At 49.6% G+C, this 46,198-nt stretch carries 48 protein-coding genes (1 of these 48 running past the window's edge); 23 read left to right on the top strand and 25 right to left on the bottom strand.

Annotated elements, in window-relative coordinates; all coding sequences use genetic code 11:
- Positions 1–288: 288 nt before the first annotated feature.
- Positions 289–1,275: a Gfo/Idh/MocA family protein gene (locus CSQ88_RS03095; RefSeq protein ID WP_099396635.1), complete on the top strand. Its 987-nt coding sequence runs from the start codon at positions 289–291 to the stop codon at positions 1,273–1,275.
- 199 nt (positions 1,276–1,474) lie between these two features.
- Positions 1,475–2,608, top strand: coding sequence for a M14-type cytosolic carboxypeptidase (locus tag CSQ88_RS03090; RefSeq protein ID WP_099396634.1), 1,134 nt, complete (start codon positions 1,475–1,477; stop codon positions 2,606–2,608).
- Positions 2,609–2,661: 53 nt separating this feature from the next.
- On the opposite strand, the gene ltaE is transcribed toward CSQ88_RS03090, so the two are convergent.
- The 3 genes from ltaE to CSQ88_RS03075 form a co-directional block, all read right to left on the bottom strand.
- Positions 2,662–3,693, bottom strand: coding sequence for a low-specificity L-threonine aldolase (gene ltaE, locus CSQ88_RS03085; protein WP_099396633.1), 1,032 nt, complete (start codon positions 3,691–3,693; stop codon positions 2,662–2,664).
- 130 nt (positions 3,694–3,823) lie between these two features.
- Positions 3,824–4,474 carry a thiol:disulfide interchange protein DsbA/DsbL gene (locus CSQ88_RS03080; RefSeq protein WP_099396632.1) on the bottom strand — a complete coding sequence of 217 codons (651 nt, stop codon included), beginning with the start codon at positions 4,472–4,474 and terminating at the stop codon, positions 3,824–3,826.
- A gap of 17 nt (positions 4,475–4,491) precedes the next feature.
- Positions 4,492–5,157: an SPOR domain-containing protein gene (locus tag CSQ88_RS03075; protein ID WP_099396631.1), complete on the bottom strand. Its 666-nt coding sequence runs from the start codon at positions 5,155–5,157 to the stop codon at positions 4,492–4,494.
- Positions 5,158–5,672: 515 nt separating this feature from the next.
- Between CSQ88_RS03075 and argH the strand changes: the two genes are divergently transcribed.
- Positions 5,673–7,061 carry an argininosuccinate lyase gene (gene argH / locus CSQ88_RS03070; protein ID WP_099396630.1) on the top strand — a complete coding sequence of 463 codons (1,389 nt, stop codon included), beginning with the start codon at positions 5,673–5,675 and terminating at the stop codon, positions 7,059–7,061.
- A 218-nt stretch (positions 7,062–7,279) separates the two neighbouring features.
- Positions 7,280–7,732, top strand: a complete 453-nt coding sequence (locus tag CSQ88_RS03065) for a GNAT family N-acetyltransferase (RefSeq protein WP_046353721.1) — start codon at positions 7,280–7,282, stop codon at positions 7,730–7,732.
- Here the strand turns inward: CSQ88_RS03065 and CSQ88_RS03060 are convergent.
- The gene (locus tag CSQ88_RS03060) at positions 7,729–8,199 is read right to left on the bottom strand and encodes an HPP family protein (RefSeq protein WP_099396629.1); all 471 of its coding nucleotides are present in this window, start codon (positions 8,197–8,199) and stop codon (positions 7,729–7,731) included. The genes CSQ88_RS03065 and CSQ88_RS03060 overlap by 4 nt on opposite strands.
- A 78-nt stretch (positions 8,200–8,277) precedes the next feature.
- Entirely contained in the window at positions 8,278–8,820 is a 543-nt protein-coding gene (locus tag CSQ88_RS03055) for a TetR/AcrR family transcriptional regulator (RefSeq protein ID WP_099396628.1), read from the bottom strand.
- Between the two features lie 333 nt (positions 8,821–9,153).
- On the opposite strand from CSQ88_RS03055, the gene CSQ88_RS03050 reads away from it, so the two are divergent.
- On the top strand, positions 9,154–10,407 hold the full coding sequence (locus CSQ88_RS03050; RefSeq protein WP_099396627.1) for a D-amino acid dehydrogenase: 1,254 nt from the start codon (positions 9,154–9,156) through the stop codon (positions 10,405–10,407).
- A gap of 186 nt (positions 10,408–10,593) precedes the next feature.
- The gene (gene hemB / locus CSQ88_RS03045) at positions 10,594–11,598 is read left to right on the top strand and encodes a porphobilinogen synthase (RefSeq protein ID WP_099396626.1); all 1,005 of its coding nucleotides are present in this window, start codon (positions 10,594–10,596) and stop codon (positions 11,596–11,598) included.
- A 433-nt stretch (positions 11,599–12,031) separates the two neighbouring features.
- Here the strand turns inward: hemB and queC are convergent, their stop codons facing one another.
- From queC to ruvA, 13 genes are all read right to left on the bottom strand, one after another.
- Positions 12,032–12,715 carry a 7-cyano-7-deazaguanine synthase QueC gene (gene queC / locus CSQ88_RS03040; protein WP_099396625.1) on the bottom strand — a complete coding sequence of 228 codons (684 nt, stop codon included), beginning with the start codon at positions 12,713–12,715 and terminating at the stop codon, positions 12,032–12,034.
- 23 nt (positions 12,716–12,738) lie between these two features.
- Positions 12,739–13,140 carry a hypothetical protein gene (locus tag CSQ88_RS03035; protein WP_099396624.1) on the bottom strand — a complete coding sequence of 134 codons (402 nt, stop codon included), beginning with the start codon at positions 13,138–13,140 and terminating at the stop codon, positions 12,739–12,741.
- Positions 13,141–13,144: 4 nt separating this feature from the next.
- On the bottom strand, positions 13,145–14,452 hold the full coding sequence (locus CSQ88_RS03030; RefSeq protein ID WP_099396623.1) for a chloride channel protein: 1,308 nt from the start codon (positions 14,450–14,452) through the stop codon (positions 13,145–13,147).
- An 11-nt stretch (positions 14,453–14,463) separates the two neighbouring features.
- On the bottom strand, positions 14,464–15,108 hold the full coding sequence (gene queE, locus CSQ88_RS03025; RefSeq protein WP_099396622.1) for a 7-carboxy-7-deazaguanine synthase QueE: 645 nt from the start codon (positions 15,106–15,108) through the stop codon (positions 14,464–14,466).
- 178 nt (positions 15,109–15,286) lie between these two features.
- Entirely contained in the window at positions 15,287–16,015 is a 729-nt protein-coding gene (locus CSQ88_RS03020; protein ID WP_099396621.1) for a YbgF trimerization domain-containing protein, read from the bottom strand.
- 92 nt (positions 16,016–16,107) lie between these two features.
- Positions 16,108–16,653 carry a peptidoglycan-associated lipoprotein Pal gene (gene pal, locus CSQ88_RS03015; RefSeq protein WP_099396620.1) on the bottom strand — a complete coding sequence of 182 codons (546 nt, stop codon included), beginning with the start codon at positions 16,651–16,653 and terminating at the stop codon, positions 16,108–16,110.
- Between the two features lie 93 nt (positions 16,654–16,746).
- Positions 16,747–18,018 (bottom strand): Tol-Pal system beta propeller repeat protein TolB, encoded by a 1,272-nt coding sequence (gene tolB / locus CSQ88_RS03010; protein ID WP_099396619.1) that lies wholly within the window; start codon positions 18,016–18,018, stop codon positions 16,747–16,749.
- Between the two features lie 65 nt (positions 18,019–18,083).
- The gene (locus tag CSQ88_RS23565; RefSeq protein ID WP_099396618.1) at positions 18,084–18,968 is read right to left on the bottom strand and encodes an energy transducer TonB; all 885 of its coding nucleotides are present in this window, start codon (positions 18,966–18,968) and stop codon (positions 18,084–18,086) included.
- Between the two features lies 1 nt (position 18,969).
- Positions 18,970–19,377, bottom strand: coding sequence for a protein TolR (tolR, locus tag CSQ88_RS03000; protein ID WP_099396617.1), 408 nt, complete (start codon positions 19,375–19,377; stop codon positions 18,970–18,972).
- Positions 19,377–20,042: a protein TolQ gene (gene tolQ, locus CSQ88_RS02995; protein ID WP_099396640.1), complete on the bottom strand. Its 666-nt coding sequence runs from the start codon at positions 20,040–20,042 to the stop codon at positions 19,377–19,379. Before tolQ ends, tolR begins: the two co-directional genes overlap by 1 nt.
- 95 nt (positions 20,043–20,137) lie before the next feature.
- Entirely contained in the window at positions 20,138–21,175 is a 1,038-nt protein-coding gene (ruvB, locus tag CSQ88_RS02990) for a Holliday junction branch migration DNA helicase RuvB (RefSeq protein ID WP_099396616.1), read from the bottom strand.
- Positions 21,172–21,786, bottom strand: a complete 615-nt coding sequence (locus tag CSQ88_RS02985; protein WP_099396615.1) for a phosphatase PAP2 family protein — start codon at positions 21,784–21,786, stop codon at positions 21,172–21,174. The genes ruvB and CSQ88_RS02985 overlap by 4 nt, the downstream gene beginning before the upstream one ends.
- On the bottom strand, positions 21,787–22,386 hold the full coding sequence (ruvA, locus tag CSQ88_RS02980) for a Holliday junction branch migration protein RuvA (protein ID WP_099396614.1): 600 nt from the start codon (positions 22,384–22,386) through the stop codon (positions 21,787–21,789).
- A gap of 49 nt (positions 22,387–22,435) precedes the next feature.
- Between ruvA and CSQ88_RS02975 the strand changes: the two genes are divergently transcribed.
- Complete coding sequence (locus tag CSQ88_RS02975) at positions 22,436–23,128, top strand: ABC transporter substrate-binding protein (protein ID WP_180273508.1); 693 nt, start codon at positions 22,436–22,438, stop codon at positions 23,126–23,128.
- Between the two features lie 41 nt (positions 23,129–23,169).
- On the opposite strand, the gene ruvC is transcribed toward CSQ88_RS02975, so the two are convergent.
- The gene (gene ruvC, locus CSQ88_RS02970; RefSeq protein ID WP_099396612.1) at positions 23,170–23,691 is read right to left on the bottom strand and encodes a crossover junction endodeoxyribonuclease RuvC; all 522 of its coding nucleotides are present in this window, start codon (positions 23,689–23,691) and stop codon (positions 23,170–23,172) included.
- On the bottom strand, positions 23,691–24,545 hold the full coding sequence (locus tag CSQ88_RS02965) for a cell envelope integrity protein TolA (RefSeq protein WP_180273507.1): 855 nt from the start codon (positions 24,543–24,545) through the stop codon (positions 23,691–23,693). The genes ruvC and CSQ88_RS02965 overlap by 1 nt, the downstream gene beginning before the upstream one ends.
- A gap of 111 nt (positions 24,546–24,656) precedes the next feature.
- Here CSQ88_RS02965 and CSQ88_RS02960 point away from each other — a divergent pair, with 111 nt between their 5' ends.
- From CSQ88_RS02960 to CSQ88_RS02940, 5 genes are all read left to right on the top strand, one after another.
- The gene (locus CSQ88_RS02960) at positions 24,657–24,959 is read left to right on the top strand and encodes a c-type cytochrome (protein ID WP_099396610.1); all 303 of its coding nucleotides are present in this window, start codon (positions 24,657–24,659) and stop codon (positions 24,957–24,959) included.
- A gap of 185 nt (positions 24,960–25,144) precedes the next feature.
- Positions 25,145–25,561 carry an RNA polymerase-binding protein DksA gene (gene dksA / locus CSQ88_RS02955; protein WP_099396609.1) on the top strand — a complete coding sequence of 139 codons (417 nt, stop codon included), beginning with the start codon at positions 25,145–25,147 and terminating at the stop codon, positions 25,559–25,561.
- A gap of 15 nt (positions 25,562–25,576) precedes the next feature.
- On the top strand, positions 25,577–25,993 hold the full coding sequence (locus CSQ88_RS02950) for a Fur family transcriptional regulator (RefSeq protein ID WP_099396608.1): 417 nt from the start codon (positions 25,577–25,579) through the stop codon (positions 25,991–25,993).
- A 64-nt stretch (positions 25,994–26,057) separates the two neighbouring features.
- The gene (gene aroG, locus CSQ88_RS02945; protein ID WP_099396607.1) at positions 26,058–27,128 is read left to right on the top strand and encodes a 3-deoxy-7-phosphoheptulonate synthase AroG; all 1,071 of its coding nucleotides are present in this window, start codon (positions 26,058–26,060) and stop codon (positions 27,126–27,128) included.
- A 256-nt stretch (positions 27,129–27,384) separates the two neighbouring features.
- Positions 27,385–27,666: a hypothetical protein gene (locus CSQ88_RS02940; RefSeq protein ID WP_099396606.1), complete on the top strand. Its 282-nt coding sequence runs from the start codon at positions 27,385–27,387 to the stop codon at positions 27,664–27,666.
- A 2-nt stretch (positions 27,667–27,668) separates the two neighbouring features.
- On the opposite strand, the gene CSQ88_RS02935 is transcribed toward CSQ88_RS02940, so the two are convergent.
- Positions 27,669–28,145, bottom strand: coding sequence for a biotin/lipoyl-containing protein (locus tag CSQ88_RS02935; protein WP_099396605.1), 477 nt, complete (start codon positions 28,143–28,145; stop codon positions 27,669–27,671).
- Between the two features lie 336 nt (positions 28,146–28,481).
- On the opposite strand from CSQ88_RS02935, the gene CSQ88_RS02925 reads away from it, so the two are divergent.
- From CSQ88_RS02925 to CSQ88_RS02905, 5 genes are all read left to right on the top strand, one after another.
- The gene (locus CSQ88_RS02925) at positions 28,482–29,675 is read left to right on the top strand and encodes an acetate/propionate family kinase (protein WP_099396603.1); all 1,194 of its coding nucleotides are present in this window, start codon (positions 28,482–28,484) and stop codon (positions 29,673–29,675) included.
- A gap of 286 nt (positions 29,676–29,961) precedes the next feature.
- The gene (locus CSQ88_RS02920; RefSeq protein ID WP_099396602.1) at positions 29,962–30,711 is read left to right on the top strand and encodes a BPSS1780 family membrane protein; all 750 of its coding nucleotides are present in this window, start codon (positions 29,962–29,964) and stop codon (positions 30,709–30,711) included.
- On the top strand, positions 30,701–31,087 hold the full coding sequence (locus tag CSQ88_RS02915; RefSeq protein ID WP_099396601.1) for a diacylglycerol kinase: 387 nt from the start codon (positions 30,701–30,703) through the stop codon (positions 31,085–31,087). Before CSQ88_RS02920 ends, CSQ88_RS02915 begins: the two co-directional genes overlap by 11 nt.
- A gap of 61 nt (positions 31,088–31,148) precedes the next feature.
- Positions 31,149–32,447: a diguanylate cyclase domain-containing protein gene (locus tag CSQ88_RS02910; RefSeq protein ID WP_099396600.1), complete on the top strand. Its 1,299-nt coding sequence runs from the start codon at positions 31,149–31,151 to the stop codon at positions 32,445–32,447.
- Complete coding sequence (locus CSQ88_RS02905) at positions 32,444–33,469, top strand: hypothetical protein (protein WP_099396599.1); 1,026 nt, start codon at positions 32,444–32,446, stop codon at positions 33,467–33,469. Before CSQ88_RS02910 ends, CSQ88_RS02905 begins: the two co-directional genes overlap by 4 nt.
- Before the next feature lie 52 nt (positions 33,470–33,521).
- On the opposite strand, the gene CSQ88_RS02900 is transcribed toward CSQ88_RS02905, so the two are convergent.
- From CSQ88_RS02900 to CSQ88_RS02885, 4 genes are all read right to left on the bottom strand, one after another.
- Positions 33,522–33,995: a hypothetical protein gene (locus CSQ88_RS02900; protein WP_099396598.1), complete on the bottom strand. Its 474-nt coding sequence runs from the start codon at positions 33,993–33,995 to the stop codon at positions 33,522–33,524.
- A gap of 211 nt (positions 33,996–34,206) precedes the next feature.
- Entirely contained in the window at positions 34,207–35,337 is a 1,131-nt protein-coding gene (gene ccsB / locus CSQ88_RS02895) for a c-type cytochrome biogenesis protein CcsB (RefSeq protein ID WP_099396597.1), read from the bottom strand.
- On the bottom strand, positions 35,334–37,295 hold the full coding sequence (locus tag CSQ88_RS02890) for a cytochrome c biogenesis protein ResB (RefSeq protein WP_257212435.1): 1,962 nt from the start codon (positions 37,293–37,295) through the stop codon (positions 35,334–35,336). The genes ccsB and CSQ88_RS02890 overlap by 4 nt, the downstream gene beginning before the upstream one ends.
- A 207-nt stretch (positions 37,296–37,502) precedes the next feature.
- On the bottom strand, positions 37,503–38,126 hold the full coding sequence (locus CSQ88_RS02885) for a cytochrome c (protein ID WP_306475233.1): 624 nt from the start codon (positions 38,124–38,126) through the stop codon (positions 37,503–37,505).
- A gap of 237 nt (positions 38,127–38,363) precedes the next feature.
- On the opposite strand from CSQ88_RS02885, the gene yihA reads away from it, so the two are divergent.
- From yihA to CSQ88_RS02850, 6 genes are all read left to right on the top strand, one after another.
- Positions 38,364–39,017, top strand: a complete 654-nt coding sequence (yihA, locus tag CSQ88_RS02880) for a ribosome biogenesis GTP-binding protein YihA/YsxC (protein ID WP_099396594.1) — start codon at positions 38,364–38,366, stop codon at positions 39,015–39,017.
- A gap of 314 nt (positions 39,018–39,331) precedes the next feature.
- Positions 39,332–39,715: a PleD family two-component system response regulator gene (locus tag CSQ88_RS02875; protein ID WP_099396593.1), complete on the top strand. Its 384-nt coding sequence runs from the start codon at positions 39,332–39,334 to the stop codon at positions 39,713–39,715.
- A gap of 23 nt (positions 39,716–39,738) precedes the next feature.
- Positions 39,739–40,095, top strand: a complete 357-nt coding sequence (locus CSQ88_RS02870; protein WP_174900837.1) for a response regulator — start codon at positions 39,739–39,741, stop codon at positions 40,093–40,095.
- A gap of 218 nt (positions 40,096–40,313) precedes the next feature.
- On the top strand, positions 40,314–40,829 hold the full coding sequence (locus CSQ88_RS02860) for a chemotaxis protein CheW (RefSeq protein ID WP_099396590.1): 516 nt from the start codon (positions 40,314–40,316) through the stop codon (positions 40,827–40,829).
- Between the two features lie 192 nt (positions 40,830–41,021).
- Positions 41,022–43,199 (top strand): methyl-accepting chemotaxis protein, encoded by a 2,178-nt coding sequence (locus tag CSQ88_RS02855; RefSeq protein ID WP_099396589.1) that lies wholly within the window; start codon positions 41,022–41,024, stop codon positions 43,197–43,199.
- A gap of 108 nt (positions 43,200–43,307) precedes the next feature.
- Positions 43,308–46,198, top strand: partial view of an Hpt domain-containing protein gene (locus CSQ88_RS02850; protein ID WP_099396588.1) — the 5' portion only. The gene runs 2,485 nt beyond the window's last position; only the first 2,891 of its 5,376 coding nucleotides appear in the window; the start codon lies at positions 43,308–43,310; the stop codon falls past the right edge of the window.

Below are 46,198 nucleotides of genomic sequence, written 5' to 3'. Positions count from 1 at the left end.
GACTCGGAACTGGAGCTGGCAAGATGAAGTGCAATTGAACCCCGACCGGGCTATTGAGCCTAAAACAAGCGAGGAATTACAGGTCGCTTAAATCGTAAAAACATCTCAACTATCTTGACAATTACCGAGCGCAGGGGACTTCGTGTGATTGGTGTTGTGGCTTCGCTTCCTTTCTTGGCCACACAAGAAAGGAAGGTCCAGCGGGACGCCCGCACCAAAATCAGCGTGCCGAAGGCACTAAAAAGATAAGAACTGCGTAACACCTGTTACTAAATACAAAGGCACTCAATGACTATTCGTTTTGGGATTATCGGCACGGGCCATATCGCCAATCGCTTTGCTCAGGGCCTGGCTGTTATTGCCGGCGAGGCCCGGCTTGCTGCTGTGTGGAATCGTAATCAGGCTAAGGCCAGCGCTTTTGCGGAGCAGTATGGCGGGGTGGTGTATCAGAGTGTGGATGATTTGCTCGCCAGCGATATTGATGCGGTGTATATCGCCACGCCCCATACCAGCCATGTTGAGTACAGCATTGCAGCGATGAAAGCGGGCAAGGCGGTACTGTGTGAAAAGCCCGCGGCCACCAGCCTTGCCGAGCTGGAACGCGTGCTGGATGTGGCGACGGAAACCGGCCAGTTGTTTATGGAGGCGATGAAGCCGGGATTTTATCCACTGTATCAGGCGCTGCGTGAGCACTTATCCACAGATCCGATTGGTCAGGTGGCTTTTGTGCGCTGCGGCTTTGCCAACCCTAATGTGGCAGCAGATCATGCCGTGCTTAAGCCCTCTATGGCCGGTGGTGGCCTGCTGGATATCGGCATTTATGGCGCGTTTTTAGCGGTAGATTGGCTGGGTGGCGCGCAAGCAGTGCAGGCCTTGGGGCGGCTGAATGGTGGCGTGGATACTTTTGCCAGCATCAATAGCCAGCACAGCGGCGGCATCAGTCAGCTTTACTGCGGTCTGGATTTAGCAGGATCGGGCGAGGCCATGCTGGCTGGGCCGGATGGCCATGTGGTCTTGGATGAAAAGTGGTGGAACCCGACTGCCGCGACCATTTTTTATAAAGATGGCCGCAAAGTCAGGCTGGAAGCGCCACCTGTGGGCTCGGGCCTGCAATATGAAACCGCCCATTTTTGCCATTTATTGACCACAGGCCAAAGTGAAAGCTCGCTGATGCCTTACGCCCACTCCAGGGCCATGATTGCCATGATGGACGCAGCCAGAGCCGAGCTAGGCCTAGTCTATCCGTTTGAAGTAAGGGCAGTTAATCAATCGTAATAAACCCAAATCTTGAACCACAGATGACACAGAGAACACCGAGTTTCACAGAGAAAACCAATCTATTTCTGTCCAAATGAGGAAGTTGAATAATCGATATTTAAGTTTTCTTTTCTCCGTGGCTCTCTGTGTCCTCCTTAACTTCGTGTTTCAAGATTTGGGTTTTTGGTTTTAGATATTTTCTTTTTAGGATCGCATCATGCTAAAAATCTCCAGCCAGTTTGATTCTGGCGCTATTGAAGTTGTCAGCCTTGCTGATGCCCAAAATATCCATTTAAAGATCCGTAGCGATAACGCTTCGCCATTCAGCCAGTGGTTTCACTTTCGTCTGCTTGGCGCTAAAGACCAGGACTGTGTGATTCATTTTGATAATGCCGCCAGCAGCGCTTATCCCGATGGCTGGCCTGATTACAATGCCGTGGCCAGTTATGACACCGAAAACTGGTTCCGTGTGGCCAGTGATTACGATGGGCAAACGCTGCGTATCCATCACCGCCCGGAGCGCGAATCGGTGTTCTACGCTTATTTTGAGCCTTACTCGTGGGAGCGCCATATGCGCCTGATTGGCGAGGCCGTTGAAGCAAGCCCGCTGTGCGAGTTGGTGCATTTAGGCAGCACGCTGGATGGCCGTGATATGGATTTACTGCGCGTTGGCGTTGAAATGCCTGGCAAGAAAAAAATCTGGATTACCGCGCGTCAGCATCCTGGCGAAACCATGGCCGAATGGTTTGTGGAAGGCCTGCTGGAAACGCTGCTTGATCCGGAAAACGCCGTGGCTCGTGTGCTGCTAGAAAAAGCCGTGTTCTATATCGTGCCGAATATGAATCCGGATGGCAGCGTGCGCGGTAATTTGCGTACCAATGCGGCGGGTGCCAATCTGAACCGCGAATGGGCAACGCCAACGATGGAGCGCAGCCCAGAGGTATTCCTGGTGCGTCAGATAATGCTGGAAACCGGCATCGATGCCTTTCTTGATGTGCATGGCGACGAAGCGATTCCGCATAATTTTGTGGCGGGCTGTGATGACAATGCGTCTTTCTCGGCGCATCAAGCCAGCCTGCAGGAGGCTTTTAAAGCCGCATGGCTGGCAACAAGCCCGGATTTTCAAACTGAATTTGGCTATGAAAAAGGCAAATTTGGCCCTGAAACGCTGACCATTGGTACCAACTGGGTAGGTGATGCCTTTGATTGCCTGGCTTACACCATTGAAATGCCATTTAAAGACACCGCTAAACGCCCATTGCCGGAAGTAGGCTGGAACGGCGAGCGTTCGCGCCAGTTTGGCGCAAGCGTTTTGCTGCCGCTGCTGGCGGTTGTGGATAAGTTAAGGTAATCGTTAAGGTCAGCAAATTAAGGAGTGGCGTGCCCACTCCTTAAGCTAAAGCCTTAAGCCGCAGCCAGTGCCACTTTCATTGCTGCAATGACTTTATCAATCTCTTCTTTGCCGATCTGCCAGTGGCAAACAAAACGCCATTGGCCGTCTTCGGTGCCGTTTGATTTAATGCCGCACTCGTTCAGGCAGGCAAGCAGTCTGGCTTCATCGATTTCTTTGCTGATTTTAAAAAATACCATATTGATTTGCAGCTGGTCGGTGCAAACGTGCACATCAGGCAGGCTGGCCAGTTGCTGGGCTAGGTATTGTGCGTTTTTATGATCGTCGCCCAAGCGCTGGGTCATTTCTGTCAGCGCCAGCATAGCAGGGGCCGCGAGCACACCGGCTTGCCGCCATCCACCGCCCAGAAGCTTGCGCTTTTTACGTGCGGTGGCGATAAAAGCAGTATCACCGGCAAGAATAGAGCCGATTGGGGCTGCCAGGCCTTTGGATAAGCAGCACATCACGCTGTCTGCGTATTGAGTGATCTGTTTTACATCAACCCCTAAGTGAGTGGCGGCGTTAAAGACCCGGGCACCATCAAGGTGAACTTTCAGCCCTGCAGATTTTGCGGTTTCCCATATTTCCTGCATGGCGGCGAGCGGAATAACCCGGCCACTGGAATGGGCGTTTTCCATACAGATTAAGCTTGTGCGCGGCAGGTGGATATCGCCTTCCGGGCGGATACGGCGGCGAACCTGCCCGGCATCCAGTACGCCGTTATGTGTGGGAACAGGGCGCAGATTGACGCCTGCAATCACTGCAGCTCCGCCTACTTCGTGCCAGACAATATGGCTGTCTTCGCCAAGGATCACTTCATCACCCCGTTCGCAGTGGGTGAATAGAGCCAGCTGATTACCAAAAGTGCCGGTGGGCACAAACAGGGCCGCTTCAAAGCCCAGTGTTTCGGCAGCAAAACGTTCAAGCTCATTCACGCTGCTGTCATCCCCATATACATCATCGCCAACGGCTGCATTCATCATGGCTATACGCATGGCAGGTGTAGGCTGGGTAACGGTGTCACTACGCAGATCGATCCATTGCATGTTTAACGCTCCTGTAGGGGGAATGGCACAGTACTTACAATCAGGTTTCTGAGTATGCCTTGTTGTGCCAGGATTCAGGGCGTAAAAAATGCCCCGAATATATCCGGGGCATTTTCTATTGGGGGCTGGCTTATTTCTTTTTAGCCGCTGCAGGTTTGTCTTTGGCCAGAAGCTCATTAATAACCTGGGTGATGGTGCCATCTTCTTTGCCAACCATCGCCGGGCTGGTGACGTATTTGCCATTGATGATAAACATAGGCACGCCATCTACTTGATAATCACGCGTCATTTGCGCCAGTTTATTCATATTGGCACTGCTGCTGAATGAGTTGTACTGGGCTTTGAATTTTTCTGCATCGATGCCTTGTTTTTTGATCCAGTCAAACAACACATCTTCTTTGCGTAATTCAATGCGGTCTTTTTGCACGGCGGTCATAACAGCCAGCTGCTGCTTGCCTTCTAGGCCCATTGCCTGCAAGGCGATAAAGATTTTAGCGTGGCCTTCCATATCACTGCGCCCTGGCCATGCAACGTGCACGCGGCGGAAATTAACATTGGCGGGTAATTTACTTGCCCAGTCTTCTACATAAGGAGCCACGGTAAAGCAGTGTGGGCAGCCGTACCAGAAGAACTCGATTACTTCGCTTTTGCCAGCAACGGCAACCGCTTGTGGCTTTGTCATTTTTTTGTATTCAACGCCTTCACGGATTTCGGCGTGTGCAAGGCTTGCTGCCAGGAGTGTGGTGCCAATCAGTAATCGTTTGAGCCAAGTATTTAACATACGTAAGTCCTACCTTGTTATTTAACAACGGCGCTATCTACGCCATTCGCTTTTAGTTGTGAGCGGGCATTATCCAGCTCATTGCTGGAATTAAACGGGCCAAGCCGAACGCGATGCCAGATTCCTTTACCGGGAATATCACTAGTTTGAATTCTGGCTTCTATGCCAAGTAAGGCGAGTTTGGCTTTAAGATTATCTGCATCTTGTTCATTTTGGAATGAGCCAATTTGTAAATATGCCCCTTTGGGTACTTCTACTTTTACCGGCGGGCTGGCTTCAGGCTTTTTAGGCTCGGCAGGCTTAGCTGCTTCGGCAGGTTTTTTATCTGCAAGTTCCGGCAGCATTTTATAAAAATCAAAGCGCTCGCCATTCTCATTCTTAACTGCGGAGGCGATTGGTGTGGGTGTGACAATAATCACATCATTTTTGCCGCCGGGTGATAAGACTTCCGGTGTTTGTGGCGGCTGGCCAACAGGTGCTGAAGAAATGGCATCAGCAGGAGTGGTGCTTACTTTGCCTGCAAAAGGATTTCCACTGCGGTTTAAAAATACCGCAACAGCAACGGCGACAGCGACACCGCCAAATAAACCAATCAGCAATCCTGTCAGCAGAGATCCTCCGCCACCACTTTTTGAGGAGTTGCTGGTACTGCTGCGAGGTGTTCTTTTCATGTCTCTGGACATTGCATACTCTCTGTGCGCTGCTGTATTCAATAACGATTTAAGTTGGGGCAGGCCAGAAGCATAAAGCAGGTATTGCTTTTATGTCTGACCGCTTCACAATTCTTGCTTCAGAGGATACGTTTCGAAGATGAATATGAAACGATCGATATGCCTGCAATATTGTTTAAATTATCGGGCATTCGTTTTTTATCATAACTAAATGAAACTGATTATGTCTTTTGCATGAATCGGCTTCATTAATATTTCTGCAGCGGATTATACGGGCCTTTGCTCTTTTGGAGCAGGCAACGTTCTTGGTTTTTATAAGGTATTCTGCGTTTTTACAGCGTATTCTTATCGCTGTATAAGCAATAATCTACTTTGCCTGCAGTATAGGTTCTTTTCTTTGTCAGAATAGCAACAGGAAGCTCTTTCAGACAAATTACCGTGGCATATTTATTCAACGGAAATTTTACGTATTGTTGATGCGGGCAGATATAATTTGCCTTAAATCAAGATTCGATCAGGAAAAAAACATGCAAGATCAGAGCAAAAAGATGTGGTCTGGCCGTTTTAACGAGCCGGTTACAGAACTCGTCAAGCGTTATACCGCCTCGGTAGATTTTGATAAACGCATGGCCGAAGTAGATATTCAGGGCTCCCTGGCTCACGCCACCATGTTGAATAAAGTAGGCGTGTTGTCCGTTGAAGACCTGAAATCTATTCAGGGCGGCATGGCCGATATCCTGAACGAAATCCGTGAAGGCACGTTTGAATGGAGCCTCGATTTAGAAGACGTGCATATGAATATCGAGCGTCGCCTGACTCAGATGATAGGCGATGCAGGTAAGCGCCTGCATACCGGCCGCAGCCGTAATGATCAGGTTGCCACCGATATTCGCCTGTATTTGCGCGGCGCAATTGATTTGCTGGTTGGCCTTGTGCACGAGCTGCAGGTTTCCCTGATTGATCTGGCAGAAAAAAACGCCTCTACCGTGATGCCTGGCTTTACCCATTTGCAAGTGGCACAGCCTGTGACCTTTGGCCACCATATGATGGCTTATGTAGAAATGCTGGGCCGCGATGCTGAGCGTTTGATTGATGCACGTAAACGTGTGAATCGCTTGCCGTTGGGCTCGGCAGCGCTGGCCGGTACAACATATCCGATTGACAGAGAATACACCGCAAAATTGCTGGGCTTTGATGAAGTCTGTCAGAACTCGCTCGATGCGGTTTCAGACCGTGATTTTGCAATTGAATTTACGGCCGCCGCAGCGCTGGTGATGACGCATTTGTCGCGCTTATCCGAAGAGCTGATCCTCTGGATGAGCCCGCGTTACGGCTTTATTGATATTGCCGATCGCTTTTGTACCGGCAGCTCCATCATGCCGCAAAAGAAAAACCCGGATGTGCCTGAGCTGGTGCGTGGTAAAACTGGCCGTGTAAATGGCAGCCTGATTTCCCTGCTCACTTTAATGAAAGGCCAGCCTCTGGCTTACAATAAAGACAATCAGGAAGATAAAGAGCCGCTGTTTGATACGGTAGACACACTTACAGATACCCTGCGTATTTACGCCGATATGATGCGCGGTATTACTGTAAAGCCTGATGCCATGGTGCGTGCGGTAAAACAGGGCTTTTCTACTGCAACCGATCTGGCTGATTATCTGGTGAAGCGTGGCATTCCGTTCCGCGATGCACATGAGGCGGTTGCTTTAGCTGTGCGCTATGCCGAGCAAAAGCATAAAGACCTGGGCGATTTGCAACTGGTTGAATTGCAAAGTTTCTCTCCGCTGATTGAAGACGATATTTTTGAAGTGCTGACGCTGGAAGGCTCTTTGAATGCCCGTAACCATGTGGGTGGCACTGCGCCGTTCCAGGTGCTGGTGCAAATTGCCAAATGGCGTGAAAAGCTGGGCTGCTAAAAATAAAGTCATTTCCAAATAAAACAGGTGTGCGAACAAAACCCAAATCTTGAACCACAGAGAGCACAGAGTAACACGGAGAAAACCAAGATAAATAATCGTTTTTTTCTGCTTTGTGTGTTGTTCACGGATCGCCGTTTTGTTTTTAGTACTCCTGTGTCGTTACGCCACTTCATCAAAAAGGCTGCTTTGGCAGCCTTTTTCTTAGGATACAGATTATGGAATTGCAATGGCGTTGGTTTGCTTTGGCGGATTTTGATGCGCTGACTTTGTATGCCCATTTAAAATTACGTCAGGACGTTTTTATTATTGAGCAAAATTGTGTTTATCCAGATATGGATCAATACGATGCGGTTTCTCAGCATTTATTAGGCTTTGATCAAAATGGCCAGGTGCTTGCCAGCCTGCGTCTGGTCCCGCCCGGTCTTAAATATGCAGAGCCCTCGATTGGGCGGGTGATTACTCATCCTGATGCACGCCGTGGTGGAACCGGATCAAAGTTGGTGGCAGAAGGTTTGCGCTATTCAAGCCAGCTTTATCCGGGCCAGGGGCATCGTATTGGAGCGCAATCCCATTTGCAGGGTTTTTACGGCAATTTTGGCTTTGTGCCGGTGGGGCAGGAATATTTAGAAGACAATATTCCGCATATCGATATGGTGATTGCAGCTTAACGCTTTACCGGATAGCTGAACTTACCTGTGGCACGGTGGTAGAGGGTGGCAAGCAGCACCAGCAAAATAGCCCCGCTTGCCACAGGGGTGAGCAAAAACCAGGCCCCCAGCGGCTTGGCAGCCAGAAAAAACAGCAGCGGATTTGCACCGGCTGGTGGATGAGTTGTTTTAGTCAGCACCATCAGGCTGATGGTAAGCCCCACCGCCAGTGCGGCAAACAGCGCTGTATTCGGGGCCAGTGAATAAAACGCCAGCCCCACACTGGCGGTAAGCAAATGCCCGCCGATTACATTACGGGGCTGTGATAATGCTGCTTCGGGTAGTGCAAACAGCAAAACACAGCTTGCACCAAATGGCGCCATGATCAGCGCTGTTGTTCCAAATTCGCTGACGCCTGCCAGCAGTAAAATCGCAATAAACCCGCCGGTTCCAGCAAGTAAGGCATGCTTTAAAGTGTGAGTATCCATGAATTTCCCCTTTGTTTTATACTGAACGGTTGGTATGTTTTTGTATAAAAAAATGATCAGTCTGTGTTGGGTGAATCTTTAATCGCAGAGTCGGAGTAATGCTTGCTGCTGGCGCTGTAAGGGCTCGATATTGCCATTAATCCGGTACATCAGAATGCAGCCCTGGACGATGGCGAGGGCGTCAATACTGAGTATTTTGGCTTTTTCGGCAGGATGAGCGCCAATAAATGCCTGATAGTAGCAGCCTTGCCATTTATTAAAAAATTGTGAAATAGCCTGTTGGAATGGCCCGCTTGCTGCGCTTGTTTCTAGGCTTAAGCTGGCCAGCAGGCAGCCATCGGGGTGCTGCCAGAAAAATTCTTCTATCGCCAGATTAAACGCTGCCAGGCCAGCAGCAGGCTGAGAAGCGCGTATTTGAGAGAAAATATGCTCGTCAAAATAGGCTTCCAATTGCTCCAGTGCAGCCAGCCCCAGCGCTTCTTTGCTGGCAAAGTGATGATAAAGGCTGCCCTTGGTAATGCCGCAAGCCTGCACTATTTCCCCGATGCTGGTCGCCGCATAGCCTTTCATTCTGAATGAGGCCGTGGCTTGATCGATAAGTTGTTGTTTAGTAATTGGCATTGCAGCACTCTGGCATAAGAACAAACCAATCGTACGGTATGTTTTTATGCGGATCAAGTGTTTTGCAGTGAAGGCCTGGGGGCTGTCTTTATTATGAAATGCACAGCCTTCATTCTATTGGCCGTGATAATAAAACTTATGCCATGCATTTAATGCACTGAACAATTTTATTGCTCATATAGCAAAAAGTTGGGTTGATCATTCCTTTATTTATTTGATTAAGGAATAAATACCCAAATATACTTATGCAAGGGGAATCACCTATCGCTGAACCTATTCCCCGGCGATATGCTGCAAACAGTACACACCCGAATGGGTTAAGGATTAAATAATATGCAAGTGATTGTAATCGGAGCTGGCGTTGTCGGCGTAGCAACTGCGCACTACCTGCGCGCAGCGGGATGCGAAGTCACCGTACTGGAACAACTGGACGGGCCTGCAACCGAAACGAGCTTTGCCAATGCGGGCCAGGTATCGCCTGGCTATGCAGCACCATGGGCCGCGCCTGGCATTCCGTGGAAAGCGGTTAAATGGCTGACTCAGCCTCATTCCCCACTCAAAATTCGCCCTGATGGCAGCTTGTTTCAGCTGTCATGGATGGCAAGAATGCTGGCTAATTGCACCACGGCTGCTTATGAGCGTAATAAAGGCCGTATGGTGCCGCTGGCCGAATACAGCCGTGACTGCCTGCGTGATTTGCGCGAAGAGCTGGATCTGCAGTATGAGCAACGCAGCTTAGGCACCTTGCAGGTATTTCGTACCGCCAAGCAGTTAGAAGCTGCTCAGCGCGACTCGGATATCTTAAGCGCCATAGGCGTGCCTAATCATTTACTGGATGCACAGGGCCTGGTCGATGCAGAGCCTGCCTTAGCGCGTGTGCCGGGTAAATTGGTTGGCGCTTTGCAATTGCCGAACGATGAAACGGGCGATTGCAAAATGTTTACCGATAAGCTGGCAGCGCGTTGTGAAGCTGCAGGTGTGGTGTTCCGCTATGGCGTTACCGTTGAGCGCCTGATTGCTGCAAATCAGCAAATCCGCCAGGTACAGCTCAAAGGCGGTGAAGTTTTGAATGCCGATCATGTGGTGCTGGCCGCTGGCTGCACATCGCGCGCTCTGGCTGCCCCCCTGGGGCTGGATTTACCGGTTTATCCGGTGAAGGGCTATTCGCTGACCATTCCTTTGAAAAATGCGGATGCGGCACCTCGTTCTACCGTACTGGATGAGAGCTATAAAATTGCGCTGACCCGCTTTGATTCACGCCTGCGTGTGGGCGGCATGGCTGAAGTTGCGGGTTACGATAAGCATCTGGATATGGGCCGTGTGGCAACCCTGGCCATGGTGACCAATGATCTCTTCCCGGATGCAGGCGATACCAGCCAGGGTACACCCTGGACTGGCTTGCGCCCGATGACGCCGGATGGCACACCGCTGGTGGGAGGCACGTCTTATCCAAATCTGTGGCTCAATACCGGCCACGGCACACTGGGCTGGACTATGGCGTGTGGCTCTGGCCGTGTGCTGGCTGATTTGATCACTAAGAAGAAACCAGAAATCGAAAGCAGTGGCCTGGCTTTAGCCCGCTATTGAGTTGCAGGGCGGGTTAGCCAATGTTTTATCTTGGTGTAACCCGCCATAACTAATGGCACGGTCGTACATATGGGGTGGGTACCAAAGTGTGCTCACCCTAAATTTTTTCAAGTTTTGTCAGCATTGCTCAATCATCCCTGCCCAATCTTCGTTAAAATAAGCGCACTCATCTACTGGTAGCGCCTTATGCATAGCAATCGCTCGTTTCCTACTACTCGTTTACGCCGTATGCGCCACGATGATTTCTCGCGCAGGATGATGCGTGAAAATCATTTAACTGCGGATAATCTGATTTTGCCGGTGTTTGTTTTAGATGGCGAAAACCGTACACAGGCGATTGCTTCTATGCCCGGGGTAAATCGCCAGAGCTTAGATCAGCTGTTTTATACCGCCGAGCAGGCCGTTAAGCTGGGCGTACCTGCCTTAGCCATTTTCCCTGTGATTGAGCAGGATTTAAAAACGCTGGATGCGGCTGAAGCCTGGAACCCGAATGGCCTGGTGCCACGCGTAGTGCGTGAGTTAAAAGCACGCTTCCCGGAGCTGGGCCTGATTACCGATGGCGCACTTGATCCTTACACCATCCATGGCCAGGACGGCATTATTGATGACCATGGCTATGTGCTTAACGAAGAAACCGTTGCCGCACTGGTTAAGCAAGCGCTTTGCCATGCTGAAGCGGGCGTCGATATTATTGCGCCTTCAGACATGATGGATGGCCGCATTGGCGCGATTCGCAAGGCTTTGGATGCGGATGATTTTATCAACACCCGCATCATGGCTTACTCGGCAAAATATGCATCGGCATTTTACGGCCCCTTCCGCGATGCCGTTGGCTCAGCAGCTAATTTGGGTAAGGCCGACAAAAAGACTTACCAAATGGACCCAGCTAATCTGAACGAAGCCTTGCACGAAGTAGCGCTCGATCTGGCAGAAGGCGCTGATATGGTGATGGTGAAGCCGGGCATGCCTTACCTGGATGTAGTGCGCCGCGTGAAAGATGAATTTGCCGCACCGACCTTTGTTTATCAAGTCTCCGGTGAATACGCCATGCTCAAAGCCGCCGCGCAAAACGGCTGGCTGAATGAAGAAGCGGTGGTGCTGGAAAGTTTAATGGGCTTTAAACGCGCCGGTGCAGATGGGATTCTGACTTATTTTGCACTGGATGCAGCGCGGTGGCTGGCGGGGAAGTGATGTGTTGTTGTAAGGGGTGAAGCAGATCAAAAACAATGCTTTTTTAGTGCCTTCGGCACATCCGTTTAGGTGCGGGAATCCCCCGCGAGGGACTTACTTTCTTGCTTCGCCAAGAAAGTAAGCAAAGAAGGCGACCCCAAACAGCACGAAGGCCCCTCACTGCGGACAGTGGCGTTGTGTCAACTCGCTTCGCTCAAACACGAATTGACGACTACCCCACCCCGCTTGTTCCTCGCTTCGGCGTGCTTCAGGGGGGACTTAAGCCCCATGCAGTGAGCGTGGTTAATACATTTTCTCGTTGTTAGTTGATACAAAAGGAAATCGGCTCCGTGCAAACACGTAAGCCGATTTTTTTACATCTAATTACTGGCGTACTGCGCTAACGCCGATCAACACAAATCGTCGCTCAGCGAAGCTTTGATTACGCCTTATATTATTTTTGATACCGGGTTGGATCAGCCAACCCCGCATGGGCAAAGCCAGCACTACGCAGGCGGCAGGCTTCGCATTCGCCGCAGGCGCGGCCTTCGTCATCGGCTTTGTAGCAGGTCACGGTGAGTGCGTAATCCACGCCCAGCTCGGTGCCTTTTTGGGCGATTTCTGCTTTGGTGAGTTTCAGCAGCGGGGTGTGGATGGTGAGGTTCGAGCCTTCCACGCCCACCTTGGTGGCCAGCCTTGCCATCGCTTGGAATGACGCAATGTATTCCGGGCGGCAATCCGGGTAGCCCGAGTAATCCACAGCGTTTACGCCAATAAAAATATCATCGGCTTTCAGTACTTCAGACCATGCCAGCGCGTAAGAGAGCAGCACGGTGTTGCGTGCGGGCACGTAGGTCACTGGGATTTCGCCGGGTTTGCCGCCATCGACTGGTACCTCAATACTGCTGTCGGTGAGCGCAGAGCCACCAAAGCCAGCTAAATCAATTTTCAGAATGCGGTGTTCAACAGCGCCCAGCGCTTCTGCCACTCGGGCGGCAGCTTTCAGCTCGGCGTTGTGCTTCTGGCCGTAATCAAAAGACAGGCAATAGGGCGCGAAGCCTTCGGCTTTGGCAATGGCAAGGCAGGTGGCAGAATCGAGGCCACCGGAAAGTAAGATCACTGCAGGTTTTTTGGTCATGATATTTTCAATTTAAATAATGTTTATGGATTGATGGCGATAATTTTGGTGGTTTGCTCTGTGCATTCTTTATTCAGGCAAATACCAGAAAACCAGATTTCACCATTGCCTATCATCGCGCCATTGCTATTGCGAAACAGCGTTTCAGCTGTTTGCGCGAGCACGGCCGCTTTTACTTTGGGTGTGATTACTTTTGAGTACTGAGCAATAAACTGCGGTGCCTTCAGTGTTCTTTTCTTCGGCAGATTTACCTTCAGGGGAAAGCGGGTCAGCCCGGCCACGCTGGCGGCATCGTCTTTGGCGACGGCCGTTTGCAGTGATTTTAAAAACTCAGCCAGCTGAGCGTTGGTCATGCCGTCCGGGCCTGTGGATTCAGCCTGAGCAAAGGTGGCCATCAAGGCAAATACAGCTAAAAAATAGCGCATAGGATCACTTTAAAAGTTGGGGCGAAGCCAGGCGTTGCAGGGCTTTTTCCGCCAGATCATGATAAAGATTGGTGCCAAAAAGGCGTGCTACGGTGGATGAAATCATCGCAGCGGCCAGAATTGAAATCACCATCGTGTGGCCATCTGTCATTTCAATCAAAATAATAGCCGAGGTCAGCGGTGCCCGCGTCACTGCGGCCAGCATTGCCGCCATCCCAATGGCAATCAGTTTGATATGAATGCTGCTGTCAAACCATGGCAAAAACCAGCTGCTGACGCCTGCGCCCATAGAGAGCGACGGGGCAAAAATGCCGCCGGGCAAGCCGGTTAAAAAGGTAGCCAGCAGCCCTAAAAACTTCACCGGCAAGAAGTACCAGGCCATGGTGCCATGGCCTGTAACCACTTCGCTGGTGATTTCTGCGCCGCTGCCAAAAATAGGAGCGGCCAGCCCCATGCAGGCAATTAAAAAGCCACATGCGGCGATGAATAAATAGGGCTGGGCTGCGCGCCACATTTTTACTTTAGCGGGCAACCAGCGATCCTGATGCACGCAAAGCCAAGAGAAAAAGCCACCAACTAAGCCCGCGGTCACCGCCACAATAAACATCGGCCACAAAATGCTGTAGTTAAAACCGGGCACGTGAATCCGGCCAAAATAGGTGTAATCACCCTGAATCGCCAAAGAAACCACACCGGCTAAAATCACCGCGCCTAATAGCTTGCCTGAGGTTTTTTCTTCTACCGAGCGCGCCAGTTCTTCAAATGCAAACACAATCCCAGCCAGTGGCGTATTAAATGCGGCGGCAATCCCCGCTGCCCCGCCAGCCAGAATCAGCTGGCGGCGAAATACGGCATCGGATAATGGAATAAAACGCCTGCAGGCATACATTAAGCTTGCGCCAATTTGTACTGTTGGCCCTTCACGCCCCAGCACAAAGCCACATCCCAGCCCCGCAACCACGCCGATAAACTTGGCGCAGGCGATACGTAAACTAAGCAGTTGCCGGATGATGGCGGGCTGATCGGTTACTTGCAGCGCGGCCATGGCTTGAGGAATACCGCTGCCTTCCGAGCCCTTACCCATTTTTTGCATCAGCCAGCGTATCGCCATGCCACCGCAGGGCAGGGCAAAAAAAGGCCACCATGCCCAGCGTATACTCATACTTTGGAAAATCGCCAGTGCACCGTCCGCAGCCTTGGCCAGAACAACGGCAACAAGGCCCACCATCGCGGCACCAAACCAGAGAGCCAGTGTGGCGCGGCTGCGTTCTGGTAAGTGTTTAATGCGTATCAGCCAACGTTTCCAATACATGAGCTTGCCTGTTAAACGCCGGGACGTTCACCCCAGAGGATTTTGTGTAATTGCACTTGCATACGCACTGGTAAATGATCTTCCAGTACCCAGGCGGCGAGGTTTGCGGGAGGAAGTGTCTCCCAGACGGGCGACATCAGCACGGGGGCCAGCGTTTCCAAACGACGCTCGCGGATTAAATCGCGTGCCCATTCGTAATCGCTGCGATCGCATATTACAAACTTGATTTCGTCTGCTTTATTCACGTAATCAAGGTTTTCCCAGTGCATCTTGGATAACTCACCTGAGCCTGGCGTTTTGATATCCAGAATGCGAGAAACACGCGGATCGACATCAGCAATCGATAAGGCTCCGCTGGTTTCTAAGCTGAGTGAATAGCCGGCGTCGCAAAGTAAGCGCATCAGTTCGTGCACGCCTTTTTGCGCCAGCGGCTCGCCGCCGGTGACGCAAATATGATGGGTGTTGAACGAGGCGATTTTATCGAGGATGGTTTGAAAAGATTGCGTCTCTCCACCGGTAAAAGCATAGGCGCTGTCGCAATAGCCACAGCGCAGCGGACAGCCGGTGAGACGGACAAAGACCGTGGGCAGGCCCATACGGGTGGTTTCGCCCTGTAACGAGCAGAAAATCTCGGTAATGCGTAATGCGTCTTTCAAGAGTAGCTCCTAAGCCAGCGGCAATTGCTGCATGGCAAACCGGAAAACAGTCCGGTGGAAATAAAAACGGCGCCAACCTGATCGGTGACGCCGGGTAAAAATGTGGGCGTTGCAATGTTTCAGCTAAGCTGAACAATTTTACGCAGTTTTAGTGTTTTTAGAGTTGTTTTAATTACACTTAATCGGTTGCAAGTAATGCTTTCTTGGCTGCAGCGGCTTTTTCTGCCTGTGGATACTTTTCAATCAGCTGTAAAAGGTATTTGCGCGATGATTTTTTATCGCCCAGTGAGTTGGCCACAATCGCTAGGCCAAACAGTGCATCTGGGGCGCGGGTTTCATCATTGCTGGCCAGTACCTGCTGATAAGAGGCTTGTGCGCCCTTATAGCTTTTAAGCGCAGTCTGGCTTACGCCCATCCAGTAGTAAGCGGCAGGAAGCTGGGCACTGCCGCTGTTTTCGTTAATAAATTTTTGCAGGCCGACAACGGCTTCTTTGTGTTTGCCTGAGCGGGTGAGCTGCACCATATCGTCTAATTGCTGCTGTTCTGATACTACGGCAGCCGCTTTGCTTTCTACTTTGGCCATTTCCATTGCACGCATCCGGGCATCCAGATCGGTATAGAGATCTTTCTGGCGTTTGGCGGCTTCGTCCAAATTAAATTGCAGCACTTCATTTTGCCCGCGCAGGGTGGCGATTTCCTGGCGCAGTTTTTCCAGCTGACCGACTAATTCGATAGAGCGGCTATTGCCTGCCTCTAATTGCATCAGGCGATCATCGGTCTTTTTTTGTGCCTGAGTTTGAGCATTTCGCAGATCATTTAATTGCTGGCGCGCTTCATTGTCATCAAAAAGACCAGCGTGAGCCTGCACAGAAAATGCGAGCAAGAGCAGAGTAGCAATTCGTTTCATAGATTGATCTGATTTGAAGTTGAAAACGCGCGGACGAGCTATCGCTCGTCCGTGGCAAAGACTAGGTCTTTTTTTAGTCTGCGGCAAGCTGATTACTGCGCAGATTCACCATTGTAAACAATTTCGGCACGACGATTACGTTCGCGTACTGCATCGCTGTCACCAGCTTCAAGCGGGCGCTCTTCACCAAAGCTTACTGTTTCGATCTGGCTGTCCGGTACGCCAAGCACATTCATCATTTTACGCACTGAATCGGCACGTTTCTGGCCCAGCGCTAAGTTGTACTCAGCTGTGCCGCGCTCATCAGTGTGGCCTTGCAGGATAATTTTTGCGTCTTTATGTGTGTTGAGGTATTTGGCATGAGCCTGAACCAGTTCGTGGAAATCCGGGCGAACAATAAAGGAATCAAAATCAAAATAGACACGGCGGTTAGACAGAATGCTGTTTGGATTTGTCAGCTCGGTAAAGGATTTTGCTGTGCCTTGAGTCAGGTCAACGGTAGCTGGGGTCGTGCTTGGCTGAGTGGTACTGGTATTTGTTGAGCCAGAATTATCAGCAGGTGTTGTTGTTGGTACTGGGGTGCTCGCGCAAGCGGCAAGCAAGGCAGTCATGATTAAACTAAGCGCTACTTTTTTCATTGTGTTTCTTCCTTAGTCACATCTTAAAGAGATAAAGCTAAGCGTTCGGGCTGTATGACATTCAGCTTAGCAAAGGTTCCGCAAATGGTATCTTTACCGAAGTACAGGGCCCCATGCGGGTTGTCTTACGTCTCCTGCTTGCGCTCTCAGGCGCTGTTTTACTCTTCCATCACTTGAAACCGCCGCAAGAACGCCACGGCCGCCTGCTTTGGTTTCGTACAGAATCATTTGCCCGTTTGGCGAAAAGCTGGGCGAATCGTCAGATCCGGAGTCGGTGAGGGTAAGTACCTGACGGCTGCTTAAATCCATAATTGCCGCACGGTAGCCGCCATCACGGGTAATGAAGGTCATATTTTTGCCATCTGGGCTAAGCTTGGCTGAGCTATTGTAGCCCCCCTGAAACGTTACCCGCTCTGTGTTACTGCCATTGCTGTTCATGCGGTAAATTTGCGGGCTGCCGCCACGATCCGAGGTGAAATAAATAAAGCGTCCATCGGGTGAAAACGCAGGCTCGGTATTGATTTCGCCACCCCGGCTCAGCTGCCGTAAATCACTGCCATCGGTATTGACGAGGTAAATTTGCGAGCTGCCACTTTGGGTCAGTACCACCGCCAGCTCACGGCCATTGGGCGACCATGCGGGGGCGTAATTGCTGCCCTTAAATCCGGCGGCTTTCCAGCGGCGCCCTGAAGCCAGCTCGTGCACATAGACCACGGGTTTTTGATCTTCAAAAGAAACATAGGCTAATTTGCCACCGTCTGGCGACCATTTTGGCGACATCACTGGTTGCTTGGAAACCAGAATAGCCTGCGAGCCAAAGCCGTCAGCGTCGGACACTTGTAATTCAAAGCGTGCGCCTTGTTTGAGCACATAGGCAATCCGTGAATTAAACGCGCCAGGCTGGCCAGTAATCTGCTGGTAAATTAAATCGGCAATTTGATGCGCTACCCGGCGCATCTGGCCTGCTGTGGCTTTGCGCTCCCAGGTGATTAAGGGCTTTTTGCTGGCCAGATCAATCAGCCAGAATTGCACATTAAAGCCGCCTGCATCGGGCGTTACCCGGCCAATTGCCATGGTCTGTGCGCCTTTAGCCAAGGCTGTTGTGTAATTTACCTGCTCGGGAGCAAAGGGCACGGGTGACAGATCACCCGCTCCGATTACTTTAAATAAGCCGCTGCGCGTTAAATCATCACTAATAACCGGCGTGAGTGCTTGTTTTTGCTGGTTTTCATTCTGAAATGGTGCGATTGCGATAGGGTATTGCGATGCACCTACACCAACCACATCAATGGTCATATCAGCATGAGCCACATTGCTCAGAAGCAAGCCTGCGGCCAGTAGCTTAAAAAATTTACGCCAAAGCATTATTGGAGTTCTCCATGAATGGCTATTCCATTCGGTTAATAGCTAACTTCGCCAAAGGCGGCGGCCTAATCATTCAAACGGAACAATATTTTAATATTGCGCATATCACCACTAAATGCCTGCCCATCAGGCAGGGGCGGCATGCGTTGCAAGGCCAGAATGGCACGCTTAGCGGCCTCGTCGTACATTGTTTCGCCGCTGGATTTCAAGAGCGTTACTTCTTGAATCTCACCATTTGGCAGCACATTAATTCTGAACTCTGCCGATGGATTGCCCTTAGGATTTGGGTAGACCAGTTTAGAGCGGATCAGTTGCGAAACCCTGCTGCGATAGTCGTTTAGCCCCTTATTGGCCATTGCGCTATTACCGCTGCCCGAGCCTGGGCCCGTGTTGGTGGTGGCATTGGGGTTATTGCCTTTGCCGCCGGCTTTTGCTCCGGGTTTATTGGGCTCTAAGGAGCTGCCTTCAGAGAGTGCCGCATCAAATGCCGATACTTTGGGCTTAGGCGGGGCCTTGGGGGCGGCTGTTGGCTTGGCTACAGGAGCCGCAGTCGGTTTGTGTGGTGCAGGTGGAGCAGTAGGCACGGCGGTTGGTACCGGCGTCGCTTTAGGCTTGGGCGTCGGTGTTGGCGTGGGAACAGGGGTCGGCCGTTGGGTCGGCGCTGGCTTTACTTTGGCCGTGGCAATATCGGCTGGCTTTTCGGGTAAAGGTTCAGGCTTGGCTTCGATTTTTGCTTGTTTTTTAGGAGGTGTAACCGGCTCTGGATCGGGCGCTTGCTGCGAGCTGGCAGGCGGTGGCCCGCCCCATAATTCTACGACTACGGGTTCTTGTTTCTTTGTTTGCCAGTTCATCGACAGCAATAAGCCCGCCACCAGTAATAAATGGACGGCAGCGGCCAGTGCAAAGGCCAGAGTGGGGCGTTCATTACGGTTAAGAGTTAGGCTGCTCATATCACTTCGGCTGAACGAGCAGGCCAACCCGGGCAATATTGGCCTGTTTTAAAGCATCCATCGCATTCATCACCTGCTCGTAGCGTATGGATTTATCTGCGGCAATCACTACAGGGCGATTGGGCGTGATGGTTTGTTTGGCCTGCACACTGGCAACCAGCGCTTTCAGGTCGGCCAGATCGCTGGTCTCTTCCTTATCGTGCAGCTTAATCGCACCAGCAGCGTCAATTTCAACGCGTAGCGGGGCCACGTTGACTTCCTGATCGGATTTACCCACCGTGGGCAGATTCACCACGCCCTGCTGCATCATCGGTGTGGCTACCATAAAAATCACCAGCAAAACCAGCATCACGTCGATATATGGAACGACATTGATTTCGTTTTTAATCCTGCGTGCGCGGCGGGCCATTATTTCACCTGACGTTGCAAGATATTGGAAAACTCTTCGATAAAGGTATCAAAGCGGTTGGCTAGTTTATCGACTTCGTTAGCAAAGCGGTTATATGCAACCACAGCCGGGATGGCCGCAAACAGGCCAATGGCGGTGGCAACCAGCGCTTCTGCAATGCCGGGAGCAACAGTGGCCAAGGTGGCCTGGCCCACATTTGCGAGGCCGGTAAAGGCATTCATAATGCCCCAGACGGTACCAAATAAGCCGATATAAGGGCTGATCGAGCCTACTGTGGCCAGAAACGCGGTATGTGAATCCAGCTCATCCAGCTCACGCTGGCAAGCGGCGCGCATGGCACGGCGGCTGCCTTCCATCACATCGGATAATTCCATATTGCCGCGCTCGCCAGCACGCTGGCGCAATTTTAAAAACTCCCCAAAACCCGCCTGAAATATTTTTTCCATGCCCAGTGTCTGGCCACGGCGTACCTGATCATAAAGGGCCGCCAGATCTGCGCCATTCCAGAAGCGGTTTTCAAAGTCTTCTGTTTGTTTTCTGGCGTGAGAAATGGCGAAGTGTTTGCTGAAGATATACCACCAGGACATAAACGACATCACCAGTAAAAGTCCCATAACGGCTTGTACAACGGGGCTGGCGTGCAGGACTAAAGTGAGAATAGACAAATCTTGGTTTGCAGCAGCAACATCCACTTTGGGTAATCCTTTATTCGCGTGTTAATGGTAGGGCGGCTTATTCCGCCGAAATAATATATCGGGTATCAATCTTGTTTTTTCGGGCTCAGCCCAAAGTGCTCATACGCTGCCAGTGTAGCAATCCTGCCGCGTGGTGTTCTTTGTAAAAAGCCTTGCTGAATCAAAAAAGGCTCAATCACATCGTCAATGGTGTCTGATGATTCACCAATGGCCGCCGCGACGTTATCCAGCCCTACCGGGCCACCGGCAAATTTCTCCAGAATGGCAGATAAAAGCTTCCGGTCCATGACATCCAGCCCTGCGTGATCCACATCCAGCATCGAAAGCGCTGCATCGGCCACTTCACGGGTGACATGGCCATCTGCGCGCACTTCGGCGTAATCGCGCACCCGGCGCAGCAAACGGTTGGCAATTCGCGGCGTGCCCCGTGATCTTCGCGCAATTTCGAATGCGCCGTCAGGTGCGATATTCACATTGAGTAATTGTGCCGAACGTGTGGTGATGCGGGTCAGCTCTTCTGCAGAGTAAAACTCCAGCCTTGCCACAATACCAAAGCGATCTCTCAGCGGGTTGGTCAGCATCCCTGCGCGGGTGGTGGCGCCAACCAGTGTAAATGGCGGCAGATCAAGCTTTACCGATCTGGCTGCAGGGCCTTCACCAATCATTAAATCAAGCTGAAAGTCTTCGAGTGCTGGATAAAGAATTTCTTCAACCACCGGGCTGAGCCGGTGAATTTCATCGATAAACAAGACATCATGCGGCTCTAAATTCGTCAAAATTGCCGCTAAATCGCCAGCGCGTTCCAGCACCGGGCCTGAAGTCTGGCGCAGATTAACGCCTAACTCGCGGGAAATAATATGGGCCAGCGTGGTTTTACCCAGGCCCGGCGGGCCAAACAGCAGTACATGATCAAGCGCTTCACCACGCTTTTTAGCGGCTTCGATAAAAATCTCTAATTGCTCACGTGCTTTGGCCTGCCCGACATATTCGTCGAGTAATTTGGGCCGCAGAGCGTGCTCAAGTTTTTCTTCCTGATTAGATAATTTTGTACTGCTGATCAGACGATCAGCAGGCGCAGAAGAGAGCGCATCAGTTTCAATCATGTATTAATCCGGTGGGTAGAGCGGCTTGTGGCGTAGCTATAGGCCAGCACAACGATGCTTGCCACACTATAGCTTGCAATGATATCGGAGAAATGATGTACGCCTAATACCAGTCTGGCATAGCCACCTAATATCGCGGCACAAAGCGCAAGGCTAAACCAAAGGTTGCGTCGCTTTGGAAAATAGCGCGTCGCAATAATCGCCAAGACAAAAGACATAATCCAAGAACTCATCGCATGGCCGCTGGGAAACGAAGGGCCGTGGGCAGAGTATAAGAATTCTAGGCTAGGTCTTGGGCGCAGAATGGTAAATTTGAGCAGGGCATTGAGCACCCAGCCACTGAAAATAGCTAAAGGCAGGCCGATTGCATCTACTCGCTTGCCGGTTTTTTTCCACATATAGCCAGCGATGAGTGTTGCCAACAGCAGGGATCCAAATGCACCACCGAGCCAGACAAAAATTTTACTCATTAAAATTAAAGCTTCTGGGCCACCATATAGCGCATTGCCAATGGCATCGTCTAAGGCATTGAGTTGCGGTGTGCCTAGGGCTGAGGCTAGAGCAATAAAAATAAGGGTGCCAGCAAGGGCGGTGATCGTTAGTGCACGCATTTAAATTTTAACCAGTTGTTTAAGGGCACGCCGGATGCCGTCAGACACATCTACATCCGTCGCGAGCTCTTTGACCGCGCCGCTGGCTTCGCGTTCGCTGTATCCCAGGGCAATTAATGCATGCTGCACATCCTCTTTATTTGATGCAGGCGTTTGAAACAGTGCGCTATTATTGCTGACAGAAGTCATAATAGGCAGGTTGTTGAGCTTGCCACGCAGTTCTAAAACTAGTCTTTCTGCCGTTTTTTTACCAATGCCCGGTACTTTTGACAGCCGAACCAGATCTTCTGCTGCGATGGCTTTCGCAAGTTCATCGGCGTTCATTCCCGATAAAATGGCGAGCGCAATTTTTGCACCAATGCCGCTGACCTTGATTAAGGCGCGGAATGTGTCGCGCTCCGGTTTGGTGGCAAATCCATATAACAGCTGGGCATCTTCACGTACTACCATGTGAATAAACAGGCTGGATGGTTGCCCTGTATGGGGCAGTACATAAAACGTGCTCATAGGCACATCAACTTCGTAGCCCACGCCATTGGTTTCAATCACAATCTGCGGGGGCTGTTTTTCGATCAGGGTTCCGGTAAGGCGTCCGATCATGGCGTGCATCTCTAAAGGAAAGCGGGGAGTATAAATGCCCGGGATTAGCTTGACGAACTTGAAGTTAGGTATTTTTTGTTTGCTCTGCATGCTGCAGGCACAGGCCACACCTGTACGCTTATTGACGCAGCAACAGCCGCCGTACAGCAATCAGCAGGCTGATGGGCGTCAGAGCGGGCTGGCGCTGGAAACTGTGCGTTGTGTGATGAATAAATTGCAGCGTCCGGTAGAAATTAAATTTCTGCCTTGGAAGCGTGCACAGAATTTAGTTGAGCTGGGCGAGGCGGATGGTTTTTTTTCGGCCTCACAAAACAGCGAGCGGGATCGCTTTGCTACGCTTTCGCAAGCAATTGCTCCCCAGCAATGGCGTTGGTATTTCCGTACGGAAAACACGGCTAAGCCATTAAGCGAAGAGTTTCGCTTGTCGGCCACCGTGGGGGCTTATTTTGGTTCGAATATGCTGACCTGGCTAAAAGCATCTGGTTATCGGATTTATGCCACGCCCCCTGCGCATGACCAGTTGCTTAAAATGCTGCTGGCTGGCAGGGTTGCCGCAGTATTAGCCAGCGATCTGGCGATGAATGAGGCGATTCATGCGGAGCATGCCGAGAACAAAATCCGCTCGGAGCTGCAGGAAGACAAACCTTTAGGCGTTTATTTTGGCCACCGCTTTTTAAAAGAAGACCCGGAATTCCTGGCCCGTTTTAACGCAGAGCTTCCTTCTTGCCGGAGTAAAATTTAGGGCTGCAGCCAGCGAAGCGCTGAATCAAATGTCAGCCGAGCCTAAGCTAAGCGCCCGCGCTTAATGGTTAAGCCCAAGCTGGCTAGCTGCTTCATCGCACCGCTTTCGTGCTGAGCGTGGGTGAGCGCTACTGCAAGTGCATCGGCGGCATCTGATTGGGGTGCCCCATTGAGCCGCAGCATTCGCTGCACCATCTGGCTGACCTGATCTTTGTCTGCATGGCCATTGCCAACTACCGCCTGCTTTACTTGCAGTGCGGTGTACTCCCCTATCGGCAGATCAGCTAAAACCAGCGCCGACATTGCCGCTCCCCGTGCCTGCCCCAGCATCAGCGTTGATTGTGGGTTGACGTTTACAAAGACAATTTCAACTGCTGCCACGTCGGGCTTATAGGTTTCCACTACTTCGGCAATGCCGCGCAAAATTGATTTAATGCGTGCAGCCAGCTCGCCGCCCGGCGTGCGAATGCAGCCGGAGGCGATATAACTCCGGTTTTGCCCGTCTGTATCGATAACCCCAAACCCCGTTATTCTGGAGCCTGGGTCAATTCCTAAAATTCGCATTACTCATTACCTAAAACAGTATCGCCCTTGGCAAATGTCCATGTGCGGCTAATGCTGATTACATCGGTGTCTTTACGAATATCATCAGGAAACTTACCAAAAGGCGCGGCCATTTTTACGATGCGCAAAGCAGCAGCATCAAGCTCTTTGTTGCCTGATGATTTGGTAATTTCGGCCCTGCGGACATTGCCGTTCGCGTCGATCTCCACGGATACCAATAAGCGGCCATATAATTTCTGGCCGTGCGAATCAAGCGGGTAAGTCAGCGCACCAACCCGCTCCATCTTCATACGCCAGTCTTCAACATAGCGGGCAAAACGATATTCTCTGGCGCGTGCACCGATAAAAGTCATACGCGGGCGGCTTTGGTATTCGCTGGTTTGCTTGCTGATCTGCGCCGCTAAGCCGGCGATTTCACGGGCCTGTTGTTTTAATTGCTCATTATCGGGGCCCGTATTTTCACTATGCGTGCTTTTACCCAGATCCTGAGCAACACGGGTGTCTGCCTTCAGCTGCAACATGAGTTTTTCTGCATCGGCCTCAAGTTTCTTTTGCTGAGCTTTTGCGCGTTCCACTTCTTTAGACTGCGCATTATCGCTGGCAGGCAAGGGTGATTTAACGTGCTGATTCAGGACATCTGTATTGCCCCCGCCATTTAAGCTGGCTTGAGCCAGCGCATCCGCTTTATGGGCATCTTGCAATGTGCGCTGGTTTACAAGCACCACTTCCAGTGGCTGGGCTGAAAACAGTGTTTTAGGATCGGGCATAACAAACTTCATGCCAAAAATAGGAATAGCATGTGCGAGCACCGAAAAGGCTACGCCCAGAGCCATAAAACGTTGCGCTCTATCCATTTGCCAACCTGTATTACCTAAGATTTTTAATCGCGGGAGTGTAGCACGGCGCATGCTCTCTGCTTGCTGCTAAAATACGCGTACGCTTCAATTACCTGTAAGGAAATAAGTATGATTAAGTATTTACTACCGCTGTTTTTGGTCTGTACTCCTCTGGCCTTTGCAGAAGATGGGGCAAAAGTTGCGGCAAAATACAACTGCTTGGGTTGCCATGCGATTGATACTAAAATTGTTGGGCCCGCATATAAGGAAGTTGCGGCTAAATATCGCGGGCAAAAAGATGCAGAAGCTATGCTGATGAAAGAAGTACGCAGTGGTTTGCCTGGCGGAAAATGGGGAAAAATTCCCATGCCCGCACAGCAAATTGAAGAGAAAGATTTAAGGATTATTGTACGTTGGGTACTGTCGCATTAATGCCATACCGTCTGTATGGCGAAACGAGTTATTGCATTGCGGCGGGGACTTGATTATGCTGCCTCCCCATTTGGTGGGGTGTATGCTCGTAAGTTTATGTTCTGTCTGGTTTTTGTTTCAGTAAGATGAAATAAAGCTGCAGAGCGATTTTGCCCCGCCCCCATTTGCAGAAAGGGAGAACGACCATGGCCAAACTCACGGAACAAGAAATCATTAGCTGGAACGGTTCAGAAGATGATTACATGAACCCGGATCACCTCGAGTTTTTCCGGGCTAAGCTTCTGCAAATGAAAGCAGAGCTGTTGGCAAATGCCAATCAAACCAGCCAGCATTTGCAAGAGCAGGAAGCCACGCCTGATCCGGCTGACCGCGCTACTTTGGAAGAAGAGTATGCATTAGAGCTACGCACGCGTGATCGTGAGCGTAAGTTGTTGCTTAAAATCGAGTCTACTTTGCGTAAGCTTGATGATGGCAATTATGGCTATTGCGAAGACACAGGCGAGCCAATTGGTCTGCCACGCTTAGTTGCACGCCCAACGGCTTCTATGTCTTTGGAAGCGCAAGAGCGTCGTGAACGTATGAAAAAGCAGTACGCAGATTAATGTTGTGCTGTATTGATGAGTAATGCTTCCGAGACGATTGCGAAAGCACGTGATTTAGTCGCCCAAACCCGTGCCCGTACTACACCCGCACGGGTAAGGGTGCTCGCTGCGCTCTTGGATGCTCAACGCCCGCTGTCACATCTGGATGTGCTGGCGGCGTTGCAGCCCGCTATCGACCGCGTAACGGTATACCGGGTTTTAGACTGGCTAACCGAGCAGCATTTGGCGCATAAATTATCCGGTGATGATCGGGTATGGCGCTTTTCTGTTGCACCTGCCCCACACCACCATGCTCATTTTCAGTGTGAAAATTGCGGACGTTTTTTTTGTTTGGAAAACGTAAGCAGTGATCTGCCTGTAAGCTTGCCTGCCCAGTTCGTGGCCCGCATGGTTGAAATCACGGTTAAAGGTATTTGCGCCGACTGTCGTTAGACGATAATCTCTTTCTTTTATGATGTGCTTGTCGCCGTGCTAGGCAGCCGCTCTAGGGAAGAATATGCAATATCAAACAGATGATGTCCGTATCCGAGAAATTAAAGAGCTACTCCCCCCTGTTGCGGTGATGGAGAAATTCCCTGTCAGCGAAATTGCCTCCGTTACTGTTTTTGAAACCCGGCAAGCCATTCAGCGCATCTTGCAAGGCAGCGATGATCGTCTGCTGGTGGTGATTGGTCCGTGCTCAATTCATGATACCGAGGCTGCACATGAATACGGCGCTAAGCTTAAAGTGCTGCGCGAGCTTCACAAAAACGATTTAGAAATCGTGATGCGGGTTTATTTTGAAAAACCCCGCACAACGGTAGGCTGGAAAGGCCTGATCAATGATCCTTACCTGAACGGTAGTTTTAATATCAACGATGGCCTGCGTATTGCACGCAAATTATTGGTTGATTTAAACAACGACGGTATGCCAACAGCCGGCGAATTCCTCGATATGATCACGCCGCAATATATGGCTGATTTGATGAGCTGGGGAGCAATTGGAGCGCGTACGACTGAATCACAAGTGCACCGTGAGCTGGCTTCCGGATTATCTTGCCCGGTAGGCTTTAAAAACGGGACAGACGGTAATTTAAAAATTGCACTTGATGCGATTCGCGCATCCAGCCAGTCACACCACTTTTTGTCTGTAACTAAAATGGGCCATTCTGCGATTGTGGCGACTGGCGGTAATCCTGATTGCCATATCATTTTACGTGGCGGTAAAGAGCCTAATTACGACACCAACCATGTGCGTGCTGCGCTGGCCGATCTGGCTGCTGCCAAGCTGCCACAAAAAGTAATGGTTGATTTTAGCCATGCTAACAGCAGCAAAGATTACCGCCGCCAAGTTGATGTATCTGCTGATGTCTGTGCTCAGCTTGCCCGTGGCAATAACGGTATATTTGGTGTGATGGTTGAAAGCCATATTATTGGCGGCCGTCAGGATCATATTGAAGGCAAGCCACTGACTTATGGCCAGTCAATTACTGATGGTTGTATCAGCTGGGATCAGACAGAAACGATGCTGACAGATTTGTCCAGGGCCGTGATGGATCGCCGCGCGATTGCCAAGGTTCATATTTAAGTATTTTTAACTTATATATGTTTAACGCCCCGTTTATCGGGGCGTTTGTTTTTTCTGAATCAGAAACAGAGGCTCTGGCTTGCCTGCGGTAAGGAATTACTGGATTTGGCTCTGCTCTTTACTAGTATTGAAAATGCCCTGATGCACCGGATCATTAATCTGATGCAGTTTAATTTCAGCAGAATATTTTAGCTGGATGAGAAAAATACAGGTCGTTTACTGAAGATGCATCGTTCATTGATACCGGAGTCAGGCCATGCAATTTGCTGAAGTAATTCCCGATCATTTTAATATCATCTCCCGTACTCCCCTGCCACATGTGCTCATTGAACAGGCTTTGATGCAATTAGGGGGAGGGGGCGTTGAAGGCACAACTTTTAAGCGTAATGCTTTGTTGTCTGCGGGCTGGAAGCATGCCAGTGTGGTGTCTTATGGAAAACATCCCGCAGAGGCAAGCGCCGCTTTTAATAAAGTACGTGCTGTTTTGGCCCTGAGCCAGGACCCCGCTGCAATCATGGATCAATTGCAAAAGAAATAGCTTTAGTGCGGGCGGGTTTGCTGCCATTGCAGCATGATATCGCGGACATGAGCTTCTATATCCGCTTCTTCAATACATTCGCCCCGTGCTGTAATCGTGCTTAGGTCTACGCCCAGCTTAGCTGCAAGGCGGGCAGCACCAAGGCTGACATTAAGCGTGGCTGTTTGTGCTGCAGGCCAATCCATCTGACAGGCGCTGGCAAAAGTGGCCTCTGCACCAAATAACTGCACAGGCTCTTCTTCAATCTCCATTTGTAATAAAAGATCACCGCATTGCACGGTTTCTTTAATTTCTACCATGATATGCGAGACTAGGCCTGCTTCCGGAGCGCAGATTTCAACTTCACTATCGCCACAAATTAGGGTCAGAAGCGGTGTATTACTGTGTACATGATGGCCGGGTAAGATATGCACGGCGCTGACGCTGGCTGTTTCATCCAGCTCAGGAACACAGATCAGGTGCGTAGTGAATGTACTCATGGTGAATATGCACCTATTTTTCAATGATTTTGCTTGATTTTGGCCAATACTGCTGTTTTTACTACTGCTTAGAATATGCAGCAGTAATTATTCCATTGCAGTGCAGCATCGCAGTTCCTAACATTGGGCCCGATTCAGCAGGGAAAGCCCCAAGTTTATGGATATTAACGCAGCCATCAGCCGTTGTGTGTAAGCAAAGTCCATATCCTAGCCGTTTAAGTCTGGCTGATGTGATTTTCGCCTGCTAATGATGATTTTAAAGTGCAATCAGAACAATCAACCTATATGTGATGAGATGAGTCTTATCACCGCCAGCGTAATATTAAGGAGCAGTTTATGAGTGAGTTGGTTTTAGTTATTAATGCCGGATCGTCCAGCATCAAGTTTTCCCTGTTTGAAACCGGCGCGGCTGATCCTGTTCTGCTCTTTAAAGGTCTGGCAGACGGTATTTATGTTGATCCGAAGTTTGTAGCAAAAGACGCGGATGACAATAAGCTGGTTTCTGAATCTATGCCAGCAGATATGCCTAAGAACCACGACTCTGCACTGCGTCATATGCTGGCCTGGCTCAATAGCCGTATTGAAGGCCGTACGATTGCCGCTGTTGGCCATCGCGTTGTGCATGGTGGCCTGAGCTTTTGCCAGCCGGTGCGCATTACTGAAGAAGTATTAAAGGGCCTGGACGAAACCATTGCTCTGGCTCCATTGCATGCCCCGCACAATATTATGCCAATGCGCGTGCTGGCTCAGCTTTTACCAACCGTGCCGCAAGTGGCTTGTTTTGATACCGCTTTCCACCGCACTCAGCCTGAAATCGAGCAGCAATACGCTTTGCCGTACGAGTTCAGCGAAAAACATGGTATCCGTCGTTACGGCTTCCATGGCCTTTCTTATGAGTATATTGCCAGCGTATTGCCAGGTATTGATGCAAAAGCGGCGGCAGGCCGCACAGTTGTGGCCCATCTGGGTAATGGCTCTTCGATGGCCGGATTGATTAATGGCCACTGCCAGGCAACAACCATGGGCTTTACTGCCTTAGAAGGCCTGCCTATGGGCACCCGTTGCGGCACGATCGATCCTGCTTTAATTCTGCACTTTATGAGCCATCTGAAAATGGATGCTTCACAAATTGAAGAGCTGATCTACAAGCAATCCGGTCTGTTGGGTATGTCGGGTATTTCCAGCGATATGCGTGATCTGCATGCAAGTAAAGATCCGCATGCTAAGTTTGCTGTTGATTACTTTGCTCACCGTGTTGTGCGCGAAGCGGCTTCTTTAGCTGCTGCGATGCAAGGCTTTGATGCACTGGTGTTTACTGCAGGTATCGGCGAAAACGACGATATTGCCCGCGCCACTGTATGTAATGAATTGCGCTGGTTAGGTGTGGAAATTGATGAAGTTGCAAATGCAAAACGCTCAGGTGAAGCGCGTTGCATTTCATTGCCAGGCAGCCGTGTTCCTGTTTATATCATTCCAACGAATGAAGAGCTGATGATTGCCCGCCACGCTTTGAAGTGCGTTGCTGCGTAATTTTTAGTTTTAATCAAAGCCACATGGTGCAGATCATGTGGCTTTTTTTTGTCTGTGGTAAATCGCAACACTATTCTGCAGCGTTATTTATTTGAAATTAAATTTTTATTCAAAACCCGCACAATAGCTGGCTGAATCATAACTAAGAAAGTAAATCATTTCATGGTGCGGGCATGGTTTTATTTAGTAAGGAAGCATCAGGTTCTCCCGGCTGATATGTTTACCTTTGAGTAAGTTAAGGGTTCACGTATCCTTCAAGCCTTGCCGGAGCAGCAGTGGGAAAATCATGGAAAACGATAGCGTAATTGATCTCTTGCCCGAGCCGCGTCGCCTTGTTGCGAATCGTGGCTGGCATTGGTATGTAAATGGATTTAAGTTGTTTCGCCGTCAGCCTGGGATATGGATTGTCATCGCCCTGCAATTTTTTGTTTTAGCTTTGCTGGCGAACGTGCTGCCTGTAGTAGGCGCTTTGGCCTATACCCTGGTATCCCCGGTATTGTCAGGAGGAATCTATCTGGCGGCTAAGCGGTGCGATGCAGGCAATAGAGTTGGCCCTCTGGATTTATTTGCGGCATTTCACGGCGAAATAAAACCCCTGCTTTGGGTGGGTTTTATTAATGTGCTTGCTGCGATGCTGGTCACGGTTGTGCTGGGCTTATTTGGCAGCCAGGCCAGTCTTGTTGATATTCCAGCCGGAAGCTTGCCTACGCCAGAGCAAATGAAATCGCTGTATTTACATACCTCGCTGAGCCTTATTTTAATGACGCCGGTAATGTGTGCGGTGTGGTTTGCCCCCGCTTTAATATTGTTTGATGGCTATTCTGCCATCGATGCGATGAAGCTTTCATTTGCAGGCATTGCCCGCAACTGGCAGGCGTTTTTAGTGAGTGGGCTGGTCACGATTGCCTTGTGTTTTTTATCAGTATTTACATTATTGCTGGGGTTTTTAGTTGTCTTGCCGGTGATGATGCTGATGCAATATATTGCGTACCGAGAAATTTTTGCTGCAGTGCCTGCCGGCGCTGATGGAGTTTAATGTGTTGGAAAGCCCGTTCAAAGGTAAAACAGGAGTCGCCCGCATTTTTAATGCTCTGGGTTATTCCATCGATGGTTTAAAAGCAGGCTGGCTGAATGAAGCCGCATTTCGTCAGGTTACTTTGCTGGCGCTGCTTGGTATTCCCTGCGCGTTTTTAATTCCAGGGCTGCCTCATTGGGGCAGGGCATTACTGATAGGCAGTCATCTGGCCAGTATGATTGTTGAACTGCTTAATTCGGCCATTGAGGCCGCGGTAGATCACACCTCCCTGGAGCGTCATGAGCTGGCTAAGCGGGCCAAAGATTTAGGCAGTGCGGCGCAATTGGTCTGCCTGCTGAATTTAGCCTTGATGTGGTGTTTGGTTGTGCTGGGCTGATTGCTCTGTTTTTTATGACGTATAGCCCTTTTGTACTGCCAGCCCGGATGTAAAGATCACCATGAGTCACCAGCAAGAGCGCCTGCTTAAAGGGCGCAGCTTCTACCGGCAGGGCGAGCATGCTCTGGCTGTCTCCAGCTTTTTGGCGGGTATCGAGGAATCGCTTGAGGCCTGCGGAAATGAAACCATTTACTGGATCGAGCTGGCGCATTTATTCCGTGAAACGGGCCAGGCAGAGCGGGCGTTAGCGCTCAACCAATATGGCTTGCAACTGGCTGGGGATGATGATTACTTGATTTGTGCAGCAAGGCTGGGTCTGGCTGCCGATCTGTGGGAATTAAACCAGCAAGAGATGGCCCGCGCCATGATGCAGCAGGTCTTGGCGAACCCTCAGCTATACCAATGTCCTTATTTGCTGGAGCGCTTAAGCCAGCTTTGCATTGTGCAGGAGCAATGGCTGCCAGCGCTCAGCCTGATTGAAAAGGCGCTCGTGCTGTATCAGGATGACCCGGTGGCGATGGCCAGTTGTGGCCTGGCCCTGCTTAAGTTGCAAGGCAGGGCTAAGGTGCGCTCTGAGTATCACGATGGCGTGAGTATTGTTCAAAAATACATGCACTTACTTCCAAATGCCCAGCGTGAAATACACGCAGAGCTGGCTCGTGCCTGTCAGGCGCTGGGGCAGTTCTCTGAATCTGCGGCTCATTATATGCAGGCCTTGCAGATTGCTTCCAAAGCACAGAAAAAAACACGCCCTAGGCGTTTGGCTGCGGTGGAATACAAGCTGCGGCATATGACCAGTGAAATTGAAATTGAATTATTGCGTGAGAAAAACGTGGCACAGCATCAGCAGGTACAGGAGCTGGAAAACGTCACTTTCCGTGATGAGCTGACCGGCCTGCATAATGCCCGCTATCTGGAAATATGCTGGCCGGGGTTGCTGGATCAGGCTCGTGAAGATGTTGCGCTTTGCATGCTTAGCATTGGGATTGATCAGTTTGCCAGTATCCGTGAGGTGTTTGGCAGTGAGCTGGCCAGCATTGCTTATTATCAGCTGGCACGTATTTTACAGCGCCACTTACCGGCTAAGGCTGTTTTGGTTTGCAGTGGATCTGGCACATTTGCATTGGTATTTTTGGCTTTAGATAAGGCAGAGATAGAGCAATTTTCAGCACGAGTGCAGCAGGATATTGCTTTACTGGAATATGCCCATTTGCCTGAGTCCCTGAGTATCAGCATGGGCGGGGCATTTTTTCAGGCAGGGGATACCGCCGAAATTTTACAACTTCGGGCTGATCTGGCTTTCTTTCTGGGGCAGCGACAGGGGCTGGGGCAATTGTTTTGGGATGAAGAAACCCGATGAGCGCAAAATTACAGTTTGCCGCCCAATTGGAAATCCTGGCCAGGGAATCATATTGTGGCTCGCCTCCTTCGCCGGCAGAGGCCGGGCAGCTGCTGCAGAACACTTTTGATGAGCCCCGGCTGATGGCGCTGGCTCAGGTGATTCTGGGGCATTCATGGCAGCATTTAAGCGAGCATCTTAAGGCGCAGCAGGCATTTTTAGCGGGCATGCTGAGTTTTAAAGCGGCGGGGTGCCTTAAGGAGCAAACTGAAACCCTGATCCTGCTGGGGTTTTCGCATTTATTAAGCAATAAACCACTGATTGCGCTTGATTATTGGTCTGACGCGCTCATCATTGCGCGTAAATTAAAAAATAGAAAACTATGTGCCCGTATATATATGGGCATTAGCCAAGTTTATATTGGCTTTGGTGATGATCAGGCGGCATTGGGATTTAATGAACTGGCACTGGAGCTGGCGCGTAAATTAGGCAGTGATCATTTGAAGTGTGAGGTATTACTGAATGTGGCCAGCGATGCCTGCCGCTTAAAACGTTTTTCATATGCTTTGCAATGTCTGGCTGAAGCAGAAAAACTATTACAGCAATCGGTTGTGAATCCTATTTGGTCGGCTGAAATAATTTATTATCTGGGTGTTGTACATGCGGAACAAAAACAATGGGCTCAGGCTAAAATAGAGCTTGAAACTGCTTTTACTCTGAGTGATCAAAATGATAATTTATGGGGAAAAGCCCATGCTTTAACCGCACTGGCTGAAGTATTGCTGGCATTGGGTGAAAATAATGCCGGTACAATATTGCTGCAGGCTTTAAGCCTGGCAGAGGCTGGCGGTATTAAACCATTACAAAACCGTTGTAATACGGCTTTAATTCAATGGCATTTGGCACGGCAAAATGATGAATTGGCTTTGCCTGCGTTTAACGCGCTGATTCAAAATAAAGATACAGAAAAATTTAAAATCAGCGCAAAGCACAAGCAGCTTATTTTGCAATTAGAAACGCAAAGCCGTATGCGCCAGTTGTAGCATAAACTATTGAAAAGATTAGATAATTAAATGAAAGCATCCATGCCGCCGGCTATTTTTTACTCCACCCCAGCGTGGTTTTAATTTGCCGGAGATAGGCATAAGCGGTGACTTCATGGCCTGCATCGCATAAAAGGCGATGCCAGTGTTCTAATACGGGTTCTAAACCTGCCCGGTCGTGAATAAGCGCAAAGTCTTTATCTAAAAAGCGGTCTAACTGGCCAGCCAGATATTGCTGATTGCTCATATACATCATCTGGCGGATTTGAGCGAGCGCCCTTTGATTGATACTCACCCCTTCGTGGCTATTTGCCGGGCCGCTGCTTTCTTCTATCATTTTAAGCAGCTCAAGCCTTGAGAGGCCTTCTTCTAATTCGGCTAAGCTAAATGCCTGTAGCAAATCGCTGCGGGTTCTTTTTCCGTCGACCATAATTAAAATGCGACGGGCAACTGAAGAAAGCAAGCCGCTGCGTTCTTCAATTTCTTTACTACCTTTTGCGGTCTTAGTGAAACGCGGCTGATCCATTTTTATGACCAGAGAGGATTGTGTGTAAATAGGTTAACGTACTCTGACCTATAAGCCAACATGAATAATATAAAAAATTAATGATGGATATGTTTATATTTGTTTAAATCTTATAAAACTACATTCTTAGACTTATTAGAAAAATACATAAAAAAATCGCCCCTGAATGAGGGGCGATTTTTTATACGATATAAGCAGGAATAAATGCTGCTTAAAGGCCGCCATAGGAATGCAAGCCGGATAAAAACATATTTACGCCAATAAAGGCAAAGCTGGTGACCAGCAGGCCGATCAGCGCCCACCATGCCAGTACATTGCCGCGCCAGCCTTTTACTAAGCGCATATGCAGCCATGAGGCATAGTTCAGCCATACAATCAGCGCCCAGGTTTCTTTTGGATCCCAGCTCCAGTAACCACCCCATGCTTCGGCAGCCCACATCGCGCCTAAAATGGTGGCGATGGTAAAAAACAGAAAGCCGATCGAGATGGCTTTATACATGACCTCGCCAAGTGTTTCGTAGCTTGGCAGGCGGCTGGATAAAATGCCTTTTGAAACCAAAAGCTGGGCTGCACCCAGCCCCGCTGAAAGGGCAAAGGCACCGTAGCCTACAAAGTTGGCAGGGACGTGTATTTTCATCCACCAGGATTGTAGTGCGGGGATCAGTGGCTGAATTTCATGCGCCTGGCGATCAACGCTGTACCAAAGAATAAAACCGACTGCAGCCAGGATAATGGGCAGCACAAAGGCGCCCATGGTTTTGACCATTCCTTGTGCTTTAAACTTTTGCTCGTAGTACAGATACATCAGTGTTGTAATCAGGCAAAACAGAATAAAGACTTCGTATAAATTTGAAACAGGGATATGGCCAACGTCGGCACCAATCAGATAGCTTTCATACCAGCGCACTAATTTTGAGATCAGAGCCGCCGATGCAGCGGCCCAGGTTAAGCTGCTTGCGATGCCGAGTGCGGTGTTGGAACGACGCAACATTCCCAGCCAGTACATTAAGGTTGCTAGCAAATAAAGTACGCACATCCACATAACAGCTGATTGGCTGGACAAAATATACTTGAGCCAAAAAACGTTTTGCCCGTTAGCAAGCGTGCCTTGATACAAGCCAATGCTTGCAAGTGAAAAAAGTGCACTGACAGGCAGAAAAACCCGCATGGCTGGCCAGAAGCGGCCAAACCACACAATGGCTGCAACTGCGGCCAATAAGATGCCTTCTTCGTAATAATCCATAAATGCGGCATAGCGCTTATAGGCAAACAGGCCCGCAGCGATAATCAGGCCGGTAAACACCATGTCGAATGGTGATAAGCGGCGCTTGGAGATACTCATGGTGTTTTTCCTTTTGCAGCCAAATCAGTGGTGAGCTCAGTAAATTCACGATCCAGATCAGAATTCTTGCGGTTACTACTCATGGCAATCAGGGTTTTTCCAGCTGCAAGGCGTACCCAAACCCGGTTTTCACGAATATAAAACATACAGAAAATACCGATTACCAATAATAAAGAACCTAAATACACAATATTTTGGCCGGGTGCACGGGTAATTTGAAATCCACTGGCTTTAACTTCATCAAAGCTGCTGGCTTGCAGCCAGACTGGCGGGCCATATTCATACAGGCTACTGACTGCGACCAGGCTATCCATCAGAAAGCGGTATTGTGCTTCATCAATCGGCAGTACAGGCAGGCCCGCTTTTCCCTGCGCTACATCCATTGCATCAATCACCGTACCCTGCAGAATCTTGATATAGGTTTGGGCTACAGTCTGGCGCTGCTCTTTGGGCACTTTCTGATCCAGGAAACTTTCGATGGCAGGGAAGCCTCCTTCACTAAAGCGCGTAAGTACCCCGATAGTGACGTCTTTAAATTGCGCTTCGCCTTCTTTGGTAATCCCGCCACTTTGAAAGGCTTTTGCTGCAGTCCGGCGGGCAATTTCCGGGTAAAGCGATTTATCGAGCAGACTGGCCCGCAAACGCATAAAGGTAGCCGGTTCCATGTCTTTATCCAGAGGAATACGAATAAATTGGAATGGAGCTGCTACTTCGGTGCGCATGCCTGTAACGGCATAACCAGCACCCTTTTCAAAAAATGGAGCAAAGTAATTTAGGTATTCAGTGGCCTGGCCGTTTTTATCGCGTAATTTAAATTGAATCGACGGGCCAATATTTTTGAGGTTGTGCTCGCTTTGTACCGCTTGCGCTGAGGCCATGGCTTGGGCAAATTTACTGACCGCCATCGCGTTATTGGCTACTTTGCCCATGTTTTCAATATTGAACGGGCGGAAATCACCCATTTCTAATTGATAGGCCTGACCATTGATTTGCATGCTCTGGCTGGATTGCGAGCGAATATCAAATGCTTGTGCGCTGTGATTGTTTAAATTCCAGCGCTGCATTTTCAGTAGAGAGCCACCATCGCCAAAGCTGGCTTGATAAACGGCTACCCCTTTGTAAATTAAAGGTTTATTGACTTCTACTTTGGCTCTTTTAAGTACGGTTCCGGTTTTTTTGTCCAGTAAATCAATATCACTGGCAAAGAGTTTGGGCTGCCCGGTTGAATAATGCTCGATATAAAATTTATTCAGGCGCACTGCAAAGGGCAGATCCTGAACAAAATAGCCTTGGCCTGCGTTTAAGAAAATCACATCGCCAATGGAGCCTTCGGGGAGGGTGACATTGCCACGGAAAGATAAATTATCTTCGGGCAAGCGGCTTTGTGGGGGTACTTTACTCTGTGGTAAATCACGCGTTTCTGGTGTTTTAAAGCCAAACAGCTCGGTTAATTTGAGCGGCACATTCCCATCAAGCAAGCCACCAATACAGATCACCACAATCGCAGCATGGGCAAATACATAGCCTAAGCGCTGAAAACTGCCTTTTTTGGCAGCAATCAAGACCTGGCCATTCTCTTCACGAATGCGGCTGCGGTAGCCCCGGTTGGCTAGTGTGTCGATGACATCTTCGGTGGGTAATTCGTTGTTTAATTCGATATTGTGCGACATCAGACGCAATGAATTATTGCTGGCGTTTTCGCGATAACCCCGAATATCTTTCCAAATTCCGGGCATTTGTCGCCAGATACACAGGCTGGTTGAAAGCACGAGAAAGCTGAGTATCAGCAAAAACCAAGCGCTGTGGTAGACATCAAACAGGCCTAGCGGGTGAAATACTTGAAACCAGAACTCACCAAACTCAATTTTATAATTGGCGTAAGGTTCATTTTGTTTTAAAACCGTCCCAATAATCGAAGAGATAGCGAGGATAGTCAGCAGGCTTACGGCAAAACGCATTGACGAAAATAATTCGTACAATGCTTTTGGGAATGAAGTTTTGGGTGTCATAGAATTCAAAAAGGGGCTAAAGGCCCCTTGTTTTAGGGATCTGCTAAATAAGCTGGTGTTTAGTCAGCTAAAGAGCCCTGATACCGGATAAAGTTCCGGTAAGGAATAGAAACACAGGTTTTTCATGACAAAAAACCTGTGCATTCTACGGTCTGATCAATGTAAAGCCTGGATGTATTCAGCCACGGCTTTGATTTCAGCGTCTGACAATCTGGCTGCAACATCGGTCATGACCGTATTATTGTTACGCTCGCCGCTGCGGAAAGTAGTCAGCTGCGCCAGCGTATAGGCTGAATGCTGGCCACCCATGCGCGGGTATTGGCCTGGAATCCCTGCGCCAGACGGGCCATGACAGGCCATACAGGCAGGCACACCCTTAGCCATAATGCCACCACGGTAGATTTTTTTACCTGCTTCAATCAGGGCTTTATCAGAAGCACCGCGATTTTTAGCTTGCTGGGCAGAGAAATATTCCGCTACGTTTTTCATATCAGCGGGTGATAAAGGCGCTGCCATACCCATCATAACGGGATTTTTTCGCTTAGCAGCCTTGAACTCGTTCAATTGTTTTACAATATATTCAGGATGTTGGCCTGCAAGGCTTGGATTGGCAGAAGCTGCGCTATTGCCATCAATGCCATGACAGGCTGCACAGACTTGCTCGACCAACAGTTTACCTTTTGCCGGATCTGCTTTCGTGCCGTCAGCGGCAAACGCGGTTGGGGCCACCATCAATAGTGTGGCAATGATTGCTGCAACAGGCGCACGGCGCATAAGCATTTGTCCTCAAAAGTGCAAGTAGCCGGGTATATCAGCTTGTTGAAAAATTAAACGAGGCAGGCCTCTGGCAGGCAAGACAAAAAAACTGGAATTTACTAAAGTAAATGAGGATTTTTGTTGTTTTTAGCACCTGGTGCGAGCACCGCAGTAATTTTGCAATAAGTTGAACCGGCCGAAGATTATTCAATTGCTGGTATTCTATAACAAGACCCGTTCACAAACCACAGTGGTTACCCAATGTCGCTTTTCCAAGGCTTGCAATTCCTGACAACCGTTAACGACCTGAAGGCTCTTCCGGCTGACGGTATGGAAGTTGCATTCGCCGGACGCTCTAATGCCGGCAAGTCCAGTGCTATTAATACACTGGCCAATCATACGCGGCTTGCCTTTGTTTCTAAAACACCGGGCCGTACTCAACACATCAATTATTTTCAATTTGGTAATGCTAATAACCGACTAGTCGATTTACCAGGTTACGGTTATGCTGAAGTACCTGTGTCAGTTAGGCAACACTGGGAAAGATTATTAAGCCAGTATTTGGTGCGCCGTAGCAATCTGATTGGCTTAGTGCTGATTATGGATTCACGCCGACCGCTGACTGAGCTTGATCGTCAGATGTTGGATTGGTTTCGCCCTACAGGCAAGCCTATCCATTGCATTCTGACTAAATGCGATAAGTTAAATCGTCAGGAACAGACTGCGATTTTGCGTAAGGTAGAGGCTGAGTTTGCTGACGAATCGATGATTACCGTTCAGCTGTTCTCCAGCTCTAAAAAGTTAGGAGTAGATATTGCAGAAAAGGTAGTTGGTGGCTGGTTTGATGCCATGAATTACCAGGCGTCGCAGGCAGAGGCCAGCTCGGAGCATTCAGAGCCGATAGACGGGGAGTAAAGGGGCTTGCAGTTTTATGACATAGTTCTATCTTGATTCTAGGTGCGCCCCTGCACCTCCCGCTTTTTCCTCCCTGAGCGGGTGCTTTGGCAACGTGCCAAAGCCTGTATGGCCCCGGTCGATGCCTGCTCAGACCGGGGTTTCTTTTTTTTCTGTATCTACGCATCTTGACTTAGTATTAACTTATTATTTTATGATTAAGAACGCTTGCAGATAAAATTGAGCGCATATACTGCGCCATATCATGATGATTTCTGCCAGCTCCTGATAAAACCATACTGAAAACATACTGGCTTTTGAAAAGGGGAAATGTAATGTCAACGCTCGCCGGAGTAAAAGTCATGGTGATTGATGACAGTAATACCATTCGCAGAAGTGCGGAGATTTTTTTGGGGCAAGCGGGGTGCGAAGTCATTCTTGCAGAAGATGGTTTTGATGCTTTAGCTAAAATCAGTGATCGTTTGCCTGACGTGATCTTTGTTGATGTGATGATGCCAAGGCTGGACGGTTACCAAACTTGCTCGCTGATTAAAAAGAATCCACGTTATAAAACAACCCCCGTTATTATGCTGTCTTCTAAAGATGGTTTATTTGATCGTGCCAGAGGACGAATGGTAGGGTCTGATGAGTATTTAACTAAGCCTTTTACTAAAGACAGCCTGTTATTGGCTGTTGCTGCACATATTCGCAGCGTTTGACTATGGGTAGGATAGCAATGAGTATTAAAAAAATATTGATCGTCGATGATTCACCAACTGAACGCCATTTTTTGGGTGAGTTGCTCACTAAAAATAGTTTTCAGGTCATGACCGCTGAATCGGGCGAAGAAGCCGTGGCAAAAGTGAAAGAATTGATGCCCGATTTGATTTTGATGGATGTTGTCATGCCCGGCATGAATGGCTTTCAAGCTACACGCACAATTAGCCGTGATGAGTTGACTAAGCATATTCCAATTATTATGTGCACTTCTAAGAACCAGGAAACAGATATGGTTTGGGGACGTCGCCAGGGTGCTGTGGAATACGTAGTAAAGCCTATTGACCCGCAGGAATTACTTTCCAAAATTGCGGCTTTGTAAAAATAGTGTGTTGTGCATAAATTAAGATCGCGGGCTGATTTTAAAAAATCAATATGCCCGCGAAAAGCATGTAAGGTGCGAATGGAGCTTCACTCGTAAAAACCAGTATTTTTATATGCAATGGCACTAAACCATTGTCATGTTGAGTTTTGGTTTTAGCCTGATGTGCCAGCGATTTTGTGTGTAAATAAATTGAAGCTTCTTTCTGCGGAAAAACCATGGCCAAACGGATTAGCCTGCGTGACTATCAAGAAGGGGTAATGGCGCGATTAAAAAGCGTTACCTCTACAGCTCAAGTGGATGCTCGTTTGGGCGTAAGGATCGGTGGTGAGAATTGGCTGGTCGATTTATCCGATGTCGCTGAAGTAATGCCTTTACCTGCAATTGCGACGGTTCCTCTGGTCCAGCCCTGGTTCAAGGGTGTCGCCAATTTGCGCGGAAATCTGGTGAGTGTCAGTGATTTGGCGGCGTTTATGGGGTCGGGTAGTTTATCGGCCACGCCTGCTGCCCGATTATTGCTAGTACATCCCCGGCATATTTTGCATTGCGCTGTTTTAGTTGATCGTATGCTTGGTTTAAAGCATTTGGCTGATTTAACGCCTGATTCTTTGCTCTCGCGTTCATCTGCTTGGACAGGGGATGCCTATCGCGATGCGGCAGGTGTTTCGTGGCGATGTTTAGATATTCAGGCTTTAGTTGCACAGCCTGCTTTTTTACAAACAGGTCAAATATAGCTGGCCGTTGAAAAACGTAGCATCCCCGCATAAAAGCGTTTGGCAGGATTAGGCAGAAATCTCATCTTAAGTGGTTTGATTGAGTTTTTCTGTTGGTTTGCCCGGGCGTTGTGGTGAGGGTGTAGTTGTTTTAATGGTCTGCTGATTAGCAGCAGCCATAAAAAATAGATACAGGATCGGGAGTAATACACAATGGCACTGAATCTGGATGGCGTTAAGCGCCTTTTTTCCGGAAGAAAACAGGCAGCCCCTGTTTCGGCGAATACGACTTATGAGCCGACTAAAACAACATGGATTATGGGCAAGCTGAGCCTGCCAGAAGCCGATGAATCACAGTTAAAAAAACCATTGCCACTGATTGGCCTGCTGCCTATTCGTCAGCAAATGGCTATTTTACTGGCGGTGATGTTGCTGTCTGCCGGTTTGTTTATTATTACGGCGTTTTTGGCTTTCCAGGCTTCGTCTTATAACGCTGAGCGTCGTGCGGTTTCTACTGAAATGCAGATGCTTTCGCAGCGTATTGCCCGGGCATCTACTCAGGCTGTACAGGGTAAGGCAGAAGCATTCCCTATTTTAAAAGATGCATACATTCGCTTTGACGATAACTTGAAGCAGTTGTCGGGTGGTGGATTGCTGGCCAGCTTATTGGCGCATAACCCAACTCAGCTGATTAATTCGGTTAATGCCATCTGGAAAAAGTCTTTTAGCAGCAATGCGGCGCGCCCTACTGTTGATACGATTCTTAAGCAGGAAAAAGCGCTGGTTACGATTGGTCAGTCTGTTTTAACGATTAACCGAAATGATGCGATTCTGCTGGAAAACACTCAGGAATTTGCCAAAATGTTGGGCGCCAATGGTGGCTCTGCACGCGATCTGGAATACGCTCAGCATTTATCCATGCTGTCTCAGCGTATGGCCAAAAACTCCAATACGGTTTTTGGTGATGACCTGATCAACCCTGAAGTGGTGTCTTTATTAGGTAAAGACTCTGTTTTATTCGATGAAATCATTACTGCGTTTCTGGATGGCCAAAATCCGGATTTACAGATTCGTGCGGTCAGCAATCCGGCACTGATTGAAAAATTAAAAGAAATTGATAAACGCTTCCGTGATTTTGAAGTGGTTATTACCTCCTTCTCTAAAAACATGCAGCCCCTGGTTAGTTCGCGACTGGCCAGCCAAAGCATTGTTACTGATTCTGAAAAGCTGCTTCAAGACACAGGTAAGCTCGCTGATGCTTATGAAAATACAGCAGGTAGTTTTGTAACGGGTTTCCTGGAATTTACATTTATCGTTATCGCTCTGTTTTCTTTGTACCAACTGGTTTCAGTCTTTAACCAGGAATCGGTACGCCGTCGTTTGGTACTGGAAGCCGAGAATAAAAAGAACCAGGAGGCGATTTTGCGCCTGCTGAATGAAATGGCGGATTTAGCGGACGGGGATCTGACTGTTCGTGCATCGGTTACAGAGGATCTGACCGGCGCGATTGCTGACTCGATTAACTACACGATTGAAGAGTTGCGTTCCCTGATTACCAAGATTAACCGCGCAACAGGGCAGGTTACTTCGGCTACGCAGGAAGCTCAGGGTATTTCTGATGAATTGCTGGCCGCTGCGGAGCGTCAGTCTGTCGAGATTGAAGGCACCAACCAAACGGTTGAGCAGATGGTGACATCGATTCGCGGTGTATCGAGCAATGCGGCCGAATCAGCGAACGTGGCGCAGTCATCCCTGATGGCTGCCGAGAAGGGCGCTGAGGCAGTACAGAATCAGATTAAGGGTATGGGCGATATTCGCGAGCAGATTCAGGAAACAGCGAAGCGGATTAAACGTCTGGGTGAAAGCTCACAAGAAATTAGTGAAATCGTTGAATTGATTTCTGACATTACCGAACAGACCAACGTCTTGGCTCTGAACGCGGCGATTCAGGCTGCAGCGGCGGGTGATGCTGGCCGTGGGTTCTCGATTGTTGCTGAGGAAGTGCAGCGCCTGGCGGAACGTTCAGGCGAGGCGACGAAGCAGATTAGTGCGATTGTGAAAACGATTCAGACCGATACCCATGATGCGGTAGCGGCGATGGAGGTTTCCACTCAGGGTGTGGTTGAAGGGGCAAAACTATCTGATGCGGCGGGTCAGGCTCTGACCGAGATTGGTCAGGTTTCCCGTGACCTGGCGCGTTTGATTGAATCGATTGCGCATGAAACGGAAGATCAGACCCAGCTGGCAAGTAAGGTTAACTTATCCATGCGTGATATTTTGGCCATTACTGAGCAAACGACTGCAGGTACAAAACAATCTGCGATCGCGGTGGGGCAGCTAACCTCTCTGGCGCAAGAGCTGAAAGACTCCGCTTCAGGCTTTAAGCTTTAATCGGACTGGTTTTAGGTCATGGTATTGCAGGATGGTGCAGGGGAAAGCCTTGGTCATTCCTGCATACCTTTGAATTACGTTGAAGTGTTACTTGAAAATAGGCTTTAAATGAGCGCGCATACCGAATTCGATCTGGGCTCTCTGGTCTGGGTTAAGAGCGAAATCGAGCAAACTTTACAAAAAGCGTCGCAAGCTTTGGCTCAGTTTGGCGAGACCAAAGACAGCGCACTGCTGAAACATGCCCGAACCTTTTTGCATCAGGCCTATGGTGCTGTGCAAATGGTTGAGCTCACCGGCCTTGCCCGTTTCTGTGAAGAAATTGAACAAACGCTGGTTGCAGATGAGATCAGCGCCGACACCCTAGCTATTATTCAGCGCTCTATTGTTGAGGCCAGGCGCTATCTTGAGCAAATTGCTGTGGGCGCGCCCAATCAGCCGCTTCGATTACTGGCCAGCTTTAAAAAAATGGCGGCTTTGCGCCAGGCATCAGACAGTGGCTCGGAGCTGTTTTTTCCTCAGCTGGCTGAATTGTCCCTGCCCAAAGGTTTACCTGCCCGTACATTGGCAGCGAATGAAACCGGGCCATTTGTCCGTGCGCGTCGTTTGCGTTTTGAAGCCGTACTGCTGAGCTGGATCGCAAATGACAAAGCGGCGGCTGGCGTGATGGCTAAAAATCTGGCCGAGATTGCGGCTACTCAGTCTTTGGCAATTTCCCGTCACTTCTGGTGGGCAGCTGCCGGTTTACTGGATGGCTTAAGCCATCAGCAAGGCCTGACTGAGCCAGATGTCGATCTGAAACAACTGGTACTACGTTTAAATATGCAATTGCGCCGTTTGAGCGATGGCTCCGGCAAGGTTGCTGAACGCTTATACCGCGATATTCTGTACGCATTGCTGATGCTGGAAACCAGCAGCTCACTGGCGTTAGCGCTGCGCAAGTCTTTTGCTTTAGAAAGCCTTCTGCCAGGCGCAGACAGCGATCTGCTTTCGCCTGCATCTGAGTACCGCCATTCACTGGCGCGCACTCTGCGTGACGAGTTAGATACATGTAAAGAAAGCTGGGGCCGTGTTTGCTCAGGCCAGTTTGAGCGCTTAAGTGCATTTATTGCAGGTTTTGAACCGCTCGCCCGGCGTGCCGAGCCCCTGGCGATTCCGGGGCTGGATCAGTTATGGCCAGCGATTTCTGCATCGGTGCAGCACTTAAATCAGCAGGCCCCCAGCGATGCAAATGCGCTGGAAGTTGCTACCGCACTGCTTTTGATTGATAACTGCCTCACCATTTATCCCCTGATTGCAGAAGACTTCCCTGCTCAGGTTGAGGCCATGTGTCAGCGGCTGCTGAACCCCTCTCTGAAAAATGAAGTCCCTCATCTGGATGAAATTACCCGGCAGGCACAAGAACGTTTGTTGCAAGCCCAGCTGGCGCATGAAATGCGCAGCAATTTACAAACTGTTGAAGATATCCTTGATGCGTGGTTCCGCCAGCCTGATAACGGCAGCGAATTAGGCAAGATTGATCCGAGCTTGCGCCAGATTATGGGTGCTCTACTGATGCTCGAGAAACAGCAAGCCGTTGCTCTGTTGCAAGCTTGCCAGCAGAGAATCGAGCAATTCACTCAGAGCGAGTTGTTATTGCCTGCTCAGGAAGAGCTTGAGTTACTGGCTGAAGGCTTATCTTGCCTTGGTTTTTATATCGACAGCATTGCACAAAACAGGGATGAGCCCGCCTCATTGCTGAGCATGATCGATAAGCTGACCGGTGCAAAGCAGGCTGATGAGCAGGAAAACGAGTTAGAAATACTGGAAGTTGAGCCGCAGCTTGATGCTGTTGCTCATGCTGCGCCTGTGCAACAGGCCGTTGCCGACCCTTCCCGTCCTCTGCCAGCAACGGATGCAGCCGTTGATGCTGAGCTGCTCGAGGTGTTCCTGGAAGAAGCAACAGAAGTACTGGCCAGCATTGCTGAGCAGGTTTTGGTTTGCCAGCAAACTCCGCACGACAGAGAAGCATTAACCGTATTAAGACGCAGCTTCCATACCCTGAAAGGCAGCGGGCGCATGGTGGGGCTAAACAATCTTGCCCAGGTTGCATGGGCAATGGAGCAGCTTTTAAGCAAGTTAATGCAAATTGAAAAAACAGCTTCGCTGGAGTTATTGCAACTGCTTGCCCAGGCCCATACTGCTTTCTCCGTCTGGGTGCAGCAGCTCAGCAGCGAGGGTGTTGCTCAGGTAGAAGGCAGTGATTTAATTGCTTCGGCAGAGCGGCTGAGAGCACTGCTTGATGCCGCAGCCAGCGTGCCAGACGAAAGCATCAGCGTATCGCTGGAAGGTGAGCAAAGCGCAAGTGATGAGGTGACGATCGGCACGGTCACAGTATCGGCATCCTTATTTTCATTGTTCTGCAAGGAAGCAGCTCAATATCTGCTTACTCTGCAGGGGGGCAAGAGCAGCCATCCTTCCAGTTATTTACTGGCTGCGCATACTCTGGGTGGTATTGCATCAACAGCAGGTTTCCGCAGCTTGGGCGAATTAGCCTACAGCCTTGAACATGCTGTGCAGCAGATGGGTGAAATGGTGATCGGGCAGGAGCCTGCACTTGATCAGGCGGTTACTCGTATTGCCAGTATGCTTGATTCTATCTTTGCACTTGAAGCGCCGGGCTTTGCAGAGGCAGAAATCCTTGCTTTACAAAATCTTCAAGCTGAAACCTACGAAATTTCACTGGATGAAACACCCGAAGCTCAGCTTGTTGAGCTTGAGCTGATTGAGCCGCCGGTTGTGCAGGAAGAGCATGAGCTTGAGTTAAGCCTGGATGAGCCAGAAGCCCTGCTTGAAACAACGTTTGATCTGGATATTGCAGAACCAGATGCCCTGCATGAGGAGCCGGAAAGCGCTGTTGCTGAAGCGTTGCCTGAGCAGGATGAGCCGCTTGCCCTGCACCATGATGAACTTGCAAGCGAAGCGCAGATTGAAGCGTTTGCAGCCGAGCCCGCTGCAGATAT

The sequence above is a fragment of the Iodobacter sp. BJB302 genome, assembly GCF_002735645.1.
GTDB lineage: Bacteria > Pseudomonadota > Gammaproteobacteria > Burkholderiales > Chitinibacteraceae > Iodobacter.
Note: the sequence above shows the minus strand (reverse complement) of the source record. Positions and strands in the feature narration are given on the sequence as shown.

Bases quoted from the DNA above. Each gene is read 5' to 3' on its own strand.
- CSQ88_RS03055 (WP_099396628.1), bottom strand. From the start codon at position 8,820: ATGCCAATTACTAAACAACAACTTATCGATCAAGCCACGGCCTCATTC.
- CSQ88_RS02900 (WP_099396598.1), bottom strand. From the start codon at position 33,995: ATGGATCAGCCGCGTTTCACTAAGACCGCAAAAGGTAGTAAAGAAATT.
- CSQ88_RS02960 (WP_099396610.1), top strand. From the start codon at position 24,657: ATGATTAAGTATTTACTACCGCTGTTTTTGGTCTGTACTCCTCTGGCC.
- CSQ88_RS02890 (WP_257212435.1), bottom strand. From the start codon at position 37,295: ATGCGTTTTGCCGTAAGCCTGCTGACTATCCTCGCTATCTCTTCGATT.
- CSQ88_RS02935 (WP_099396605.1), bottom strand. From the start codon at position 28,145: ATGAGTACATTCACTACGCACCTGATCTGTGTTCCTGAGCTGGATGAA.
- pal (WP_099396620.1), bottom strand. From the start codon at position 16,653: ATGAAAAAAGTAGCGCTTAGTTTAATCATGACTGCCTTGCTTGCCGCT.
- CSQ88_RS02885 (WP_306475233.1), bottom strand. From the start codon at position 38,126: ATGCTTATGCGCCGTGCGCCTGTTGCAGCAATCATTGCCACACTATTG.
- tolR (WP_099396617.1), bottom strand. From the start codon at position 19,377: ATGGCCCGCCGCGCACGCAGGATTAAAAACGAAATCAATGTCGTTCCA.
- CSQ88_RS03050 (WP_099396627.1), top strand. From the start codon at position 9,154: ATGCAAGTGATTGTAATCGGAGCTGGCGTTGTCGGCGTAGCAACTGCG.
- ruvC (WP_099396612.1), bottom strand. From the start codon at position 23,691: ATGCGAATTTTAGGAATTGACCCAGGCTCCAGAATAACGGGGTTTGGG.
- CSQ88_RS03060 (WP_099396629.1), bottom strand. From the start codon at position 8,199: ATGGATACTCACACTTTAAAGCATGCCTTACTTGCTGGAACCGGCGGG.
- CSQ88_RS02905 (WP_099396599.1), top strand. From the start codon at position 32,444: ATGAGCGCAAAATTACAGTTTGCCGCCCAATTGGAAATCCTGGCCAGG.
- yihA (WP_099396594.1), top strand. From the start codon at position 38,364: ATGTCGCTTTTCCAAGGCTTGCAATTCCTGACAACCGTTAACGACCTG.
- hemB (WP_099396626.1), top strand. From the start codon at position 10,594: ATGCATAGCAATCGCTCGTTTCCTACTACTCGTTTACGCCGTATGCGC.
- CSQ88_RS03020 (WP_099396621.1), bottom strand. From the start codon at position 16,015: ATGAAACGAATTGCTACTCTGCTCTTGCTCGCATTTTCTGTGCAGGCT.
- CSQ88_RS03090 (WP_099396634.1), top strand. From the start codon at position 1,475: ATGCTAAAAATCTCCAGCCAGTTTGATTCTGGCGCTATTGAAGTTGTC.
- CSQ88_RS02985 (WP_099396615.1), bottom strand. From the start codon at position 21,786: ATGCGTGCACTAACGATCACCGCCCTTGCTGGCACCCTTATTTTTATT.
- CSQ88_RS02925 (WP_099396603.1), top strand. From the start codon at position 28,482: ATGAGTGAGTTGGTTTTAGTTATTAATGCCGGATCGTCCAGCATCAAG.
- CSQ88_RS03035 (WP_099396624.1), bottom strand. From the start codon at position 13,140: ATGCGCTATTTTTTAGCTGTATTTGCCTTGATGGCCACCTTTGCTCAG.
- CSQ88_RS03080 (WP_099396632.1), bottom strand. From the start codon at position 4,474: ATGTTAAATACTTGGCTCAAACGATTACTGATTGGCACCACACTCCTG.
- CSQ88_RS02915 (WP_099396601.1), top strand. From the start codon at position 30,701: ATGGAGTTTAATGTGTTGGAAAGCCCGTTCAAAGGTAAAACAGGAGTC.
- ltaE (WP_099396633.1), bottom strand. From the start codon at position 3,693: ATGCAATGGATCGATCTGCGTAGTGACACCGTTACCCAGCCTACACCT.
- CSQ88_RS02950 (WP_099396608.1), top strand. From the start codon at position 25,577: ATGAGTAATGCTTCCGAGACGATTGCGAAAGCACGTGATTTAGTCGCC.
- CSQ88_RS02875 (WP_099396593.1), top strand. From the start codon at position 39,332: ATGTCAACGCTCGCCGGAGTAAAAGTCATGGTGATTGATGACAGTAAT.
- CSQ88_RS02940 (WP_099396606.1), top strand. From the start codon at position 27,385: ATGCAATTTGCTGAAGTAATTCCCGATCATTTTAATATCATCTCCCGT.
- CSQ88_RS02855 (WP_099396589.1), top strand. From the start codon at position 41,022: ATGGCACTGAATCTGGATGGCGTTAAGCGCCTTTTTTCCGGAAGAAAA.
- CSQ88_RS23565 (WP_099396618.1), bottom strand. From the start codon at position 18,968: ATGAGCAGCCTAACTCTTAACCGTAATGAACGCCCCACTCTGGCCTTT.
- CSQ88_RS02965 (WP_180273507.1), bottom strand. From the start codon at position 24,545: ATGGATAGAGCGCAACGTTTTATGGCTCTGGGCGTAGCCTTTTCGGTG.
- CSQ88_RS03065 (WP_046353721.1), top strand. From the start codon at position 7,280: ATGGAATTGCAATGGCGTTGGTTTGCTTTGGCGGATTTTGATGCGCTG.
- CSQ88_RS03075 (WP_099396631.1), bottom strand. From the start codon at position 5,157: ATGTCCAGAGACATGAAAAGAACACCTCGCAGCAGTACCAGCAACTCC.
- CSQ88_RS02860 (WP_099396590.1), top strand. From the start codon at position 40,314: ATGGCCAAACGGATTAGCCTGCGTGACTATCAAGAAGGGGTAATGGCG.
- CSQ88_RS03095 (WP_099396635.1), top strand. From the start codon at position 289: ATGACTATTCGTTTTGGGATTATCGGCACGGGCCATATCGCCAATCGC.
- argH (WP_099396630.1), top strand. From the start codon at position 5,673: ATGCAAGATCAGAGCAAAAAGATGTGGTCTGGCCGTTTTAACGAGCCG.
- aroG (WP_099396607.1), top strand. From the start codon at position 26,058: ATGCAATATCAAACAGATGATGTCCGTATCCGAGAAATTAAAGAGCTA.
- queC (WP_099396625.1), bottom strand. From the start codon at position 12,715: ATGACCAAAAAACCTGCAGTGATCTTACTTTCCGGTGGCCTCGATTCT.
- CSQ88_RS02910 (WP_099396600.1), top strand. From the start codon at position 31,149: ATGAGTCACCAGCAAGAGCGCCTGCTTAAAGGGCGCAGCTTCTACCGG.
- ruvA (WP_099396614.1), bottom strand. From the start codon at position 22,386: ATGATCGGACGCCTTACCGGAACCCTGATCGAAAAACAGCCCCCGCAG.
- ruvB (WP_099396616.1), bottom strand. From the start codon at position 21,175: ATGATTGAAACTGATGCGCTCTCTTCTGCGCCTGCTGATCGTCTGATC.
- tolB (WP_099396619.1), bottom strand. From the start codon at position 18,018: ATGCTTTGGCGTAAATTTTTTAAGCTACTGGCCGCAGGCTTGCTTCTG.
- ccsB (WP_099396597.1), bottom strand. From the start codon at position 35,337: ATGAGTATCTCCAAGCGCCGCTTATCACCATTCGACATGGTGTTTACC.
- CSQ88_RS02920 (WP_099396602.1), top strand. From the start codon at position 29,962: ATGGAAAACGATAGCGTAATTGATCTCTTGCCCGAGCCGCGTCGCCTT.
- CSQ88_RS03030 (WP_099396623.1), bottom strand. From the start codon at position 14,452: ATGTATTGGAAACGTTGGCTGATACGCATTAAACACTTACCAGAACGC.
- dksA (WP_099396609.1), top strand. From the start codon at position 25,145: ATGGCCAAACTCACGGAACAAGAAATCATTAGCTGGAACGGTTCAGAA.